Origin of the sequence: Halorubrum halodurans (genome assembly GCF_002252985.1) — an archaeon.
Taxonomy (GTDB): domain Archaea; phylum Halobacteriota; class Halobacteria; order Halobacteriales; family Haloferacaceae; genus Halorubrum; species Halorubrum halodurans.
On sequence record NZ_NHPJ01000121.1, the window covers coordinates 1 to 49,832 of the forward strand.

Annotated in this window: 40 protein-coding genes and 3 tRNA genes; 23 read left to right on the forward strand and 20 right to left on the reverse strand. The window is 68.7% G+C overall.

The window, feature by feature from the left end; translation table 11 throughout:
* Positions 1 to 252: 252 nt before the first annotated feature.
* Together DJ70_RS13825 and DJ70_RS13830 are read left to right on the forward strand one after the other, a co-directional pair.
* Entirely contained in the window at positions 253 to 1,122 is an 870-nt protein-coding gene (locus DJ70_RS13825; protein ID WP_094533967.1) for a CbiX/SirB N-terminal domain-containing protein, read from the forward strand.
* A gap of 2 nt (positions 1,123 to 1,124) precedes the next feature.
* Positions 1,125 to 2,357: a DR2241 family protein gene (locus DJ70_RS13830; protein WP_094533969.1), complete on the forward strand. Its 1,233-nt coding sequence runs from the start codon at positions 1,125 to 1,127 to the stop codon at positions 2,355 to 2,357.
* A 176-nt stretch (positions 2,358 to 2,533) separates the two neighbouring features.
* On the opposite strand, the gene DJ70_RS13835 is transcribed toward DJ70_RS13830, so the two are convergent.
* The 15 genes from DJ70_RS13835 to DJ70_RS13905 all read right to left on the reverse strand — a co-directional run bounded on the left by DJ70_RS13835 (position 2,534) and on the right by DJ70_RS13905 (position 20,211).
* Positions 2,534 to 2,905: a winged helix-turn-helix domain-containing protein gene (locus tag DJ70_RS13835; RefSeq protein WP_094533971.1), complete on the reverse strand. Its 372-nt coding sequence runs from the start codon at positions 2,903 to 2,905 to the stop codon at positions 2,534 to 2,536.
* A 653-nt stretch (positions 2,906 to 3,558) separates the two neighbouring features.
* Positions 3,559 to 7,647 (reverse strand): DNA-directed DNA polymerase II large subunit, encoded by a 4,089-nt coding sequence (locus DJ70_RS13840; protein ID WP_094533973.1) that lies wholly within the window; start codon positions 7,645 to 7,647, stop codon positions 3,559 to 3,561.
* Positions 7,648 to 7,681: 34 nt separating this feature from the next.
* A complete protein-coding gene (locus DJ70_RS13845) occupies positions 7,682 to 8,101 on the reverse strand; it encodes a PPC domain-containing DNA-binding protein (protein ID WP_094533975.1) in 420 nt (139 codons plus the stop codon).
* A gap of 160 nt (positions 8,102 to 8,261) precedes the next feature.
* On the reverse strand, positions 8,262 to 9,257 hold the full coding sequence (gene phnE / locus DJ70_RS13850; protein WP_094533977.1) for a phosphonate ABC transporter, permease protein PhnE: 996 nt from the start codon (positions 9,255 to 9,257) through the stop codon (positions 8,262 to 8,264).
* Positions 9,254 to 10,054, reverse strand: coding sequence for a phosphonate ABC transporter ATP-binding protein (phnC, locus tag DJ70_RS13855; protein ID WP_094533979.1), 801 nt, complete (start codon positions 10,052 to 10,054; stop codon positions 9,254 to 9,256). The genes phnE and phnC overlap by 4 nt, the downstream gene beginning before the upstream one ends.
* A 6-nt stretch (positions 10,055 to 10,060) precedes the next feature.
* Positions 10,061 to 11,110, reverse strand: coding sequence for a PhnD/SsuA/transferrin family substrate-binding protein (locus tag DJ70_RS13860; protein WP_094533981.1), 1,050 nt, complete (start codon positions 11,108 to 11,110; stop codon positions 10,061 to 10,063).
* 508 nt (positions 11,111 to 11,618) lie between these two features.
* A complete protein-coding gene (locus DJ70_RS13865; protein WP_094533983.1) occupies positions 11,619 to 11,993 on the reverse strand; it encodes a NifU family protein in 375 nt (124 codons plus the stop codon).
* Positions 11,994 to 12,048: 55 nt separating this feature from the next.
* The gene (locus DJ70_RS13870; protein ID WP_094533985.1) at positions 12,049 to 12,375 is read right to left on the reverse strand and encodes a DUF5783 family protein; all 327 of its coding nucleotides are present in this window, start codon (positions 12,373 to 12,375) and stop codon (positions 12,049 to 12,051) included.
* Positions 12,376 to 12,594: 219 nt separating this feature from the next.
* Complete coding sequence (gene lpdA, locus DJ70_RS13875; protein WP_094533987.1) at positions 12,595 to 14,022, reverse strand: dihydrolipoyl dehydrogenase; 1,428 nt, start codon at positions 14,020 to 14,022, stop codon at positions 12,595 to 12,597.
* A complete protein-coding gene (locus tag DJ70_RS13880; protein ID WP_094533989.1) occupies positions 14,022 to 15,752 on the reverse strand; it encodes a 2-oxo acid dehydrogenase subunit E2 in 1,731 nt (576 codons plus the stop codon). Before DJ70_RS13880 ends, lpdA begins: the two co-directional genes overlap by 1 nt.
* Complete coding sequence (locus tag DJ70_RS13885; RefSeq protein ID WP_094533991.1) at positions 15,749 to 16,741, reverse strand: alpha-ketoacid dehydrogenase subunit beta; 993 nt, start codon at positions 16,739 to 16,741, stop codon at positions 15,749 to 15,751. The genes DJ70_RS13880 and DJ70_RS13885 overlap by 4 nt, the downstream gene beginning before the upstream one ends.
* Positions 16,742 to 17,845 (reverse strand): pyruvate dehydrogenase (acetyl-transferring) E1 component subunit alpha, encoded by a 1,104-nt coding sequence (gene pdhA / locus DJ70_RS13890; RefSeq protein WP_094534039.1) that lies wholly within the window; start codon positions 17,843 to 17,845, stop codon positions 16,742 to 16,744.
* A gap of 237 nt (positions 17,846 to 18,082) precedes the next feature.
* On the reverse strand, positions 18,083 to 18,487 hold the full coding sequence (locus tag DJ70_RS13895) for a CopG family transcriptional regulator (RefSeq protein WP_066412396.1): 405 nt from the start codon (positions 18,485 to 18,487) through the stop codon (positions 18,083 to 18,085).
* 121 nt (positions 18,488 to 18,608) lie between these two features.
* Positions 18,609 to 19,283 carry an RPA family protein gene (locus DJ70_RS13900; RefSeq protein ID WP_094533993.1) on the reverse strand — a complete coding sequence of 225 codons (675 nt, stop codon included), beginning with the start codon at positions 19,281 to 19,283 and terminating at the stop codon, positions 18,609 to 18,611.
* Position 19,284: 1 nt separating this feature from the next.
* Positions 19,285 to 20,211 carry a replication factor A gene (locus tag DJ70_RS13905; protein ID WP_094533995.1) on the reverse strand — a complete coding sequence of 309 codons (927 nt, stop codon included), beginning with the start codon at positions 20,209 to 20,211 and terminating at the stop codon, positions 19,285 to 19,287.
* Between the two features lie 300 nt (positions 20,212 to 20,511).
* Between DJ70_RS13905 and DJ70_RS13910 the strand changes: the two genes are divergently transcribed.
* The 4 genes from DJ70_RS13910 to DJ70_RS13925 all read left to right on the forward strand — a co-directional run bounded on the left by DJ70_RS13910 (position 20,512) and on the right by DJ70_RS13925 (position 25,000).
* Positions 20,512 to 20,814, forward strand: a complete 303-nt coding sequence (locus tag DJ70_RS13910; RefSeq protein WP_094533997.1) for a DUF7091 family protein — start codon at positions 20,512 to 20,514, stop codon at positions 20,812 to 20,814.
* Between the two features lie 156 nt (positions 20,815 to 20,970).
* Positions 20,971 to 22,152, forward strand: coding sequence for a hypothetical protein (locus DJ70_RS13915; RefSeq protein ID WP_094533999.1), 1,182 nt, complete (start codon positions 20,971 to 20,973; stop codon positions 22,150 to 22,152).
* Positions 22,153 to 22,316: 164 nt separating this feature from the next.
* Positions 22,317 to 24,152, forward strand: coding sequence for an ABC transporter substrate-binding protein (locus DJ70_RS13920; RefSeq protein ID WP_094534001.1), 1,836 nt, complete (start codon positions 22,317 to 22,319; stop codon positions 24,150 to 24,152).
* Positions 24,149 to 25,000 (forward strand): phosphatase PAP2 family protein, encoded by an 852-nt coding sequence (locus tag DJ70_RS13925; RefSeq protein WP_094534003.1) that lies wholly within the window; start codon positions 24,149 to 24,151, stop codon positions 24,998 to 25,000. Before DJ70_RS13920 ends, DJ70_RS13925 begins: the two co-directional genes overlap by 4 nt.
* 15 nt (positions 25,001 to 25,015) lie before the next feature.
* On the opposite strand, the gene DJ70_RS13930 is transcribed toward DJ70_RS13925, so the two are convergent.
* Positions 25,016 to 25,657, reverse strand: a complete 642-nt coding sequence (locus DJ70_RS13930; protein ID WP_094534005.1) for a DsbA family oxidoreductase — start codon at positions 25,655 to 25,657, stop codon at positions 25,016 to 25,018.
* Positions 25,658 to 25,742: 85 nt separating this feature from the next.
* Between DJ70_RS13930 and thiD the strand changes: the two genes are divergently transcribed.
* From thiD to azf, 4 genes are all read left to right on the forward strand, one after another.
* Positions 25,743 to 26,573 carry a bifunctional hydroxymethylpyrimidine kinase/phosphomethylpyrimidine kinase gene (thiD, locus tag DJ70_RS13935; RefSeq protein WP_094534007.1) on the forward strand — a complete coding sequence of 277 codons (831 nt, stop codon included), beginning with the start codon at positions 25,743 to 25,745 and terminating at the stop codon, positions 26,571 to 26,573.
* A 91-nt stretch (positions 26,574 to 26,664) separates the two neighbouring features.
* On the forward strand, positions 26,665 to 29,403 hold the full coding sequence (gene mutS / locus DJ70_RS13940) for a DNA mismatch repair protein MutS (RefSeq protein ID WP_094534009.1): 2,739 nt from the start codon (positions 26,665 to 26,667) through the stop codon (positions 29,401 to 29,403).
* Positions 29,404 to 29,543: 140 nt separating this feature from the next.
* Positions 29,544 to 29,897, forward strand: a complete 354-nt coding sequence (locus DJ70_RS13945) for a cell division protein SepF (protein ID WP_094534011.1) — start codon at positions 29,544 to 29,546, stop codon at positions 29,895 to 29,897.
* Between the two features lie 76 nt (positions 29,898 to 29,973).
* Complete coding sequence (azf, locus tag DJ70_RS13950) at positions 29,974 to 30,780, forward strand: NAD-dependent glucose-6-phosphate dehydrogenase Azf (RefSeq protein WP_094534013.1); 807 nt, start codon at positions 29,974 to 29,976, stop codon at positions 30,778 to 30,780.
* A gap of 38 nt (positions 30,781 to 30,818) precedes the next feature.
* Here the strand turns inward: azf and DJ70_RS13955 are convergent, their stop codons facing one another.
* On the reverse strand, positions 30,819 to 31,613 hold the full coding sequence (locus tag DJ70_RS13955) for a hypothetical protein (RefSeq protein ID WP_245810859.1): 795 nt from the start codon (positions 31,611 to 31,613) through the stop codon (positions 30,819 to 30,821).
* Between the two features lie 109 nt (positions 31,614 to 31,722).
* Here DJ70_RS13955 and DJ70_RS13960 point away from each other — a divergent pair, with 109 nt between their 5' ends.
* Together DJ70_RS13960 and DJ70_RS13965 are read left to right on the forward strand one after the other, a co-directional pair.
* Positions 31,723 to 33,564 carry a cation:proton antiporter domain-containing protein gene (locus tag DJ70_RS13960; protein ID WP_094534041.1) on the forward strand — a complete coding sequence of 614 codons (1,842 nt, stop codon included), beginning with the start codon at positions 31,723 to 31,725 and terminating at the stop codon, positions 33,562 to 33,564.
* 301 nt (positions 33,565 to 33,865) lie between these two features.
* Positions 33,866 to 34,333, forward strand: coding sequence for a hypothetical protein (locus tag DJ70_RS13965; RefSeq protein ID WP_143421043.1), 468 nt, complete (start codon positions 33,866 to 33,868; stop codon positions 34,331 to 34,333).
* A gap of 383 nt (positions 34,334 to 34,716) precedes the next feature.
* Here DJ70_RS13965 and DJ70_RS13970 read toward each other — a convergent pair.
* A tRNA-Arg gene (locus tag DJ70_RS13970) sits at positions 34,717 to 34,789 on the reverse strand.
* Positions 34,790 to 35,041: 252 nt separating this feature from the next.
* Between DJ70_RS13970 and DJ70_RS13975 the strand changes: the two genes are divergently transcribed.
* The 3 genes from DJ70_RS13975 to DJ70_RS13985 all read left to right on the forward strand — a co-directional run bounded on the left by DJ70_RS13975 (position 35,042) and on the right by DJ70_RS13985 (position 38,082).
* Positions 35,042 to 36,493, forward strand: a complete 1,452-nt coding sequence (locus DJ70_RS13975; RefSeq protein ID WP_094534043.1) for a single-stranded DNA binding protein — start codon at positions 35,042 to 35,044, stop codon at positions 36,491 to 36,493.
* Between the two features lie 152 nt (positions 36,494 to 36,645).
* Entirely contained in the window at positions 36,646 to 37,077 is a 432-nt protein-coding gene (locus DJ70_RS13980; protein WP_094534020.1) for a histone, read from the forward strand.
* On the forward strand, positions 37,078 to 38,082 hold the full coding sequence (locus DJ70_RS13985; RefSeq protein WP_094534022.1) for a histone deacetylase family protein: 1,005 nt from the start codon (positions 37,078 to 37,080) through the stop codon (positions 38,080 to 38,082). It begins immediately after the preceding gene.
* A 131-nt stretch (positions 38,083 to 38,213) separates the two neighbouring features.
* Here the strand turns inward: DJ70_RS13985 and DJ70_RS13990 are convergent.
* Positions 38,214 to 38,286 (reverse strand) — tRNA-Asp (locus tag DJ70_RS13990).
* Positions 38,287 to 38,314: 28 nt separating this feature from the next.
* Positions 38,315 to 38,387: transfer RNA gene (locus DJ70_RS13995), tRNA-Asp, on the reverse strand.
* A gap of 230 nt (positions 38,388 to 38,617) precedes the next feature.
* On the opposite strand from DJ70_RS13995, the gene DJ70_RS14000 reads away from it, so the two are divergent.
* From DJ70_RS14000 to DJ70_RS14035, 8 genes are all read left to right on the forward strand, one after another.
* Positions 38,618 to 38,848, forward strand: coding sequence for a DNA-directed RNA polymerase subunit H (locus DJ70_RS14000; protein WP_094534024.1), 231 nt, complete (start codon positions 38,618 to 38,620; stop codon positions 38,846 to 38,848).
* Complete coding sequence (locus tag DJ70_RS14005) at positions 38,845 to 40,410, forward strand: DNA-directed RNA polymerase subunit B'' (RefSeq protein WP_094534026.1); 1,566 nt, start codon at positions 38,845 to 38,847, stop codon at positions 40,408 to 40,410. Before DJ70_RS14000 ends, DJ70_RS14005 begins: the two co-directional genes overlap by 4 nt.
* Before the next feature lies 1 nt (position 40,411).
* A complete protein-coding gene (gene rpoB / locus DJ70_RS14010; protein ID WP_094534029.1) occupies positions 40,412 to 42,241 on the forward strand; it encodes a DNA-directed RNA polymerase subunit B in 1,830 nt (609 codons plus the stop codon).
* Positions 42,242 to 42,247: 6 nt separating this feature from the next.
* The gene (locus DJ70_RS14015) at positions 42,248 to 45,175 is read left to right on the forward strand and encodes a DNA-directed RNA polymerase subunit A' (RefSeq protein WP_094534031.1); all 2,928 of its coding nucleotides are present in this window, start codon (positions 42,248 to 42,250) and stop codon (positions 45,173 to 45,175) included.
* Positions 45,176 to 45,197: 22 nt separating this feature from the next.
* Positions 45,198 to 47,852, forward strand: coding sequence for a DNA-directed RNA polymerase subunit A'' (locus tag DJ70_RS14020; protein WP_245810860.1), 2,655 nt, complete (start codon positions 45,198 to 45,200; stop codon positions 47,850 to 47,852).
* Positions 47,852 to 48,271 (forward strand): NusA-like transcription termination signal-binding factor, encoded by a 420-nt coding sequence (locus tag DJ70_RS14025; RefSeq protein WP_094534035.1) that lies wholly within the window; start codon positions 47,852 to 47,854, stop codon positions 48,269 to 48,271. The genes DJ70_RS14020 and DJ70_RS14025 overlap by 1 nt, the downstream gene beginning before the upstream one ends.
* Before the next feature lie 74 nt (positions 48,272 to 48,345).
* Complete coding sequence (locus DJ70_RS14030; RefSeq protein ID WP_094534037.1) at positions 48,346 to 49,170, forward strand: DUF7537 family lipoprotein; 825 nt, start codon at positions 48,346 to 48,348, stop codon at positions 49,168 to 49,170.
* A 181-nt stretch (positions 49,171 to 49,351) separates the two neighbouring features.
* The gene (locus DJ70_RS14035; protein ID WP_004048726.1) at positions 49,352 to 49,780 is read left to right on the forward strand and encodes a 30S ribosomal protein S12; all 429 of its coding nucleotides are present in this window, start codon (positions 49,352 to 49,354) and stop codon (positions 49,778 to 49,780) included.
* The last annotated feature ends 52 nt before the right edge of the window (positions 49,781 to 49,832 follow it).

Consider the following 49,832-nt stretch of genomic DNA (forward strand, 5'->3'; position numbering starts at 1 on the left):
CCTCACACCTCCCCAACCTCGCGGCTCGCGGTTTCACCGCTCGCCGCGTCCCTCGCGTGCTGCTCGCGCACTGTCGGGCGCTCGCAGGCGCGCCACCGCCCCGGCGATCGCTCACTCCTTCGGCTGTATTGATCACAACCGAATCAAGACTATCTCTTGTAGAGGATTTCAACAGAGCTGGTCCGATCGGGCCCGTTCCCGCGCGTCCGCGGCCTCCGAAGTCCCTAAGAGCGGCGCGCCCCCAGATCGGGTATGCAGTCGCTCGTCATCGTCGCGCACGGCTCCCACCTCAACCCGGAATCGAGCGCGCCGACGTACGACCACGCCGACACGATCCGCGCGTCCGGCGCGTTCGACGAGGTGAAGACCGGCTTCTGGAAGGAGGAACCGCACTTCCGGGAGGTGCTCCGCACCGTCGAGGGCGACGAGGTGTACGTCGTCCCGCTGTTCGTCTCCGAGGGCTACTTCACCGAACAGGTGATCCCCCGCGAGCTCCGCCTGGAGGGCTGGGACGTCTCCGAGTGGGACTCAGACGGCCTCTCCGCGGACCAGGCCACGCTCGTCGCCGAGGACGTCGGCCGCGAGGTCCACTACTGCGGCCCCGTCGGCACCCACCGCGCGATGACGGACGTGATCGAGCGCCGCGCGGAGTCGGTCACCGGCGACCCCGACGTGGGCGAGGGGTTCGGCCTGGCGGTCGTCGGGCACGGCACCGAGCGCAACGAGAACTCGGCGAAGGCGATCGAGTACCACGCCGACCGGATCGCGGAGCGCGGCCGCTTCGACGAGGTGAAGGCGCTGTACATGGACGAGGAGCCCGAGGTCGACGACCTCCCCGAGCACTTCGAGAGCGACGACGTCGTCCTCGTCCCGCTGTTCATCGCCGACGGCTACCACACCCAGGAGGACATCCCGGAGGACGTGGGACTCTGTGAGGACCACACGGAGGGGTACGACGTGCCGGAGACGGTCGGCGGCACCCGGATCTGGTACGCGGGCGCGGTGGGCACCGAACCCCTGATGGCCGACGTGATCTTGGAGCGCGCCGCCGACGCCGGCGCGGACCTCGGCGACGCGCTCGCGGCCGTGCGTGAGACCACCCGCGTCGCCGCGGGGGACTGACCGTGGCTGACCCGACCCCCGACGCCGCTCCCGCGGCCGGCGACGACGGAGCGGCGACGACCGACGACGACCTCACGGTCCCCGAGATCGACCTCCCGAGCGACGCGTTCGACGCGGTGCTCTCGGCGCTCTCCGAGATCGCGCCCGACGAGCGGCTTCGATTCGAGGGGTTCGCGGTCGGGCGGGACGCCGAGGACGAGGACGCCGGCGACGCCGGCGACGCCGCCTACGTCCTCGACCCCGCCGGCGACGACGCCCGGACGGGGCTGAGCGAGCGCGACCTCCACGCCGCGCTCGTCGACCGCGCCGCCGCCGTCACCGACTGGTACGTCTTCGAGCGCGTCGTCGGCGAGTTCGGCCCCCGGCGGGCGTTCCTGCGGTGGATCGAAGACGCCGACGGCGCGACGGTGGAGGCCCGATACGCCGCGCTCGCGGCAGGGATCGAGCGCGCGTGGGGCCAGCTCCGGATCGCGGCCACGATCACCGACCGCGGCGAGCGCCGGTACGAGGTGCGTCACGCGGCGGACGCGGGCGTCCCCCGCGAGGAGCTGACCGCCCACGACGACCCGCTCGACGCCCGCGAGATCGTGAAGCTGGACGGGACGGGACGGTACCGGCCGCTCAAGACCGCGCCCACGCTGCGGACCGGGTGGGTCTTCCCCGATCTGGGGCCGAAGGCGGTCTACGAGACGGTCGAGACGATCTATCCGGCCACGATCGCCAACTGGCACCGCGAGCGCGAGGGCGAACTCGACGTGAACCACTGGCGCGGGACGATGGAGCGGCAGTCGGGCATCTACGGCGTGGTCAAGACGTGGGACCGCGGCGAGGGCCACGAACACGTGAACTGGGTCGCCGAGGCGTGCTGTGACGACTCGCAGTGTCTGAAACGTCGGGAGTGGGAGTACGACGACGACACCGACCTCGACGTCGACGGCGGCGACGGCGTCTTCCCCTGCCGGGAGCCGTGCTCGGTCGTCGTGAGCGCCGCCCGCAAGTGGACCCGTCTGGAGAGCGAGCAGCCGCGGACCTACGAGTTCGAGCTCACCCCGAGCGAGAAGGAACAGCTCGAGGCGATCGTCGACGCGGTCGCGGACGGCCGGATCGACGAGATCCGCGAGGCCGACACGAAGGAGGGCGCGAACCGCTACCGAACGCGGTTCCTCCGCGCGAAGCTGTTCGACGAGGACGGGAACCTCGGCGGCGTGCCGACTGACCCGGACGACGCCGAGTAGGGGATTCCGGAGAGCGACGAGTGCTCTGGGATCGCAGCGGCGGCCCCACGTGAAGTCCGCGATGCCGGATCATCCGTTTCGCTTGAATTCTTTTACTATACTCATGGTTATCGCTGAGGTCGCTAGAAACGAGATCTCAAATCAAAAATATTTCCATCAAGATTCGGATCTGAATTTCACACTAAAACCATTATGAATTGAAATGCGGCATATAGCAGTGCAATCAACACAATGGCTTTGATGATCAGGCCGGGCGCATTGTTTGGTATCTCTTCCCATTGCTGAGCTAGACCGGGTTGGTCCGAAGAGCCTCCACTTACTGTATTGCCTCCAAAGATGTCTTCTCCAAACATTTGTTCCATTTCTCTATCCTGCCGATCCATCATAGCTTCAAATTCGTTGTAGTCGTCAAACCGATTTTTGACGGTACTAACGTATGAAGCACTACAATCACAAGCTTCGGCGATCTGCTTGTTTGTTGCATTCGGATTCTGGTACCACGCCAGTAGTATATCTCGTTGTAATTCTGTTTTTTGACTGCCTGACATGGTCGTGTCAACACATCCCAACATTTTAATTCTTTTTGATAGTCATGTTCTCATCAAATTCCCGAAACAGGAATTCGTATTTGTATTTAAAGTCGTAAACTTGGACACGCACATGCCGCCGGTTACTCTTGAGGAGCTTTCAATAGACCTCGATTCGTGACTCTGTTGAAATTCCATTTTTCGGACACAAACGCTTCTGAAACAGCGAATTCATGAAGAACGCCTATCGAACGGGTGCTTCGACGGAGATCGAGGTGGGCAGAACGGGATCGTTGCTGGAGCGGTGAACTCTTCCAAAGCCCCAGCCACGAGAACTCGCGCGGCTCGCTGTGCTCCTCGCTCAGTCGCTCGTTTCACTCGATCCTTCGCTGCGGTGCTTACGTCGCCGTGCTTCGTCCTCGCGGCTGCCCCTTTGAGTCCCTCCCCGCTCCGCACAGCCCCGCACCTCACGCCTCCCCAGCCTCGCCGCTCCCTCCGGTCGCGGCGTCCCTCGCGGGCTCCTCGCGCCCCTTGGGCGCTCGGAGGCGCGCCACCGCTCCGGAGATCGATCGTTGCTTAGGCTGTACAGATCGTAAGGAAAAAGAAAATATTTATCTCCCTAACAATTTCAACAGAGTTGGATTAATCTATAACCAACCAGCAATGGTGGCCGCTCACATGAAGTCCGCGATGCCCGACTGCTTGTTCGTGTCGTCCTCGAAGATCGACTCCAGGGCGTCCTCGAGCACGTACAGTCGCTGTTTGGTGTAGGGCCGGCAGTCGAACCGCTCCGCCACCTCGATGGCGGTGTCGACGTACTTGCTCACGGATCCCTCGTGGACGGTGAGGTTCACCCGGCCGCCGCACTCGCGACAGTCGCCCGAGAGGGGCATCCGCCGGTACTTCTCGCCGCAGTCGAGACACCGCGTCTCCTGGCGCGAGAAGGCCCGGAGGTTCCCGATGATGTCCGGCAGGAAGTGGTACTCGATGACCCGCTCCGCCACGTCCGTCTCGTCGACAGCGCGAAGCTTCCGGGCGAGTTCGAGCTGGGCGTTCATCTTCTCCATCATGTCGCCGAGCGTCTTGTACGCCGACAGATCCGGCCCCATCGCGATGTCCGTCGTGTCGTGGGTGTGGTCGAACCCGCGGTACTCGTCGTCGGTGCCGAGCGTGTCCTCGCCGAGCTTGATCCGGTCCTCGACCACCTCCGGATCCGCCATCTCGCGGGTCGCCTCGTAAAACTCCAGCGGGTACCGCCGCACGATATCCATGTTGTGCGCCTCGTCGTCGATCTCCGAGGGGTCGATCCGCGAGGACATCACGAGCGGCGCGTCCATCTTCCCGCCGCGCTGGTTCGGCAGAAACGTCTTCGAGAAGTTGAGAAGACCGTCCATGAGGAGCATCACGCAATCCTCGTCGCCGTCACATTGCTCTACCCACAATTCGTTTGCAGAGAGTCTGTGAGTGTCGGAAACCGTGATATTGTAGGTGTACTCGACGCCGCTCTCGACGAGTTCCGCTTCGACGATCTCGTCGACATCGACTCCTCCGTCCGCGCTGGCCGCCGAAGCGTCGGTCGACTGCTCGCGTTCCCCGGAGTGCGCTGCGGGGACGCGGTCGCCGACCGCCAGTTCACGGGCGGGCGTCCGACGGATCTCGCCGTCGGCGACTCGGAGCATGGTGTGATCCGGCGTGACGCGGATCGTCCGTCCGGAACGCGTGCGGATCCGCACGAAGTGGTCCTGACTCGGGTGCTTGGAGACGGCGGTCACCGACCTCGTCGTCCCGTTTCCGCGCTCGTCGATCGACGGGACCCGAACGTCGCCGTCGAGTTCCTGAACCAGCGTTCCGAAGTCGTCTGTCTCGGGATCACCGAGCCGCGATTCGACGAACGCCTCGATCGATATCTCTCGACGTTCACCCTCCTCTAGGTACGCGATCGTCGTCGCCGGGTGGAAGCAGTTCCGACGCTTCGCGGCATGAAAGTACGGATGAGCGTATCCGACCGCGGCCGAGGTAAAACCGATCACCCGTCCGACGGTAGCGGCGCTCGTGTGGGGAGCCATCCCGAACACGAGCTCGCCGACGAGGTCGTCGCGCTCGTTGACCTCGTAGAAGCGAGGCAGGTCGTAGAACTGCTCGAGGAGGTCGTCGACGAAGTCGGCGGTCCGCAGCATGTGTTCGGCCGCGCCGTCCGAGAGCACCACGTCCTGGACCTTGAGCTCGACGAGCTGGTCGTCGTGACGGAGCGGGTCGCCGTCGATGTCGGTCTCGTAGCCCAGCTCCCGGAAGTGGTCGGCCGTGACGTCGAGCTCCTCGGGCCGGACCGACGTGACCGGGAGGTCGGTCATGTCGTACCGGACCGTCCCGTCCTTGAACGAGGTGACGCCGTTCTTCGCGCGGAGGATCCCCTTCTCGATGGGTTCGGGCGTCTTGTTCGTCGAGGTGAGCCCCTGGACCCCCTTCAGTATCTCGAAGGCGGACTCCCGCTCACCGACGGACTCCAGCGCCGAGCGGTAGGCGTCGTTGAGGTCGACCTCCTGACGGGTCGCGGCGGTCACCTCCCACTCACAGCGCGGACACTCGACGCGGCCGGCCTCGTCGGGCTCACAGACGGTGCCGCAGTCGCCGCACTCGTAGTGGGGCTCGGTGTGGGTGCCGCAGTCGGGACACGCCGACCGGTAGGTGTGGGTGCCGCAGTCGGGACACGCCCGGTCGGCGACCTCGAGTTCCAGGTGGCCGCGTCGCCCGCGGTCGTCCATCGTCCGGGCCGCCTCCGCCACGTCGCGCTGGGGGCCGCCGGCCTCGTTGATCGGGAACAGCGTGTGGACCGCCGGGGAGAGGTCGCGGCTCTCCGACTTCTCCGGGCGGCCCATCCGGTTGCCGATCCGGACCGGCGCGCGCTCGCGGACCGCGAAGGGCGCGACCGCGTTGACCGCCTTCACCGCGTCGTCGCCGCCGTCCCACTCGCGGGCCTCCCGCGGGAGGTCCTCCGGGGTCCACTCCTTTCGCAGCCCGTCGTCGACCCCGAGCGAGCGCGCGAGCGGCCGCCACGTCGGGATCCGGAGCGCGTCGGGCGTGGCGGCGTGCTCGACGAGCAGGGTCTCGAGCGCGCGCGCGACCCGCTCTGTGTGTTCGATCGCCAGCACGCCCTCGACGACCTCGCCGCCGGCGACCGCCTCCGCGAGCGCCTCGACGTCGGCGACCGACACGTCGTGCCAGAGGTAGGTGTAGGCGGGGTGGAGCGGGCAGTCGTACGCCTCCGCCCACTCGAGCGCCGCTCCGGGCTCCGGGCGTTCGAGGTCGACGTTGGGATCGTCCGCGAGCGCCTGGACGTCCGCGCCCGCGGCCGCGAACTCCTGGACCCACCACTCGTAGACGTACGACGCGGGCGCGAGCGGGTGGTTGTTCTCGACGAACTCCCCGTAGTTGACGAGGTACTCGCCGAGATCGAGGATCTCCTCCACGCCGTTGCGGACCGCGAGCGCCTCCTCGGGGTCGTCGATCCGGCGGACCTCGCCGTTCGCGAGCTTCACCGTCGGCCCCTCGATGGAGTCGACGGGGACGACGCCCGCGGCCTTCCCCGGCCGCTCGGTCTTGATCTGCGTGCCGGTCGCGAGGAAGTCGTCCACGAGGTGCATCGTCGCCGGGTGGACGCCCGCGGTCGCGAACCCGTGGTTTCGCGCGCGGCCGTACCGGAGCCGGAAGCCCCCGGCCTCCGAGGGGTGTGTGAACACCGGTCGCCCGGCGATGAGGTCCCGCAGGAACTTCCGTGAGGGCTTCGGACGGGGCGGCCCGGCGGGGTCGGCGGCGTCGTCGCCGCTCGCTTCGTCGGCGTTGCCGTCGGTCGTTCCGTCGTCCCCGCCGTCGCCCTCCCCGGCGTCGTCCCCGCCGCCTTCCTCCTCGCCGTCGCCGCCGTCCTTCCCGATCGTCCCGTCGATGAGGTCCTGGAGCCACGGCCAGTCGACCTCTTCCAGGTCGCGGGTGTACCGCTGGATCTTCGGGGCCTTGAGCGCGATCCCCTCCGCGGCGACGAGACACATCCCGCCGCGCGCGGAGTTGGTGTCGACCCGTTCGAGGTCGCGGAAGCCGGAGACCTCCTCGTCGCCGGTGGCCTCCCCGTCGAGCATGATGGGGATGTTCTCCGCGATGAACTTCGCCTCCTCGTCCTTCGGCGTGTACTGGAGCCCGGTCTCGCGGTCGTAGAGGGCGATCTCCTCGGCGTACCGCTCGACCTCCTCGGTTCGAGCGTGGTACTCGTCGATCCCCAGAAGCGCCCGCGCGTAGTCGGCCACCAGCACCGACAGCGCCTGTGCGGTCCCGCCCGCGGAGCGGATCGGTCCCGCGTAGTAGACGTTGATGAACTCGGTGCCGTCGTCGTTCTCCAACAGCTCGACGCGGTCGATCCCCTCGATCGGCGCGGCGACCACCCCCTCGGTGAGCAGGGCGACGGCGGTCCGGACCGCCCCCTCGATCTTGCCGGCGCGGGAGTCGTAGTCGCCGACGGTGCCCTCGACGAAGTCCGTGACGAGCTCGAGGGCCGCCTCCTCGCGGGACATCTCGCCCTCCAGCTCGCGGACGCGCTCCGCGACCCCGTCGATCCCGAGGATGTTCTCGACGCGGTCGGCCATGTCGCGGGCGACCGGGATCTCGATCTCCGGCTTGGGGTCCTTCCCCTGCGCCTTCGCCGTCCCCGCCACCTCGAACGCCTCGTCGAGCCGCTCCTCGAGCCGCGCGAAGTAGCGCTCGTCGTCGGCTCTCATCGCGGCCGCCGGGGCGGAGCCACGGGTCCCGCTCTCAGAGCCATAGGTCCAGGTCGGTGACCGGATCGTGTTCGCGCTCGAGCGGCTCCGCGAACGCTCGGAGGTGGCACTCCCCCGCCCAGACGGTCGCCGAGTCGAGGTGGCCGGCGAGCGCCTGTCCGCTCGGCCGCGACAACACGGCGTGGGTGTGCGCGAACACGTCCCCCTCCAGAAGCGCGACGTTGCCGACGCAGGCGGCGACCTCGAGCGGCTCGTCGAAGGTCACCGACCGGTACTCCGTCTCCTCCTGGTCGTAGAACCAGACCTCCGCGTCCTGGACCGCGCCCAGTGCCGAGAACCACCCGGCGTCGACGTCCTCCTCGCGAGCGAGGTCCTCGATCTCCTCACGCCAGTCGGCTCCCGTCTCGAACCGCGCGACGTACTCCGCCGTCAGTTCGACTTCGCGGTACTGCATAGGAACCGGTGACGGGCCACGGGACAAAAAGGCTTCAGTCGAGCGGGGATCGGCCGCGACCGGCAGCAGTCGAGACTGGCCGTGTCAATACTTGTGTGACCGTCGAGCCGGAAACGCCGCATCACCCCGAGAGGGTCAGGAGCGGCGTGGCCTCGATCGTCTACTTGAGCAGCGAGTCTGACATCCGTTTCGGGAAGCCCACAACTAGCTGATAGAAGCTCAGCTGTTCGACGTCGTCGCTCTCACGGAGGTAGGAGCGCGTTCGCTGGCTGATCATCTCGACGGAGATGACGAGTACCACGATGAACAGGATCGTCGCCATCATGTTCGTGAAATTGAATGTTTGTTGCTCGATCGTCAGCGTCACTCCGAGGCCACCCGCTCCGATGATGCCGAGACTGACCGCGGACCGGACGTTGTTCTCCAGAACGAACATCGCCCACGCAATGAACGGGCGGACCATCTGGGGGATCATCCCGAACGTGATTATCTGTGCCTTGCCTGCGCCGGTGCTTCTGATTCCTTCGATGGGTCCGTCATCGACCTCCTCGAGTTCGTCAGTGAGCAGTCGGCCCAACTCTCCGATAGTGTCCGTACCGAGAGCGAGGGTCGCAGTTACCGGAGTGATACCGCCCAAGGGGATGTATATCAGCGCCCAGACGAGCGCCGGGATCGAGCGAATGATACTCATTACACCTCGGAAGAGGAAGTTGAGTGGGAACGGGGTGACGCGCTCGTTTCCGAGGATACCGAACAGCAGTGCCAGTGGGGCACCCATGATCGTACCCGCAAGCGCGATCGCCAGCGTGATGCCGGCCTCTCCTACCAGCCCAGCTTCGTTCATGAACCGGTAGTAGCGAGCGAGATCGACGAAGGGAATCACGCCGAAATACACCTCCGGCGGGAAATACTGCGCGAGTGCCTCGACGAACTGAGGCCAGTACTCCATCCACTCCGTCCTCCAGAACCCGGCCGCGTTCAATGAGACGTACAGCAGCACCGCGATGCCGGCCAGTAGCGCTGACTGGGACAGCCGACGTATCAGTCGGGCACGCTTCAACTCGCTGTGCCGTTGTCTGATGGCTGATTCCTCTCGAGTATCACCGACGAACCGTCGAAGCAGCCTCTCGACGAGGCGATCGCGATCAGTACTCATCGTTCAGTTCTCATCTCGGCGGCTTCGTTCTGTATCGATCCGTTCACGCCGGCAGCCTCGGTCCCTTCGCGGAGCTCTTCCGTCTGGATCTCACCGTAGATCTCCTCGAGAATCGAGGGTGTGAGTTCCGAGCGCGAGCCGACGAACATCACCTCGCCGTTCTTCATGCCGATGAACTGCTCGCCGAACTCCCTGGCGATATTGACCTGATGGAGGCTCGCCAGCGTCGTGAGGTCGCGTTTCTTTACGGTCTCACGAAAGTACGCCATTACGGTTTCGGCACTGGCAGGGTCCAGACTGGCGACGGGTTCGTCGGCGAGGAGGAGCGTGGGCCGCTGAACCAACGCGCGTGCGATCCCGACGCGTTGTTGCTGACCTCCGCTCATGTGACTGACCTTTTGATCCGCCTCGTCGAGCAACCCGACCGTGCTTAGTGCCTCTAATGCGAGTTCTCGATCCTCGGTAGGCTGTGAATTGAGCAGACTCCGAAGGAATCCGGTTCGATTGAACGTCCCGGTCAGAGCGTTGTCGTAGGCACTCAGCTCATCGACGAGGTTGTGCTGTTGAAAGACCATTCCGACGTCCGACCGCGAGTTGGTGACCTCCTGACCGTCGAGATACACGCTCCCCGAGGTGGGTTCGGTCAACCCGTTGAGGATCCGCAACAGCGTCGACTTACCAGCCCCGGACTCGCCGAGCACGACGGCAAAGCTCCCGTCGGGGACTTCGAAGGAGACGTTTGACAGGGCCGTCGTGTCCCCGTACTCTTTGGTCAAATCCTGTACGCGGAGGACCATATACTGCTATAAGTCCCCCAGATCAACGCCGAGCGTGTTGATCACGTCGAGAATGGGCTGGTAGTCCTCGTTGCTCCCCGGCGAGACCGCACTGATCGGGTTGTCTACGTCTCCGTCCGGCTCCCGTAGCGTCCCCTCGTCGATCGAGAGGATCGCCTCCTCGATGTCGGAGCGCAGCGGGTGTTCCCAGCTGCTTCGCGCGATGATCGGTGAGAGGGGGAGCGACTGCGACGCCTGGACCAGTTCCAGCTCCGTCGAACTCGACCCGACGTCGTCGTCCCACCGCCCGGACCGTTCGCGCACCCGGTCCGGCCACTGGTCTTCCGAGATGTACTCCAACAGAACGGCGATGTCACAGCCGACAGCGGCGAACTCGTCCCTGTTAAGGAAGTTCTCTATCGCGCCGGCCTGGCCGCTCGTCCACGTCCCGTCGTAGTCCACCGGGTCGCCATATGGGGCCTCCCCGGTGTCGAGTCCGGCTTGGTCGAGCATGTAATTGGGATACAGCGACCCGCTCGTCGAGAGACGGTCAGCGAACACGATGCTCTCCCCCTCGAGATCTGAAAGCTCCTCGATATCGGAGTCCGGACGCGTCGCGATTCCGGAGAAGTACACCGACGCACCGCCCTCGTTGACGATGCCGACGACGTCGATCTCCTCGGGGTTCGCGAGCAACACGATGTCGCTGCGCGTCATCTCGGCTTGGTCGTTGATGAGCGACTGGCCGATCCCCGAGGTGCTATCGGCGAACTCGACGTTCAAGTCCAGCTCGTCAACCTGCGAATCGACGTACTCCGAGAACGGCTCCCACATCTCTTCAGTGTCACCCGGAGTCTCACCGGGTGTCTCCAGGAACGTGACCGGTTCATAGTCGTCCGACGACCCGTCGGTTGAGCCGGACTGACCACCGGAGCCGTCATCAGAACCACCGTCGGAACCGTCATCAGAACCGCCGTTGGAACCGTCACCAGCATCGCCCGAGCTACAGCCCGCAAGACCCGCGGTCAGTGCTGCCCCAGTACTCTGTAGTACGCGACGGCGTGCCTTATCTGGCATCACATGCCGCTCGGGAGGATTCCCGAAAAAGAGCTTATAATTGGTATAATTAGGGCTACGTGCCGTTTCGTCGCAGATTACAGTAAAATACTGATATATAGTAGATCTCCATCTACGTACTCCCTGGTCGAACGCGTTCTCGGACGAATCCTGCTCGGCGTCTCATGACGTCTCAGACGCCCGATTCTCGGCGAACGGTCTCTCGACGCATCGCGATCACCGACACGCTGCTCGGCCGACATGCGATTCGACACCCCGTACGAAACTCGCGTGACGGGCTGAAGTCCGATATCCCGACGGTCCCGCGGACCCGACTCGGACGCGACCTCCCCGAGTCGCTCCCGCCATTCGGCCGCTCGCTTCATCGGCGCATCTCAACTTCAAGACTACACTTTGATATCGCGATATACGATTTATCAGCTCGCGCGGACGGCTCGGCGTCGAGCGAGCGATCAGGCGAGAGCTGCCGCTGATCGGCTTCGCCGCGGGAAGTAGAGAGAAGAACCGGTCAGAACGGGGCCTGCGGCCCTTCGTCGTCGTCGCCGTCGGTCGTCTCGCCGGGGAACGACGGGGACATGCCGCCGCCGCCCGTACCGCCGAGGTCGCCGTCGGCGCCCGCGCTCATGCCCGTGTCGGCGTGAACGGTCTCGATCTCGGGGATCTCCTTCACCATGCGGGACTTGATCGCCTGGATCGTCATCGGCGAGATGCCACAGCCCGAACACGCCCCGCCGAGCTGGATCTGGACCTCGCCGCTCTCGCGGTCGAGGTGGCTGATCGCGGCGCTCCCGCCGTGCATCTGGATCTGTGGGAAGTTCCGCCGCAGGAAGTTCGTGATCCGCTCGCGGAGGTCGTTGTCCGCGTCGCTCGTATCCGTGCTCATGTCCACGAGTTGGCGGTCGGCCGGCTTATGCCTTTGGTTCGGGGGGATCTCCCGGCTATTCGGGGGGATCGACGCCGAGCGTGCGGTACAGCTCCGCCTCGATCCGGTCGACGTACTCCTCGAGCGTCGCCTCGAACTTCTCGTCGTCGACGAGTACGCCCTGGAGCCGGTCGCGGGGGTTCTCGGGGAGTTCCACGCGGAACTCGCCGTCCTCGTACGCCGGCTCGGACTCGTTGAGCACCATCTGGTCGATCCCGTGGATCAGCTCCGAGTCGTAGCGCTCGTTCATCTGGTTGAACGCGTTCTTGTACGCCCGCTGGAGCTCGGGGAAGTAGTGGACGTACTTCTCCTCGAACTTCTCGGGGTCGAACTCGTCGGCCATGGCGGGAGCGAGGGGCTGCCGGGGAAAAAGCCGGTCGATCCGCCGGAACCGGCGACGCGATCGACCGACCCGCCGGCGTACGCCGATCCGGGAGGTTCCGGATCCTGTCCGTTCGTATATCGTATATCGCGATATGAAAAGAGAAATGAGCCGTGTGAGGCTACGCTCGCGACGCTCGCGGCGTCGGGTGGAAACGGAGGATCCGAGTGAAAACGCGGTCTACCGATTCAGCGTGTGGATCGCCTGGCCCTGCGCGTTCTCGGCGGCCTCCATCACGGCCTCCGAGAGCGTCGGGTGGGTGTGGACCGTCGCGGCGACGTCCTCCAGGGTCGCGCCGAGCTCGATCGCGAGCCCGACCTCCGCGATCAGCTCCGAGGCCTCCGGACCGACGATCTGCGCGCCGAGGACGAACCCCTCGTCCGCGTCGGCGACGATCCGGACGAAGCCGTCGGAGTGCCCGGTCGTCAGCGCGCGCCCGGAGGCGCGGAAGGGCATCTCGCCGACCGCGACGTCGAAGCCGGCATCCTCGGCGTCGGCCTCGGTCATCCCGACCGTTCCGATCTCGGGGTCGGTGAAGACGGCGGCGGGGATCGCCCGCTGGTCGAGCGCGGCCGGCTCGCCGGCGATCGTCTCGGCGGCGACGATCCCCTCCGTGGAGGCGACGTGTGCGAGCATCGGCTCGCCCGCGACGTCGCCGACGGCGTGGACGTGTTCGACCGCGCTCCGGGTCCGGTCGTCCGTCTCGATGAACCCGCGATCGTCGGTCTCGACGCCCGCGTTCTCGAGGTCGAGCCCGCCAGTGACGGGCTCGCGGCCGACCGCGACGAGCACTCTGTCGGCGGGGTACGTCGACTCCTCGCCGGCCTCGGTCTCCGTGTGGACGAGATAGCCGCCGTCGCCGCCCTCCGACCAGCCGGTCGCGCCCTCGCCGAAGCTGAACGCGATCCCGAGCTCCTCGGCACGCTTTCGAACGACGCGTTTCACGTCGTCCTCGTAGGGGTCGAGGACGTCCTCGAGCATCTCGACGACCGTGACCTCGGCACCGAGCTTCGCGTAGACGGTCGCGAGCTCCATCCCGATGTAGCCCCCGCCGACGACGACGAGACGGTCGGGGACGGCGTCGGCGTCGAGCGCGTCAGCGGCGTTCCAGACGTGTTCGTCGGCGAACGAGAAGCCGGGGATCTCGACCGGCCGGGAGCCGGTGGCGACGATCGCGTGCTCGAACTCGATCGACTCGGAGCCCTGCCCGTCGCCGCCGTGGGCGACGCGGACCGTGTGGTCGTCGGCGAACCGCGCGGTCCCCTCGACCAGGTTCACGCCGTTGGCCTTACACAGCTTCTCGACGCCGCCCGTGAGCCGGTCGACGACCTCCTCCTTCCACTCGATCATGCGTGCGAGGTCGACGGCCGGGTCGGCGTGGATCCCCATCTCCTCGGCGGTGCCAGCCTCGTGGGCGAGCCCGCTCGCCGTGATGAGCGCCTTCGAGGGGATACAGCCCCGGTTGAGACACGCCCCGCCGTAGGCGTCCTTCTCGACCAGCGTCGTGTCGAGCCCCCGCTGTGCGGCGCGGATGGCGGCGACGTAGCCGCCGGGTCCCGCGCCGATGACAAGTACCTCCGTTCCCGTCGAGATGTCTCCGACCACCATCACTCGTTCAACAGCAGCAGCGGCTCTTCAAGGTGGTCCATCACGACGTTCGCGAACTCGGCGGCGACCGCGCCGTCGACGACTCGGTGGTCGATCGACAGCGACAGCGGCAGCGTCGAGGCCGGAACGACCTCCGCTCCGTCCTCGGACTCCCGCACGACGGGCCGTTTCTCGATCGCGCCGAGCCCCAGGACGGCGGTCTCCGGATAGTTGATGATCGGCGTCGCGTACTCGCCGCCGACCGCGCCGAAGTTGGTGAGCGTGAACGTGCTGCCGCGGAGCTCTGCCGGCGCGAGCGACCGGTCGCGCGCACGCGACGCGAGGTCGCTCACCTCGGCGGCCAGCTCGAAGAGCCCCTTCTCGTCGACGTCCTCGACCACCGGGACCATCAGCCCCGAGTCGGTCGCCACCGCGACGCCGAAGTGGTACTCTCCTTTCAGGAGGATCTCCTCGGCCTCCTCGCGGAGCTCGCTGTTGAGGATCGGGTACTCCCGCAACCCGGCGAGGACCGCCTTCATCACGAACGGCAGGTAGGTGAGTTTCGTTTCCTCCTCGGCCGCCCGCGGTTTCAACCGCTCGCGGGCCGACACGAGCGCGTCGACCTCGGCGGTGTCGTGGTGCGTGACGTGCGGGGCCGTGAACTTCGACTGCGCCATGCGCTTCCCGATCGTCCGCCGGACGCCCCGGTACGGGATCGTCGCTCCCGATCCGTCGGCCGTCCCGTCGTCGGCGTCGGCGTCGATCGATGCCGTGGTCGCGGTCGACGTCGGCGCGTCGGTCGCCGGGTCGGCCGGCGTCGGCTCCGTTTCCACGCCCGGTTCGGCCTCGCCGGCGGGCGGCGCGGCCTCGGCGTCCGGCCGCGCGCTCGCCTCGGCGTACGCCTGGACGTGCTCCGCCGCGACGAACGCCTCGCCCTCGCGCGTCTCGTCGGTGGGCACGTCGTCGAGGTCGACGCCCAGGTCGCTCGCCAGCTTCCGGGTCGCCGGCGTCGCGAGCGTCCGATCGCGGCCGGCGCGCTCGGGACTCGCACCCGATCCCGACGCGGTCGTCGCGTCCGTCCCCGCCGCGGAGTCGCGCCTGCTCACCGCCGACGTCCGGTCGCCGGACCCGATGTCGACCGGCTTCGGGCCGATCGCGGCGTCCTCGCCGTCTCCGTCGTCCGCGGGACTGCCGGAGTCGGCATGCTCGCGGACGTCGCGCTCGGCGATCCGCCCGCCGGGGCCGCTCCCGTCGACGGCCGCGAGGTCGACGCCCAGTTCGCGCGCCAGCCGACGGACCGACGGCGGGGCGAACGTGCGACCCGACGGGGAACCCGGTTCGTCGCTCCCGTCGGCGGCCGGCGCCGAGTCGGTGGGATCCGCGTCGTCGGCCCCCGCGTCGGTCGGCTCCGCGCCGTCGGCTCCCGCGTCGGTCGGCTCCGCGTCGTCGGCCCCCGCGTCGGTCGGCTCCGCGCCGTCGGCTCCCGCGTCCGCCGGGGTTCCGTCCTCCTCGCCGACGCGGAACGAGATGATGACGTCGCCGACGGGGACGATATCGCCCTCCTCGACGAACAGCTCCTCGACGACGCCGTCGTAGCTGGAGGGCACCTCGACGAGCGCCTTGTCTGTCTCGACCTCGGCGACGGGTTGGTCCTCCTCGACGCGGTCGCCCGGCGCGACCAGCCACGAGACCAGCTCGCCCTCGGCGACCCCTTCACCGACGTCCGGCAGCCTGAACTCCTCGATCGTCATGGCTCGAACTCCGCGGCCTCCTTGATACCCTCCTCGATACGCGTCGCGCTCGGGAGGTAGTAGTCCTCGAGCGCGTACAGCGGGTACGGCACGTCGAACCCGGTGATCCGCTCGATCGGGGCCTCCTGGTACAGCAGCGCCTCCTCCTGGAGGATCGCGGCGATCTCGGCGGCGAGCCCGGCCGTCCTCGGGGCCTCGTGGACGATCGCCGCGCGGCCGGTCCGCTCGAAGGCGTCGACGATCGCCTCCCGGTCGAGCGGCGAGACGGTCCGGAGGTCGAGCACCTCACAGTCGATCCCCTCCTCGGCGAGCGTCTCGGCCGCCTCGAGGGTGGGTCGGGTCATCGCGCCGTAGGTGAAGACGGCGACGTCGTCGCCCTCGCGTCTGGTCGCCGCCTCGCCGATCGGGACGGTGTACGGCTCCGCGGGGACCTCCTCGCGGAACGCCCGGTAGATCAGCTTCGGCTCGAGGAAGATCACGGGGTCCGGGTCGCGGATCGACGCCGCGAGCAGCCCCTTCGTGTCGTACGGGGTGGAGGGGATCACGACCTTCAACCCCGCCTCGTGGGCGTAGAAGGCCTCCTTCGACTCCGAGTGGTGTTCGGGCGCGCGGATCCCGCCGCCGTAGGGGGCCCGGAGGGTCATCGGCAGCGTGAACCGTCCCCGCGAGCGGGCCCGGAACCGGGCCATGTGCGAGACGATCTGGTCGTAGCCGGGATACATGAACCCCGAGAACTGGATCTCGGGGACCGGCCGCATCCCCATGGCGGCCATCCCGACCGCGCAGCCGACGATGGCGGACTCCGCCAGCGGCGTGTCGACGACGCGGTCGCCGCCGAACTCGTCGTACAGTCCCTCGGTCGCGCGGAAGACGCCGCCGTTCTTCCCGACGTCCTGGCCCATCACGACCACGTCGTCGTCCGCGCGGAGCTCGCCGTGGAGCCCGTCCCGGACCGCCTGTACCAGCGTGAGGTTCTGCGTGTCGCTCATTTATTCACCCAGGAAGGCCGCGTCGCCGCGCTCCTCGCGGAGCGCCGTGAGCTCCGCGTACTGTGCCTCCAGTTCGGGCGGGAGTTCGGCGTAGGCGTGCTCGAACAGCGCCCGCGGCTCCGGCCGAGAGGCCGACTCCGCCGCCTCGATGGCGTCGGCGACGCGCTCCTCGACCTCGGCGTCGATCGCGTCGACCCGGTCGTCGTCGAGGACCCCCTCGTCGCGGAGGTACCGCTCCAGCCGCGGGATCGGGTCCTTGCGCCGCCACCGCTCGACCTCGTCGTCGTCGCGGTAGACGGTGGGGTCGTCGGCGGTGGTGTGCGCGCCGAAGCGGTACTGGACCGCCTCGACCAGCGTCGGGCGGAGCCGATCCTCCGGCGGGTCGCGCGCCTTCTCGACGGCCGCCTCCGTGACCGCGTACACCGCGAGCGGGTCCATCCCGTCGACCTGAACGCCGTCGAAGCCGTACGCCTCCGCCTTCCCCGCCAGCGTCGCGCTCCGCGTCTGCCGCTCTCGCGGGACGGAGATCGCCCACTGGTTGTTGTTACAGAAGAGGACGGTCGGGGTGTCGAAGACGCCCGCGACGTTACAGGCCTCGTGGAAGTCCCCCTCGCTCGTCGCCCCGTCGCCGAAGTAACAGACGACGACGTCGTCCTCGCCGCGGAGCTTCGACGCCCACGCGGCCCCCACCGCGTGCGGCACCTGCGAGGCGATCGGCACCGCGATCGGGAAGACGTTGACGTCGTCCGGCGGGCGGGCACCGTCGCCGTGGCCCATCCAGTAGAGCAGCGTCCGCTCCGGCGGAAGCCCGTGGACGAACGCCGCGCCGTGCTCGCGGTAGGAGGGGACGATCCAGTCGGTCTCGGCGAGCGCGGTCGCCGATCCGACCTGCGCGCCCTCCTGGCCCGACAGCGGCGGGTACGTCCCCATTCGCCCCTGGCGTTGGAGGCTCACCGCCCGGCCGTCGAAGTGTCTGGCCAGCCGCATGTCACGATAGATCCCGACGAGTTCGGCCTCGTCGAGGTCGGGCACGTCGCCGACGACCGTGCCGTCCTCGTCGAGGACGCGAACCGGGTCGTCGTACGCCCTGTCGAACACGTTCACGGTCGGAGCCACCTCGTCATGCGAGTACAGTCCGAGCCCCGAGTAATATCCTTTTCGTCGATCGTTACAGATCGGCAGAAATCGTCGGGGACGACGCGAGTTCGTCAACGGAACGGCCGCGGGAACGATCGTTCCCCCATCGCCGGACCGCGCGTCGGTCGTCGCGGTCGGGTCATCCCAGGGGGAGCGTCGGCTGGTCGGGGCGGGTCGCGGGAGGTCGGCCGGAGGCGGTCCGGTCTATCCGAGCCGGAAGGAGGGCTCGTCGGGCTCGCCGTCGAGGTCCTCGAGTTGGATCACGTCCTCGTCCTCGTCCTCGAGCTGCTCGCGGAGGTAGTTGACGTAGCGTTTGTGCTCCTCGAGCTGCTCGCGGAGGTGGTCGGCCTCGAGCTCCAGGCGTTCGTGTTCCCGGACGAAGCTCTTCGGAACCTCGATCTTCGGGGGGAACGACTCGCCGCTGTCGCCCATGCTCTCGAGCTCCGCCTCGGGGATGACGCGGACCTGTCCGTCGTGGGCAACGAGCGTATCCACGTAGTCCCGGAAGACGGCCGAAAGCGAGATGTCCCGCTCCTCGGCGATGTCGCGGAGGGTCTCGAATGCGTCCTCGTTGACGCGGAACGAGATCGTCTTGTTCTTGTTGCCCATCACCAGCCGATCGTCGCGCGGACCACTTAAGCGTTTGTCAGACGGTCTCAGGCGTCCGTTCGCGTCGTCTCCGGAACACGAAACGTCGAGGAGGGCGTCGGATCCCGGTCGCGTCGACCCGTCAGATCCCGGTCGGGTCGGGCGCTTCCGTTTCCTCGGCCGCGTCGGTCGTCTCCCGCACGTCTTCCGCATCGTCCGCCTCGCCCGCGTCGTCCGCGAGCTCGTCGGTGTCGTCGAGGTCCTCGAGCGCCGACAGCGCCGCGGCCTTGTACGTCTCGGGGTCGAGGTCGTACTCGTCGCGGGCCATCCGCGCGTACTCGTTGCCCTCGTGGTCGAAGGCGGCCACGCGCTCGATCGTCCGCTCGGCCGTCTCGGCGACCCAGCGGTCGCGGACGGTCGCGTCGACCTCCGTGATCGACTCGGGGCGGACCGAGACGCGGACCGTCCCGTCGTCGGTCTCGTACGTCCGCGGCTTGCCGACGACCGCGACGTACGCGGGCGGCTCCAGGTCCCGGAGCTTCGAGGCGGCCTCGGGCTGGTACTGGCCGGCGTAGACGAAGAACGTCCCCGTCGGGTCGACGACCCGGCCCCGCCAGTACTCCGAGTCCTCGCCGACGTCCTCCTTCTCGGTGAGGGTGCCGACGAAGAAGACGCGGTTCGCGGACTCGCCCGTCGGCAACAGCAGGTAGACGGGGGCGCGCTCGTCGTCGGACTCCTTGAACGTGTAGCCGGCGTCGTTGAACTCGCTCGCGAACACGCGCCGGGCGACCTCTCGGGTGGGGGTTGACTGGCTCATTTCAGATCGACCTCGCTTCGATCAGCGCGCTCTCGACGTCGACCGCGCCGGGCTCCTCCATCTCGTCGACCAGGACGTACCGCCCGAACGTCGGTCCGGTCACGCGGTAGTAGCGCCCGAGCACGTCCTCGGCCATCTCCTCGGCGACGACGGTCGTGTCGAGCGCGTCCATCGCCATGTCCTTGGCCGCCTCGAGGCCCATCCCGGTGAGCTCCTCCGTGGCCTCCCGGTCGAAGATGACCTCGGTGACGGTCTCGCCGTCGTCGAGGACGCCCTTGATGCGGAGGTCGAACTCGCCGTCGACCTGGCCGTGTTCGGAGCACCGGCCGTTCTGGAGGACGCGGGTACAGTCCTCCTCGGGACAGCGCTTTATCAGCCCGGATCCGGACTGGATGTCGACGAGGGCGCCCTCGACGGTCTCGGCGTTGTCGCCGACCTCGATCTCCTCGTCGATCTCCGTGATCCCCGTCGTGCGGTTGAGCTTCACCGAGTAGCTCCCCTCGTACTCGTCGGTGACGACGTTCGAGAGCTCGTAGGAGGTCCCTTCCTCCAACTCGGGGAGGTCGGAGGTCTCGAAGGCCACGAACTTGATCGTGCCCGACTCGTCGCCGACGAGCCCGACCTGCGAGATGGAGTCGCTTCTGGGCTCCCACAGGTCGACGAGCTTCACCCGCAGGTCGACCCACTGCTCGTCCTCGTCGATGTCGTTCACCCGGACCCGCTCGGTGCCACCCCGGCCGAGCTCGTCCCGCTCCATCCCGGCGTCGTCGAGGTAGCTGTTGGTGACGCTCCGGCGCGCCTCGTCGAGCGGCACGCGGTACTCGTTGACGAGGTTCTCCAGCCGCTCTTCGACCTCGTCGGGGCCCACATCGAGGTGGTCCGAGAACTGTTCCGCTATCGCTTCCGCTTCCTGTCGCAGTTCGCTCATGGGTATCTCGCCTCCGGTCGTGTTTCAATGGGAGGCGTACGACGGTTGGGTCCTCATGGTATTAAAGCACGTGTGACCGGAGCGAAAGTGGTCGGGCGAGCGACGCCGACCGTCCGCGATCGGGGCACGGGCGGCCGGCCTCGCCCGATCGTCTGACTAGCGTCTGACGTGCGTCAGCCACGCGCGGGCTCCGTTTCGAGTGGAACGCTCACACGGATCGCGCTCGTGGACGCGCGGGTCGGCGCCACGCCGAGGCCCGTCGGCAACGGACCTATACTTCGGGCGGTCGAAACCGGCGGCATGGACGACCGGCTCGAACGGGTGATCCGCCAGCAGCTCCGGAAGGCCGGGCGGCAGTTCGAGGAAGCCAAGCGGGCGTACGCGGAGGGCAGATCGGATCCCGACGGCGGGAACGCCGGCACGGAGCGGTACGACCTGCCAACCGACGCCGACGATCGCGCGCGGATCGTTTGTCGACGGTACGCCGAACGACGGACCACCGCCGTCGACGCCGAGGGGAGACCGGCGTGTTTCGAGTCCGGACACGCCGACTGCGAGGGGTGTGCCGAGGACGTGCGGGACGGCTACGTCGAGACGTGGTGAGAGCGCGCCGGGACGTGGCGACGGCGAGGCGGCGGGGTGACGGCCAGTTCGGCGACGGCGAGGCGGCGGGGTGACGTCGGGACGTGCGGGTCGAGTCGGCGCCGCGGCAGCCGGCGGCCGGAAAGGGTATGAGGACGCCGCGCGACACCCGCGTCCATGCAGCGGAAGCCGGCGGCCGTCGTGCTGCTCCTCGTCGTCGGGGGGCTCGTCCTCTCGGGAGCGCTCGGCGGGACCGCGGACGACCCGGCGGCCGAGGGGGTCTCCGCCGAGTCGCTGATCGCGGTCGAGGGCGAGCACGACCTGTGGCCGTACACGAGTCGGCGCCGATCGGTGAGCGGGCGCACGCTCGCGATGAACGTCGTGTTCCGGGACGACGCCGGAACGGTCCGGGCGGCGCTCACCGGCGACGGAGGGTCGGCGTGGGAGGTGACCGACGACGCCGAACGCGAGGCGGACGGGGACCTCGTCGCCGACGCCGTCGGTCGGGAGTGGCGGGACGCGGACGGCTCCACGCGGTACTCCTACTTCGAGGGCGCGGACGGCGGGGAGTGGACGACCGTCGCCTTCGAGGTCCACGACGGCGCGTATCTCGGCTCGCGCGACCACGTCCGCGCCTACGAGTCGCCGGACGCCGCGTACACGGCGGTACAAGTCCACGAGGAGTACTACGACTGGTTCCGCCTCCGTCACACCGTCTCGAGCATCGACGACCCGGCCGTCCGGCTCGAGGACGACTTCATCGACGCGCCGGTCAGCGCGGAGGTGCGCCGGGAGTACCGGGGGATCGACGGCGGGCGGAGCGACGGCTGGCTCTCCGTGATCGAGATCGCGGTCCTGCTCCCGCTCGCCGGGACGCTCGTCCGGCGGCGGACGCGCGAGGCGCTCGCGGAGGCGGCGAGACGGCTACGCCGGGAGGCGGGCCGACACGCGCGGGTGGCGGTCCTCGGGGGCGTGCTCGCGGGGGCGTTCCTCGCGGTGCGGACGACCGGGGTGGCGATCGAACTCGCGTATCCGGGCGTCCCGCCGAAGGCGATCGCCGCGCCGCTGTACCTCGTCATCGCCGCCGGGCTTCCGGCGCTCGTCGCCCTCGGGGCGAGACGTTCCGACCCGGCCGCCGCCTTCCTCGGCGTCACGGCGGGGCTCGGCGCCGGGTTCGTCCTCGACTTCGCCGCGCTCGGCGTGGCCGTCCCCCCCGGACTGATCGTCCACCGCGCCGCGGTCCTCGTCGCGCTCGGACTGCTGGCGGCGGGGCGCGCGGCCGGGGACCGGCCGGTCCTCGTCTCCGGCGTGGTCGCGTGGCTCGTCGCGTTGTTCCTCCCGCTCGCGGACGTGATCTGAACTCGCGGTGACGGGGGCGCGCCCCCGGCGGCGAGGCGGGAGCCCGTGACGATCGGGCGTGATTCCGGACGGCGAAGGGACCCGCCGCCGTCGACCGATACGCGGGGCCGAGGCCGGACACACCACAGAACTGATATAGTTTCGGGGATGACTCCGGCTGGAGAATGGCCCCGCGGATCAGTCGACGCGACGCGCTCGCCGGCATCGGCCTCGCGGTCGGGAGCGCTGGCTGTGCCGGGCGGGCGCGGAACCTCGCCGGACGGGACGGCTCCTCACAGCTCGTCCTGGAGATCCGGACGACGCCCGCCGACGAGGACCCGCACGGGATCCGGATCGCACGGGCGCTCGCGGAGAACCTGACGGCCGTCGGCGTCGACGCACGGGTCGAGACGATGAACGTGGCCGACCTCCATCGGACGGTGCTCCTCAACCACGACTTCGACGTCTACGTCGGCCAGTACACGGAGGTGCTCCCGTTCGACCCGGACGAGCTCTACGGCCTCATCCACTCGCGGTTCGCCGCCGAGCCGGGCTGGCAGAACCCGTTCGGGTTCACCGACCTCGAGACCGACGAGCACCTGGAGGCACAACGGGCGAGCGGGAGGGCGGACCGGCGTGCCGTCGTCGCGGACCTCCTCACCGACGTCTGCGAGAAACAGCCGTTCACGGTCGTCGCGTTCCCCGACGCGCTCGCGGCGGCGCGGACGGACCGGTTCGTCGGCTGGGAGCGGGGACCGCCAGTCTCCGCGACCGGACTGCTCGGCATGGAGCACGTCGACGGGGGACGCGCGGACGGGGAGCCGGTCGCCCTGCGTCTCGTGACGACGGACGGCCGCATCTCCGAGAACTGGAACCCGATCGCGGCGGAGTACCGGCGATACGGGACGTTCATGTCGATCCTGTACGACCGGCTCGCGGTCGTCGACGACGGGACCGCGATCCCGTGGCTCGCCCGCGGCTGGGAGTGGCACGACCCGGAGACGCTCGCGGTCGAGTTGCGGTCGTCGACGTGGCACGACGGCGAGCCGGTGACCGCGTCGGACGTGGCGTTCACGTACGCGTTCCTCCGCGACACCTCGATGGGGAACGCCGAGACGCCGGTGCCCGCCCCGCAGTTCCGCGGACGGGGCTCGATCGTGGAGTCGGCCACCGCCGTCGACGACTCGACCGTCAGGCTGCGGATCGGGGACGTCGGCGCCGACGTGGCAACGCGGGCCTTGCGGGTCCCGGTGCTTCCGGAACACGTCTGGAGCGACCGCGCCGAGATGGCGACCGTCGGGGGGTTCGAGTTCGACGTCGAGACCACGGAGGCGCTCGTCACCCCCAACGAGGAGCCCGTCGGAAGCGGCCCCGTGCGCTTCGTCGAGGCGACGCCCGGCGAGCGGGTCGTCTTCGAGCGGACCCCCGGCCACTTCCTCGCTCGCGCCGGGTCGCCCGCGGCGGACGACGGGTCGAACGGATCGCCGGCCGGGGACGACGGCCGGGAGGGGATCCCGGACGCGTACTTGGGAACGCCGTCGTTCGACCGGCTCGAGGTGTCGGTCGTCGGCTCCGACGTGGAGGCGGTCCAGTGGGTCGCCGACGGCCACGCGGACGGGACGGTCTCGAACCTCGGTCCGGATTCCGTTCCGCGTATCGGTCGGGAGGAGGACGTCCGCCTCGTGAGCACGCGCTCGGCCGCGTTCTACTACGTCGGCTACAACGCGCGACGTGCGCCGCTCTCGAACCCGCGGTTCCGGGGGATCGTCGCCTCGCTCGTGGACAAGGCGGCGGTCGTCGACGACGCCTTCGCCGGCCACGCCCGGCCGGCGAGCACGCCCCTCTCCACGTCGCCGGAGTGGGTTCCGGAGGCGCTCCGGTGGGACGCCGACGACGGGGATCCGATACACCCGTTCCGCGGGGAGGACGGAACGCTCGACGTGGCGGCGACGCGCGACGCGCTCCGGGAGATCGGCTATCGGTTCGACGAGTCCGACAGGCTGCTCGCGCGGGATCAATGAGCCCGCTCCTCTCGATCGTCACGAGCGTTCTGCTCTGGGTGGCCGCGATGTGTCTCGTCGCGGGCGTGGCGATCGTGGGGCCGCGGGGGCTCTACGGTGTCGGCGAGCACCTCGGTCCGTACCTCCGCGAGTCGCGTCGGGAGGTCGCCGCCCTGTTCGCCGTGCTCCTCGTGAGCGGGATCGGTCGGCCCGCGCTCCAGTCGGTCTCGGAGGTGTTCGGCCTGCGGCTGACCGGCGCCATCCTCGCGCTCGAGGGCGGGTTCGTCGCGTGGCTCCAGGGGACCTTCCACAGCCCGGAGCTGACGCTGTACTTCTCGTCCGTCTACGTGTACGGGTACGCCTTCCTGCTCGTGTTCCCGTTCATCGCGTACGCGGCCCTCCCGGAGTCGACGACGCTGAAGCGGCTGATCGTGGCGTACACGCTCAACTACGCGCTCGGCCTCGTGCTCTACACCGTCGTGTTGGCGTACGGCCCGCGAAACGTGATGCCCGACGCCGTCACCTCGCTTCTGTACACGTTCAACCCGAACTTCCAGACGCTCACCGGGGAGGTGAACGTCGAGACGAACGTGTTCCCCTCGCTTCACACCTCCCTGTCGGTGACGGTCGCGGCGTTCGCCGCGCTCACCCGCGGGGAGTACCCCGCGTGGACGGCGCTCGCCTGGTGGATCGCCGGCTCCGTGGTCGTCTCGACGATGTACCTCGGGATCCACTGGCTCACGGACGTGGTCTTCGGGACCGCGCTCGCGCTCGGCTGCGTGTACGCCGCCTGCCGGTACGTGGATCCGGACGGAAGGGGATCGGAGGCGACGGGGGGAGACCCCGACGACGCGAAGGCTCGGGGTTGACGCGCCCGGACGGCGCTACGCGCCCTCGACGAGCCGTCGGAGGTGCTCGGGCGGCACCGCGCCGCGGGCGGCGTGGCCGTCGTACGCGAACGTCGGGACGCCGGTGACGCCGCGCCGCTTCGCCGCCTCGAACAGCTCCGTGACCTCCCCGCGAAGCGTGTCGTCCGCGAGGGCGGAGCGAGCCTCGTCGGGGTCCACGCCGGCCGTCTCGGCGAGCGAGACGAGGCGGTCGCGGTCGCCGATGTCCTCGCCGTCCCTCCAGAGCGCGGCGAAGACGCCCTCGTCGAACGCGAGCCACGTCTCGTAGGGGTGGTGTCGTTTCAGGTGGTAGGAGACGACCTGCGCGTCGAGCGAGTCCACGTCGGTCGCGATCTCGAGGTCCATCTCGACGTCGTACTCCGCCTGGAGCCGGCGGACGTTCTCTTTCGCCTGTTCGTAGTAGTCCTCGTCCTTCCCGTCGTCGGCGTCCGTGTCGATGCTCCCGTCGGGTCGACGCTTCCCGCTGCGGAGGTCGAAGGGGTGCCAGTCGATCCGCAGCGGCGGGGCGTCCCCGTCCCGCGTCTCGCGGTACCGCTCGAGTGACTGGCGGCCCAGGTAGCAGAACGGGCAGACGTAGTCGGAGAAGACCGTGACGGCGACTGGGTCGGTGTCGGTCATGTCCGCCGTCCGGCCTCGACGCGGAAAGCCCGTTCGGCGGCGGCGATCGCCAGCCACTAGTACAACCAATGAATACCACCGGAGTATGAGCCGGTCCTACGATCCGGTCTCGCCGCCCGTCGCGGCGACGATCGCCGGCAGCGACAGCGGCGGCGGAGCGGGGATACAGGCGGATCTGAAGACGATGACGACCCACGGCGTCTTCGGCACGTCGGTCGTGACGGCGACGACCGCCCAGAACACCCGCGGAGTCCACGACGTGGTCCCGCTGTCGGCCGAGCACGTGACCGCCCAGTACGACGCGGTCGTCGACGATCTCGCCCCCGCCGCGGTCAAGACCGGGATGTTGGCGACGCGGGAGATCGTCGAGGCGGTGACGCGGAAGGTACGGACGTTCGACGGCCCCGTGGTCGTCGACCCCGTCATGGTGGCCGCGACCGGCGACCGGCTGCTGTCGGCGGGGGCCGAGGCGGCTTACGACGAGCTGATCGCGGCCGCGACGCTCGTCACGCCGAACGCCGACGAGGCGGCGATCCTCGTCGACGGTCCGGTCGAGACGCCCGTCGACGCCGAGCGTGCGGGTCGAGAACTCGTCGAGCGCGGCGCCGACGCGGCGCTCGTGAAGGGCGGCCACCTCGACGCCGACGCGGGGACGGTGACCGACACGCTCGTGATGGCGGGCGAGGGCGACGACCCGCGCGTGCGCCGGATCGAGAACTCGCGGATCGACGCCGACGCGACCCACGGCTCCGGCTGTACCCTCTCGAGCGCGATCGCCGCGCGGCTGGCCCGCGGCGAGTCGCTCGAGGGGGCCGCCGTCGCCGCGGTCGACGACATGGGCGAGGCGATCCGTCGCGGCTACGACGTGGGCGGCGGGCCGGGCGCGGTGAACCCGACCGCGACGGACGCGCGGTGAATGGCTCCGCCCGCGATCGACGCGGGTTGATCGCCCGACCGGGTCGCGAGCGACCCGCAGGGTTTTAGCCGCCGACGGCGGGAGTACGGGTATGCCAACGGGGATCGTCGGGGAGTTCCTCGAGCTCAAGGAGTCGACGGACGCGGACGTCCTCGCGATGCAGTGTGGCGACTTCTACGAGTTCTTCGCCGACGACGCCGAGCTGGTCGCCGACGAGCTCGACTTGACGGTCTCACAGAAGTCCTCGCACGGGTCGTCGTACCCGATGGCGGGCGTCCCGCTCTCGGAACTGACGCCGTACCTGAAGGCGCTCGTCGAGCGCGGCTACCGGGTCGCGGTCGCGGACCAGTACGAGACGGAGGACGGCCACGCGCGGGAGATCACCCGAGTGGTCACGCCGGGGACCCTCCTCGAGACGAGCGACGACGACGCGCGGTACCTGGCGACCGTGGTGCGCGGCGACGACGATGGCCCCTACGGCGTCGCGTTCGCGGACGTCACCACCGGCCGGTTCCTCGCGGCCGAGCTCGCCGATCGGGGAGACCTGCGCGCCGAGCTGTACCGCTTCGACCCGGCGGAGGTGCTGCCCGGTCCCGACCTCCGGAACGACGACGCCTTCCTCGGCGCGGTCCGCGAGGACCTGGCCGGCTCCGTCTCCGTCTTCGACGCGGAGGCGTTCGCGCCGGGGCGGGCGGCCCACGCGGTCCGCGAACAGTTCGGCGCGGAGACCGCCGACAGCGTCGGGCTGGACTCCGACCCGGCGACGCGGGCGGCCGGCGCGGCGCTGGCGTACGTGGCCGAGACGGGCGCGGGCGTGCTCGCGTCGATGACCCGGCTGACGACGTACGCCGCGAGCGACCACGTCGAGCTCGACGCGACGACCCAGCGCAACCTGGAGATCACGGAGACGATGCGCGGCGACGCCGACGGGACGCTGTTCGACGCCGTCGACCACACGGTCACCGCCGCGGGCGGGCGGCTGCTCCGCGAGTGGCTCACGCGGCCGAAACGCGACCGCGACGAGCTCGACCGGCGGCTCGATTCGGTGGCGTCGCTCGCGTCCGCGGCGCTCGCGCGCGACCGGCTCCGCGAGACGCTCGGCGACGCCGCCGACCTCGAGCGGCTGGCCGCTCGAACGACGAGCGGGAGCGCGGGTGCGCGGGAGCTCTCGTCGGTCCGGGACACCCTCGCGCTGCTGCCCGCGCTCGCGGAGGCGATCGAGGGGACGCCGCTGGCCGAGTCGCCGGTCGCCGAGGTCCTCCGCCGGCCGGACCGCGACCGCGCCCGCGACCTCCACGACGAGCTGGCGGCCGCGCTCGCCGAGGACCCGCCGAAGACGAAGACGGAGGGCGGGCTGTTCCGGACGGGGTACGACGACGAGCTCGACGAGCTCATCGAGCGCCACGAGGCGGCCCTCGAGTGGCTCGACACGCTCGCCGAGCGCGAGAAGCGCGACCACGGGCTCTCACACGTCACCGTCGACCGCAACAAGACGGACGGCTACTACATCCAGGTCGGCAAGTCGGTGGCGGACGAGGTGCCGGAACGCTACCGGGAGATCAAGACGCTGAAGAACTCGAAGCGGTTCGTCACCGACGAGCTGGAGGAGCGCGAGCGGGAGGTGCTCCGGCTGGAGGCGGCGCGCGGCGAGCTGGAGTACGAGCTGTTCGAGGAGCTTCGCGAGCGGGTCGCCGAGGCGGCGACGCTGCTCCAGAACGTCGGCCGGGCGATCGCCGAGGTGGACGCGCTCGCGTCGCTCGCGACGCACGCCGCCGGGAACGACTGGACGCGGCCGACGCTGACCGAGTCGCGGACCCTCTCGATCGAGGCGGGCCGGCACCCGGTCGTCGAGCGGACGACGGACTTCGTTCCGAACGACCTCGAGCTCGACGCCGAGCGCGGCTTCCTGATCGTCACGGGGCCGAACATGAGCGGGAAGTCGACGTATATGCGGCAGGCGGCGCTGATCCAGCTGCTCGCGCAGGCGGGGTCGTTCGTCCCGGCGCGGTCGGCCGAGGTCGGGCTCGTCGACGGGATCTACACCCGCGTGGGCGCGCTCGACGAGCTGGCCCAGGGGCGGTCGACGTTCATGGTGGAGATGCAGGAGCTGTCGAACATCCTCCACTCGGCGACCGCGGACTCGTTGGTGATCCTCGACGAGGTGGGTCGGGGAACCGCCACCTACGACGGCATCTCCATCGCGTGGGCGGCCACGGAGTACCTCCACAACGAGGTGCGCGCCCGCACCCTCTTTGCCACCCACTACCACGAGTTGACGACGCTCGCGGACCACCTCCCGCGCGTCGCGAACGTCCACGTCGCCGTCGACGAGCGCGACGGTGACGTGACGTTCCTCCGGACGGTGCGCGACGGCCCGACGAACCGGTCGTACGGCGTCCACGTCGCCGACCTCGCGGGCGTTCCCGAGCCGGTCGTCGACCGCGCCGACCGGGTGCTCGACCGGCTGCGCGAGGAGAAGGCGATCGAGGCGAAGGGCGGATCGAACGGGGGAGACGGCGGATCGCCCACGACACAGGCCGTCTTCGACCTCTCGACCGGGTCGTTCGCCGGGAACGATCGCGGGGAGGAGGCCTCGCGAAACGGCGGCGGGGCCGCCCGCGGCGACGGACCGGCCGGCGCGACGGCCGCGACCGCCGAGGACGCCGGACCGGGAGCCGAGAATGCCGGGACGGACGCCGGAACGGAACTCGATCCGGAGGCGCGCGCGGTGATCGAGGAGCTGGCCGACGTCGACGTCGCCGCGACCGCGCCGGTGGAGCTGCTCTCGCGGGTCCAGGAGTGGCAGGAGCGACTCGACGGGAACGACTGACGCGCCCGGCCTCCCGCTCGACGAGGGCGACTGTCGCCCCGAGCTCCCGCCTACCGGGCGGACTCGATGGCCATCGACGGGCGGATCCGGCGACCGCGTCTGACGTAAGAACTAATGTGCGACCTCGTCGTAACACGGGTATGGGTATTATGAGCAAGATCCTCGGCGGGGGCGGGCAGCGCTCCGTCGACGACTACGTCGAACTCGACATAGACGACTTCGCCGAGGCGAGCGCGGAGGCGGGAATGCGGGTACACATCGCCGAGATCGGCGACCAGAGCGACGTCATCCCGATCAAGGACGCGGTGTACGACGGCGACTTCGTCATCGCCGACATCACCCGCCACTCCACGTCGGATCGGACGGTAGAACACATCATCGACGAGCTCCGCCAGGTGGCGGAGGAGGTCGACGGCGACATCGTCCAGAAGGGCGACGACCAGCTCGTGATCGCGCCGACCGGCGTCACCGTCTCCCGGCAGAAGCTCTCTTGAGGTCGCGAACCCGGCGTCGGCGTCTCGGCGGCCGAACCGTGTCATATATGCCGTCCTCGCGTCCATAGTAGGCTGAATGGACGATCCGGTCCTACTCACTGGCGCGGGCGGGCGGGTCGGCCAGGCCATCCTCGATGGCATCGGCGAGGAGTACGACTGGCGGCTCCTCGACCGCGAGCCGATCTCGGCCGCGAAGGTTCCCGATCGGGTGACCGACGCGGACCAGTACGTCGCGGACATCACCGACGAGCGCGCCGTCCGCGAGGCCGTGACCGGCGTGAACGCGGTCGTCCACCTCGCCGGCGACCCGCGGAAGACCGCGCCGTGGGACTCCGTCCTCCGGAACAACATCGACGGGACGCAGGTCGTGATGCGTGCCGCCGCCGAGGCGGGCGTCGAGAAGTTCGCGTTCGCCTCCTCGAACCACGCCGTCGGCGGCTACGAGACCGACGACCGGACGCCCGATCTGTACCGACCCGACGACGACTACCGGCTCGACGGCGAGGAGCTTCCGCGGCCGGGCAACCTCTACGGCGTCTCGAAGGCGACCGGCGAGTTCCTGGGTCGGTACTACCACGACGAGACCGGGATGTCCGTCGTCTGCGTCCGCATCGGCAACCTCACCAAGGACCACCCGCCGCGCGAGTACGAGCGCGGCCAGGCGATGTGGCTCTCACACGGCGACTGCGCGCACCTCTTCGACCGCTGTCTGCTGGCGGAGTACGGTTTCGAGATCGTCTACGGCATCTCCGACAACGACCGGAAGTACTACTCGATCGACCGCGCCCGCGAGGTCCTCGGGTACGACCCGCAGGACAACTCCGCGAACTACACCTTCGAGGGCGACCCCATCGCCGAGGGCCCGCCGACCGACGAGCCCTGAGTCCGTCCGGCGACGCTCCCGTCCCCCGACGACGCGGCTCACTCGAAGAGTCCCGACACGTCCCGGCGCTCGCGCCGGTCCCGGTCGACGTGGTCGGCGATCCGCGCCGCGATCTGCGGACGCGCCTCGGGTCGTCGGAGGTACGCGAACACGAGCTCCGTGACCTGCGTCCGGCCCGTCCCGCGCTCCTCCCGCGCGAGCCGCGCCGCCGCCGCCAGCGTCGGCTCCTCCCCGGCGTCGACCGCGGCCGCCAGCGCCGGCGCGGCGGCGAGCGTCGCCGCGAGACCCAGCTCCTCGAACCCCACGGCGACGCCGTCGATCCGGAGCGTCGGCGGGTCGGCGTCGGACGGGGCGAACGGGTCGGGGGTGGCGTCGACCGGGCCGGGATCGGATCCGGCCGTGTCGCCGGCGGCGGCGAGCCGCCGACACCACTCGCGAACCGGCTCGAGCGCGAGGCCGCGGTACGCCTCGCCGGTCCCCTCGAGGAGGGTCAGCGCGCGCGCTCCCTGCTCCGCGGCGTCGGACCGCTCCGCGTCCCGCATGTGGGCCGATCGATCCCCGTCGCCCGCGCGATCGGCCGCGGTCGCGGCCGCGGCCAATCCCCGAAGAACCCGCACCTCTCCGGCGTCGGACCCGTCGACGGCACCGCCGACGTCGTCGACCTCCCCGGCGTCGGACCCGTCGGCGGCCGGACCGTCGGCGACCGCGCTCCGCGCCGCCTCCCATCGATCGCGTGCCGCGAGGACGTGTCCGGCGTTGAACAGGGCCACTCCCGCCTCGAAGGCGGCGTCGACGGTCTCGCCGCCGGCGTCGTCGCGGGCGTCCCGTGTCACGCGGCCGTCTCCGTCGGGAACGGACATAAATCCCGAGTTCGACGGGCGTCGAACCAACACAGTAATGTAAACAGACTACAATAGTCGGGTAGACGTGTCAAGTAGCCTCCTGCCGGTCGTCGCGGTCGTCCTCGTTTCGGGGCTCGGCGTACAGCTCCTCGCACACCGGCTGAAGGTTCCGAGCGTCATCTTCTATCTCGCGATCGGGGTCCTCCTCGGTCCCGAGGTGCTCGGGCTCGTGACGCTGGACACGTTCGGAGACGGCCTCGAGATCATCGTCGGTCTCAGCGTCGCGATCATCGTCTTCGAGGGGGCGTTCGCGCTGCGCATCGAGCGGATCCGTCGCGCGTCGACGGTCTCGCTCCGGCTGGTCACGGTCAGCGCGGTCGTGATGTTCCTCGGGACCGCGGTCGCGGTCCGCGTCCTCGAGGGGGCCAGCTGGGAGATCGCGCTGCTCATCGGGGCGCTGCTCGTCGCGACCGGCCCCACGGTGATCACGCCGATCCTCGACGTCGTCCGGGTCAGGGACCACGTCGCGACCGCGCTGGAGACGGAGGGGATCGTCAACGACGTGACCGCGGCGATCGTCGCCGTGGTCGTCTTCGAGACGCTGTTGCTCGACGACCTCGGCGTGCCCGCGACGTTCGTGTCGTTCCTCCAGCGGTTCGGCACCGGCGTCGCCGCGGGGGTGCTCGCGACGGTCGTCATCTACCTCCTCCTGGAGAGCGAGTTCGTCCCCGAGCGCGACGTCCAGGCGTCGCAGTTCCTCGTGTTGGCCGCGGCGGTCGGGTCGTTCGCGGCCGCGGAGGCCGTCGCGGCCGAGGCGGGGATCGCCGCGGCGGCGACGAGCGGGATGCTGCTCGGGAACGCCGACATCGACAACCGCGAGGAGATCGAGCGGTTCGCACAGAACACGACGCTCGTCGTGCTCTCGTTCGTGTTCATCTCGCTGGCCGCGCTGATCGACGTCGAGGCGATACTCGCGCTCGGCGTCGGCGCGATCGGGCTCGTTCTCGTGGTCATGCTCGTGTTGCGCCCGCTGGGGGCGTTCCTCGCCACCCTCGGCGTCGAGCGGTTCACGCGGGCCGAGCGGCTGTTCATCGCGGCCGTCGGACCGCGCGGGATCATCCCGGCGAGCGTGGCGACGCTCTTCGCGATCGAGCTGGAGCTGGCGGGGAACGTCGCGGCCGGCGAACTGCTCGTCGGGACGGTGTTCGCCGTCATCTTCGCGACGGTCGCGGTCGAGGCGGGGCTGGCGCGACAGATCGGCGAGTACCTCGGAGTGTCACCAATGCGCACGATAATCATCGGCGGGGGTCGGATCGGCCGGGCGCTCGCCACACGACTGGAGAACAGGGGCGAGTTCGTCGTCATCGTCGACGCCGACGCGGACGCCGTCGAGAGCGCTCGCGCGGAGGGGTACACCGTCCACGAGGGCGACGGAAACGAGACCGAGACGTTGCGCAAGGCCGGGATCGAGGACGCAAAGCGGATCATCACCACGACCGGCGACGACGACGTCAACCTCCTCGCGTGCCAGCTCGCCATCACCAAGTTCGACGTCGCGTCGGCCTACTCGCGGGTGACCGACCCCGACAACGTCGACGCGTTCGAGAGCATCGGCGTCACCGCCATCGACGCGTCGACGGCGACGGCGGTGGCCATCGACGACGAGATCGAGCGCCCGGCGCTCACCCACTGGATGAGCGAACTCGGGGACAGCCACGACGTCCAGGAGGTCGAGGTGACCTCCGCGAAACTCGCCGGCAAGAGCATTCGCGATCTCAACTCCGACATCCCGGACGGCGTGTTCGTCGCCGTCGTCAGCCGCGACGGCGAGAACTACGTCCCCTCGGCCGACCGCGTGCTCGAGTCCGGCGACCACGTCACGTTCATCGGCGACGCCCAGGGCGTCAAGCGCGCGATGAACCGGTTCCACCCGCACGACTAGGGCGTCGAGGACCGACGTTCTCGATCGCGACCCGTTCGGTTCTCGGACTGTCCAAAGAGATCCGTCCGAACCGGTCGCGCGCGTCTTCGTGCGCACCAGGCGAGAGGCTCCGTGTGCGAATGTGCTGCTGATATTTCTGCCAAATTGCGTTGACGTTCATAGCGACGTGATGAATACAACGCGCCTATCCCGTACTCACGTGGAGCTGGATTCGGCTCACCCTCTTTCTCCCTGGATAGCTCTGTTCGGTTAGGTTTGCCCTGACCCAGCATTCATATCGAATCGAGATGAGCACATAACCGTGCCCTCCACTCAGTCACGCCGAATGCTACTGCTGTCGGCCGGAACCGTGCTCTCGATCCCGCTTTCTGGGTGTTCGTCTGTCTCGGAGTTCACCCAGGAATCGGGGTCTGTCTCAATTGCGGAGGTGTGGGTTAAGAACCTCGGCGATAGCCCCGTTGTATTCGATGTCGTTATCGAAGATGTAACCGATAACGAGGTCGTGTTCTGGGAAACACATCCAACGCGACCAATGGCCGACCGAGACGATGACAGGAACGAGGAAATCGATACGTACTCTTGGAAAAATCCCGTTCAGTCACCTGGGAAATATGCGCTCCACGCTCGCGCTGAGGCGGATGACCCAGCTGGTGGGACGCAGATGACATCCACTCAGTTGCGGACCGACGTGGACTGTCTGAGTATTCTGGTCGAAATCGGTATTATGGGCGAACTCTCGATCGACGTGGATACAGAAGACGCTTGCTGACAGAAGCAGGGATCGACTCCCGAATCGCTATTGCTCTCATATATCAGTCTCCTGTATGTGTGTTCGAATAGAGAGTTCTCCGAGGGATTATCGGATCGCTCCGCTGAACTCACCCCCTATATTCAGCAGTCCCTTCCTGACAGGATATGGGTAGTTACGGAGTGGACGTGATATGGCGTTCGTCTGGACTGACCGATCTGGTCCCGTGGAGAACGTACGCGAGTCGTTCCATGGCGTCCTGACGGAGTCCTGCGCGAGCGGTGCGAGGGCGACCGAAGGGAGCCCTCGAAAGTGAGCGGCGAAGCCGCGAACGAGCGAGCGCAGGGCACGTCAGGACGCGAACGCAGTGGCTGTCGAACGAAGTGAGACGGCCGCAAAGTGAGCGTCCTGACGGAGATTTGAACTCCGGTCCCTGGCTCCGCAAGCCAAGAGGATAGTCCACTACCCTACCAGGACTCGATTACACGTATCGCCGAGATACTTAAGACGGTTACGGTCCGCCCGCTCCGTGCCCGGCGGTCGCACGGACCGCCGACGGCCGGCCCCGGCTCGGGGACTGAACGCTTTTGTACCGAACCGGGACGAGTGCGGGGTATGCCGAGCGAGAACGCGGCACGAAAGCGGACGGAGAACGCGGCCGACGAGGGCGCGGAAACGGCGCAAGGACAACGCTTATCCGCGGAGTCGACGACCCTACGAGGTACGCGTATGGGAGCCATAGAGGACGTCTACGAGGACCTCGAGACCGACGTCGAGTTCGAGGAGTTCGCGGCCGCCGTCGAGGACAAAGTCGAGCAGATGGGGGGGCTGGCGGACGAGGAGACCGCCGCGATGCTCATCGCCCACGAGCTCCGCGACGAGGAGGCCGACACCATCGCCGACATCGAGCCCGGCATGAACGACGTGAAGTTCCTCGGGAAGGTGACGTCCATCGGCGACGTCCGCACGTTCGAGCGCGACGGCGAGGACGCCGAGGGGCGCGTCTGTAACGTCGACGTCGCGGACGCCTCCGGCTCCGTCCGGGTCGCCCTCTGGGACGAGATGGCGACCGCGGCCGAGGAGGAACTGGAGGTCGGCCAGGTGTTGCGAGTCATGGGCCGACCGAAGGAGGGGTACAGCGGCCTCGAGGTGAGCGCCGACAAGGTCGAACCCGACGAGGACGCCGAGGTCGACGTTCAGGTGCTCGACACCTACCGCGTCGAGGACCTCACGCTCGGCGCGTCCGACGTCGACCTCGTCGGGAAGGTCCTCGACACGGACACGGTCCGGACGTTCGACCGCGACGACGGGAGCGAGGGGCGGGTGGCGAACCTCACCGTCGGCGACGAGACCGGCCGGGTCCGAGTCACGCTGTGGGACGACAAGGCCGACCTCGTCGAGGAGTTCGAATCGGGCGAGGTCGTCGAGGTCGGCGACGGCTACGTCCGCGAGCGGGACGGCGACCTCGAGCTACACGTCGGCGACCGGGGCACCGTCGACCGCGTCGACGAGGACGTCGAGTACGTGCCGGAGACGACGGACATCGCCGAACTGGAGATCGGCGAGACCGTCGACATCGCCGGCGGCGTCATCGAGACGGACCCGAAACGGACGTTCGACCGCGACGACGGGAGCGAGGGACAGGTCCGCAACGTCCGGATCAAAGACGGGACGGGCGAGATCCGCGTCGCGCTGTGGGGCGAGAAGGCCGACCGCGAGATCGAGCTGGCGGACCGGGTCGTCTTCACCGACGTGGAGATCCAGGACGGCTGGCAGGACGACCTCGAGGCGTCCGCGAACTGGCGATCGACCGTCTCCGTGCTCGACGCCGACGGCGCGGACGCGGGGGCCGGCCGGACGACCGACGGCGCGGACGCGGGGACGACGGACGCGGCGGCGGCCGACACGGGGCTCGACGCCTTCGGCGGCTCGGGAGGGGCGGACGGCGAGGCCGAGGCGGTGGCGGACGGCGACGGTACCGCGACGGCGGCCGCCGATCCCGGCTCCGCCGCCGACGTGGAGTTCACGGGAACGGTCGTCCAGACCGGGAGCCCGATCGTGTTGGACGACGGGGAGCGGACGAAAAGCGTCGAGACGGACGCGAGCCTGCGGCTCGGCGAGGAGATAACGGTTCGCGGCCCGGAGCGCGACGGGACGATCCACGCCGAGGACGTGTTCTGACACGCGGTCGCCGGGCGTCCTCGCGTCGCGGGGACGACGACCCGCCCGGCGACGGGACGGAACGACCCGCTGAGTGCCCCCGAGGCCGTCGTTCGGGCGCGTAGACGCCGGTAACGGAAAGCGTTATACGGTGGACGAACCCGACTGTGTGTATGAGTGTCGAGTTGCCGTTCGCGCCGGTGGACACGATCATCCGGCGGAACGCCGGCGAGCTCCGGGTCAGCGCCGACGCCGCGGAGGAGCTGGCCCGGCGGATCCAGTCGCACGGCGCGGAACTGGCGATCGACGCGGCCGACCGGGCGACCGAGGACGGGCGGAAGACGCTGATGGCGTCGGACTTCGGCGTCGAACAGGTCATCCCCCGCGAGGAGCTCTCCCTCCCCGTCGCGCCCATCGACCGGATCGCGCGGCTTCGCATCGACGACCGGTATCGGGTCGGCGTTGACGCCCGGATCGCGCTGGCCGACATCCTCGAGGACTACGCCGACAACGTGGCGAGCGCGGCCGCGACGCTGGCTCGCCACGCGGACCGCCGGACCGTACAGGCCGAGGACATCGAGACGTACTTCGCGTTGTTCGAATAGATGCGCTTCGGCTACAGCGAGCGGTGTCTCGACCATGACACGGGCGACCGACACCCCGAGAACCCGGACCGGTTGCGCGCGATCCGGCGGGGACTCGCGAAGCGACACGGCGTCGAGTACGTCGAGGCGGAGCCGGCGGACCGCGGGGCCGTGGCCGCCGTCCACGACGACGACTACGTCGACGAACTCGAGGCGTTCTGTGCTGACGGCGGCGGCAACTGGGATCCGGACACGGTCGCGGGCGAGGGAACCTGGGAGGCCGCGCTCTCGGCGGCCGGACTGGCCCGGTGGGCGGCGGAGGCGGCGCTGGACGGCGAGAACGGCCGGAACACCCCGTTCGCGATCGGCCGGCCGCCGGGCCACCACGCGGTCACCGACGACGCGATGGGGTTCTGTTTCTTCAACAACGCCGCGGTCGCGGCCCAGCGCGTCGTCGACGCCGGCCGCGCCGACAGGGTCGCGATCCTCGACTGGGACGTCCATCACGGCAACGGCACCCAGGACATCTTCTACGACCGGGGCGACGTGCTGTACGCGTCGATCCACGAGGACGGGCTCTACCCGGCGACGGGCGAACTGGCCGAGACCGGCGAGGGCGACGGCACGCGTGCGACGGTGAACCTCCCGCTCGCGGCCGGCGCGGGCGACGCCGACTACCTCTACGCGGTCGACGAGGCGATCGAGCCGGCGTTCGACCGCTTCGATCCCGATCTGCTCGTCGTCTCCGCGGGGTTCGACGCGCACCGTCACGACCCCATCTCGCGGATGCGGGTCTCCTCGGAGGGGTACGCGCTGTTGACCGACCGGATCCGGTCGGTCGCGGAGGGGATCGACGCCGCCGTGGCGTACGTCCTGGAGGGCGGCTACGGCCTCGACACGCTCGCGGAGGGGGTGTCGATGGTCCACGAGACGTACGACGGCCGAACCCCGGTCGAGCCGGACGGCGAGCCGGACGAGAAGACCGAGGACCGGGTCGCCGACCTCCGGTCGGCGTTGGAGTTATAGCCGGAACCGATCCCCCGAGGTCGGGGAGACGTGAGGTGCGGACGGTTGCGGTCGGTGGGACACGACGGGCGGTCGGCGGCGGAGCCGCCGGTGCCGACCCGCCTCGCTCGTCGACTGGCGGCGACGGAAGACGCCCGGAGCGGGATTTGAACCCGCGTCACGACCGTGACAGGGTCGTATGATGGGCCACTACACCATCCGGGCAGACAGCGACGAAGCCCCGAAAGGGGGACGCCCGGAGCGGGATTTGAACCCGCGTCACGACCGTGACAGGGTCGTATGATGGGCCACTACACCATCCGGGCGCGTCGCAACCTGTCGTACCCGTGTCTGGCAAATAAGGCTTGTCATCGGCGGCGGCGGTGGTGACCGGTCACAGGGAGGGCGGTACGTTTTTGTGTGTCACTCCCGAGCGTGAGGACGTGGAACGCCCCGCGCGGAGAGCCGTGCGCGGCGGAGTTGGCAAACCTTATCCGGCTGGAGTCGGTAACACGCTGTAGTATCTCGTGATAGCTTTTCCCCACCACCACCACCCATGGTAGACGTAAGCCAACACGAACTCGTCCCGGACCACGTCCTGATCGACGATCCCGAGGAGATCGAGGCGGTCCTGTCCGAGTACGACGTACAGAAGACGAACCTACCGAAGATCAAACGTACCGACCCCGCGACCCCGGACGACGCCGAAGTCGGGGACGTGGTGAAGATCGTCCGAGACTCACGCACGACGGATCAAGCGGTCGTGTTCCGACTGGTCGTCTCATGAACAGGCAAGACCGACGCGTGGTGTCACGCGAGTACTTCTCCGACGAACGACTCGCCGAACACCACTTCCGATCCTTCAACAACTTCCTGGGCCGCGGGATGCAGGAAGTGGTCGACGAAAAGGAAACGATCGAGACCGACATCGGCGACAAGGAGGGACAGGAACCCGTCTACGTCGAACTCGGGGACGTGCGGATGGTCACGCCTCGAGTCCGCGAGGCGGACGGCTCCGAGGAGCTTCTCTACCCCCAGGAGGCCCGCCTGCGGAACATCACCTACTCCGCGCCGGTGTTCATGGAGATGTCCATCGTGCGCGGCGGCGAGGAGGAACCCGAGACCGTCGTCGACAGCACGGAGACGAAGGTCGGCCGGATGCCGATCATGGTCGGCTCCGACAAGTGTAACATGGCCGACTTCACCGACGAGGAGCTGATCGACATCGGCGAGGACCCAGTCGATCCCGGCGGCTACTTCATCGTCAACGGCTCCGAGCGCGTCCTGATGACCTCGGAGGACCTCGCGCCGAACAAGATCCTCGCGGAGTACGACTCGAAGTACGGCGACGAGATCCAGGTCGCGAAGACGTTCTCCCAACGGCGCGGCTACCGCGCCCTCGTGCTCTGTGAGCGCAACCGCGAGGGGCTCCTCGAGGTGTCGTTCCCCTCGGTGTCCGGCTCGATCGACTTCGTCACGCTCGTCCGCGCGCTCGGGCTCGAGTCCGACGAGGAGATCGTCCACCGCGTGAGCGACGACCCCGAGATCGTGAAGTTCATGCTGGAGAACTTGGAGGAGGCCTCGGTTCAGACCACCGAGGGGGCCATCGAGACGCTCGGCGAGCGCGTCGCGAGCGGCCAGGGGAAGAACTACCAGCTCAAGCGGGCGAACTACGTCATCGACCGCTACCTCCTGCCGCACCTCCACGAGGAGGGCGTCGACGAGGAGGACGTCCGGATCAACAAGGCGTACTACCTCTGCCGGATGGCCGAGGCGTGTTTCGAGCTCGCCCTGGACCGCCGGGAGGCCGACGACAAGGACCACTACGCGAACAAGCGGCTGAAGGTCTCCGGCGACCTGATGCGGGACCTGTTCCGGACCGCGCTCAACAAGCTGGCGCGCGACGTGAAGTACCAGCTCGAGCGGGCGAACATGCGGAACCGACAGCTCACCGTGAACACGGTGGTTCGCTCGGACGTGTTGACGGAGCGGCTGGAACACCCGATCGCGACGGGCAACTGGGTGGGTGGCCGCTCCGGCGTCTCCCAGCTCGTCGACCGGACCGACTACATGGGCGTTCTCTCTCACCTGCGCCGCCTCCGGTCGCCGCTGTCACGCTCGCAGCCGCACTTCGAGGCGCGGGACCTCCACGCGACCCAGTGGGGTCGCATCTGTCCCTCCGAGACCCCGGAGGGGCCGAACTGCGGGCTCGTGAAGAACTTCGCGCAGGCGATGGAGCTGTCACAGACCGTCGAGGACGAACAGGGGCTGAAACGAGAACTGGCGTCGATGGGTGTCGAGGGGATCCCCGGCATCGAGGGCGTCGAACGACAGACGGCGGACGACTAACATGGCACAAGCAGAACGCGAAGCGAAGGTGTACGTCAACGGGAGCCTCGTCGGGACCCATCCGGACCCGCACGAGCTCGCCGACCAGATCCGCGAAGCGCGCCGACGCGGCGACGTGAGCGAGATGGTGAACGTCTCGGTGAAGGAACGAACCCGCGAGGTGATCGTCAACGCGGACGCGGGCCGGGCCCGCCGACCGCTGATCGTCGTCGAGAACGGCGAGCCGCTCCTCGGCGACGAGGAGATCGCCGCCCTCGAGCGCGGCGACGTCGACTTCGAGGACCTCGTCGACCGCGGCTACATCGAGTTCATCGACGCGGAGGAGGAGGAGGACATCCTCGTCGCGGTCGACGAGGAGGACGTGACCGACAAGCACACGCACCTCGAGATCGACCCGCAGCTCGTCTTCGGCATCGGCGCGGGGATGATCCCGTACCCCGAACACAACGCCTCTCCGCGCATCACGATGGGCGCGGGGATGATGAAACAGTCGCTCGGGCTTCCCTCCGCCAACTACCGGATCCGGCCGGACACCCGCCAACACCTGCTGCACTACCCGCAGCTGGCGATGGTGAAGACGCAGACGTCCGACCAGATCAGCTTCGACGAGCGGCCGGCCGCCCAGAACTTCGTCGTCGCCGTGATGAGCTACGAGGGGTTCAACATCGAGGACGCGCTGGTGATGAACCAGGGCTCCGTCGACCGCGCGCTCACGCGCTCGCACTTCTTCCGGACCTACGAGGGCGAGGAGCGCCGGTACCCCGGCGGCCAGGAGGACCGCTTCGAGATCCCGGACCAGGACGTCCGCGGCGCACGCGGCGAGGACGCGTACACCCATCTCGACGAGGACGGCCTCGTCAATCCCGAGACGCGGGTCGACGAGTCCTCGGTGCTGCTCGGCAAGACCAGCCCGCCGCGCTTCCTCGAGGAGCCGGACGACATGGGCGGGCTCTCCCCGCAGAAGCGCCGCGAGACGTCGGTGACGATGCGCTCCGGCGAGTCCGGCGTCGTCGACACCGTCACGCTGATGGAGGGCGAGGACGGCTCGAAGCTCTCGAAGGTGAAGGTGCGCGACCAGCGGGTGCCCGAGCTCGGCGACAAGTTCGCGTCCCGACACGGCCAGAAGGGCGTCGTGGGCCACCTCGCCCCGCAGGAGGACATGCCCTTCACCGAGGAGGGGGTCGTCCCCGACCTCGTGATGAACCCGCACGCGCTGCCGTCGCGGATGACGGTCGGCCACGTGCTGGAGATGCTCGGCGGCAAGGTCGGCTCGCTGCGCGGATCGCGCGTCGACGGCACCCCGTTCCAGGGCGAGGACGAGGAGGAGCTCCGGGACGGGCTGGAGGAGCACGGGTTCAAGTCCTCCGGCAAGGAGGTCATGTACTCCGGCGTCACCGGCGAGAAGATCGACGCGGAGATCTTCGTCGGGACGATCTTCTACCACAAGCTGTACCACATGGTGTCGAACAAGCTCCACGCCCGCTCGCGCGGGCCGGTCCAGGTGCTCACGCGCCAGCCGACCGAGGGACGCGCCCGCGAGGGCGGCCTCCGCGTCGGGGAGATGGAGCGCGACACGATCATCGGCCACGGCGCGTCAATGGTGCTCAACGAGCGGCTCCTCGAGTCCTCGGACGCGGAACAGGTGTACGTCTCCGCGGAGACGGGCCTCGTCGCCGTCGAGGACAGGGAACAGCGCCGCGTGTACGACCCGGTCACGGGCGACGAGGACGACATCCACGAGCTGGAGGTCAGCTACGCGTTCAAGCTGCTGCTCGACGAGATGATCGCCCTCGGCATCCGACCGAAACTCGAACTGGAGGACGCGATTTAAATGTCAATGCAAACACCGAAGGTGCTCGGCGGGATCGACTTCGGCCTCATGGACCCGGAGACGTACCGGGACATGTCGGCCACGAAGGTGATCACCGCGGACACGTACGACGACGACGGCTACCCGATCGACATGGGGCTGATGGACCCGCGGCTCGGCGTCATCGACCCCGGACTGGAGTGTCGGACCTGCGGCTCCCACTCCGGGTCGTGTAACGGCCACTTCGGCCACATCGAGCTGGCCGCCCCCGTCATCCACGTCGGCTTCACGAAGCTCATCCGTCGGCTGCTGCGGTCGACGTGCCGCGAGTGCGGGAAGCTGGCGCTCACGGAGGCGGAACGCGAGGAGTTCGGTGACCGGCTGGAGCGCGCCGAGGAGCTCGGCGAGGACCCCCACGACGTGTTGAAGGCGGCCGTCCGGCAGGCCCGGAAGGCGTCGACGTGTCCCTACTGCGGCGAGCCGCAGGCGGACATCAAACACGAGAAGCCGACGACCTACTACGAGGTCCAGGACGTGCTCTCGGGCGACTACTCCGAGCACATCGCGGCCGCGATGCAGCCCGACGAGGAGGCGGACGACCCCGGCACCTCCCCGCAGGAGCTGGCCGAGCAGACGGACATCTCCCTCGAGCGGATAAACGAGATCATGGCGGGCGAGTTCCGTCCGCGCAAGGAGGACCGCCGCGCCATCGAGAAGGCGCTCGACGTCGACCTCACCGAGGAGGACATGAACAAGCTCATGCCCTCCGACGTCCGCGACTGGTTCGAGGACATCCCGGACGAGGACCTGGAGGTGCTCGGCATCGACGCCGAACACTCCCGACCGGAGTGGATGATCCTAACGGTGCTGCCGGTGCCGCCGGTCACCACCCGCCCCTCCATCACGCTGGACAACGGCCAGCGCTCCGAGGACGACCTCACCCACAAGCTCGTCGACATCATCCGCATCAACCAGCGGTTCATGGAGAACCGCGAGGCGGGCGCCCCCCAGCTCATCATCGAGGACCTCTGGGAGCTGTTACAGTACCACGTCACCACCTTCGTCGACAACGAGATCAGCGGGACGCCGCCGGCGCGCCACCGCTCCGGTCGCCCCCTCAAGACCCTCTCACAGCGGCTGAAGGGGAAGGAGGGACGATTCCGCGGGTCGCTCTCCGGCAAGCGCGTCAACTTCTCGGCGCGGACCGTCATCTCGCCGGACCCCACGCTCTCGTTGAACGAGGTCGGCGTCCCCGACCGCGTGGCCAAGGAGATGACCCAGACGCTCAACGTCACCGAGCGCAACGTCGACGACGCGCGCCAGTACGTCCGGAACGGCCCCGAGGCGCATCCGGGCGCGAACTACGTGCGTCGGCCCGACGGCCGCCGGCTGAAGGTGACCGAGAAGAACTGCGAGGAGCTGGCGGAGAAGGTCGAGGCCGGCTGGGAGGTGAACCGCCACCTCGTCGACGGGGACATCGTGATCTTCAACCGGCAGCCGTCGCTGCACCGGATGTCGATCATGGCCCACGAGGTGGTCGTGATGCCGTACAAGACGTTCCGGCTCAACACCGTCGTCTGTCCGCCCTACAACGCCGACTTCGACGGCGACGAGATGAACATGCACGCGCTCCAGAACGAGGAGGCACGCGCCGAGGCGCGGGTGCTCATGCGCGTCCAAGAGCAGATCCTCTCGCCGCGGTTCGGCGGGAACATCATCGGCGCGATCCAGGACCACATCTCCGGGACGTACCTGCTCACCCACGCCAACCCCGAGTTCACTGAGACGCAGGCGCTCGACCTGCTCCGGGCGACGCGGGTGGACGAGCTGCCCGAGGCCGACGGGGTCGACGACGACGGCCGGGAGTTCTGGACCGGCCGGACGCTCTTCTCGGAGCTGCTTCCCGACGACCTCTCCCTCGAGTTCACCTCCTCGACCGGCGACGCCGTCGTCATCGAGGGCGGCCAGCTCGTCGAGGGAACGATCGACGAGGACGCCGTCGGGGCGTTCGGCGGCGAGGTCGTCGACACCCTCACGAAGCAGTACGGCGAGACGCGGGCCCGCGTCTTCATCAACGAGATCGCCTCGCTCGCGATGCGCGCGATCATGCACTTCGGCTTCTCGATCGGGATCGACGACGAGTCGATCCCGCCGGAGGCGGAAGAGCAGGTCGACGAGGCGATCGGCAGCGCGTACGACCGCGTCAACGAGCTGATCGAGACGTACCGCGCGGGCGAACTGGAGTCGCTGCCCGGCCGCAGCGTCGACGAGACGCTGGAGATGAAGATCATGCAGACGCTCGGGAAGGCCCGCGACTCCGCCGGCGAGATCGCCGACCAACACTTCGGCGACGACAACCCGGCGGTCGTGATGGCCCGCTCCGGCGCGCGTGGCTCGATGCTCAACCTCACGCAGATGGCCGGCTCGGTCGGCCAGCAGGCGGTTCGCGGCGAGCGGATCAACCGCGGCTACGAGGACCGCACGCTCGCGCACTACGAGGCGGACGACCTCTCCGCGGAGGCGCACGGCTTCGTGGAGAACTCCTACCGCGGCGGGCTCACGCCCGAGGAGTTCTTCTTCCACGCGATGGGCGGCCGCGAGGGGCTCGTCGACACGGCGGTCCGGACCTCCAAGTCCGGCTACCTCCAGCGGCGGCTCATCAACGCGCTCTCCGAGCTGGAGGCGCAGTACGACGGCACCGTCCGGGACACCTCCGGGCGGATCGTCCAGTTCGAGTTCGGCGAGGACGGCACCTCGCCGATCAAGGTCTCCTCCGGCGAGGGCGACGGCATCGACGTCGACGGCATCGCCGACCGCGTCCTCGAGTCGGAGTTCGACTCCGACGACGAGAAGGAGCGGTTCCTCGGCGAGCGCGCGCCGCCGACGAACCTCTCGGAGCACGCCGGTCCGGGCCTGAACAAGGCGGACGAGCTGGGGGTGGAGTCGGATGACTGAGTACGAGCACGTCACCGACGACATGGAGGCCGTCGTGGAGGCGACGGAGCTCCCGAAGCGGCTGAAGACGAAGGTGTACGAGACGCTCGAGGCGAAGGCCGACGAGCACGGCGAGATCACTATCGAGCAGGCGACGGACATCGTCACCGGCGTCGAGAACCGCTACATGGAGACCCGCGTGGATCCCCTCGAGCCCGTGGGAACCGTCTCCGCGCAGTCGATCGGCGAACCCGGCACGCAGATGAGCGTCCCGTACGACGAACGAGTGATCGTCCGCCGCGACGGCGAGACGGAGATCGTCGAGATCGGCTCGCTCGTCGACGACGTCATCGACTCTCGCGAATCACGGGAGTTCGACGACCACGAGGTCACGATGGCCCCGAACGGGCTCGAAACCCTGAGTCTCGACGAAGACGAGCGGGTTCGATGGAAGCCGGTCGAGGAGGTCAGTCGCCACGAGACGCCAGAGGAACTGCTCCGATTCGACCTCGAGTCGGGACGAACCATCCGAGCGACGAAGGCGCACTCGTTCGTCACGCGACGCGACAACGAGATCACCCCCGTCGCGGGTGACGACCTCGCCGAAGGCGATTGGCTTCCGGTCGTCGGACGATTCGAGGTCGAGGGGACGAACACGGTCGATCTCCGAGAGTATCTCCCGTCTACCGACTACTGGTACACGTCGACGCTGACGGACGGCGGAGTCGACGCCGTACCCGCCGGTGAGGCGCAGCTTCGGAACAGGCGGAACGCCCTTGCCACCGGCGAGATAGACGAGGAGACCGTGTATCCCGTCGGCGGGACGGTCGGACTTCCGGAACGGTTCCCGCTGGACTCGGAGACCGGCTTCTTCGTCGGTGCGTGGCTCGCGGAGGGGTCGGCGACGGACCATTACGTCTCAGTCTCGAACGTCGACGAGACGTTCCAATCCGCGATCCGAGCGTTCGCCGAGCGGTTCGATCTCTCGGTGAACGAGTACGAGAACGACAGCGGCTTCGCCCGTGGATACGACGTTCGTCTGAACGGAACGGTTCTCGCCGACTTCGTTCGCGCCGCGTGTACCGAGGACGGGGACAAGGTCGTCCCCGAATTCGCGTTCGGCGCGAGCGACGAGTTCGTTCGTGGACTCCTCCGTGGATACTTCAGCGGAGACGGGAACGTCGGACGGAACGCCGTCAGATCCAGCTCCACGAGCGATCGACTCACGGCCGGGATCTCGTTGTTGCTCGCGCGGGTCGGCGTGTATTCGACCCTCGCGGAGCAGGACGGGTCCCGAACGCTACGCGTTCCGAAGAAACACGTTCGCCGGTTCGCGAACGAGGTCGGCATGGTCGGCGAACGGGGCGAAGCGCTCGAGGAGCTCGCCGAAGACCTCGACGTGGACGGTCCGGACTCCACCGATCAGATCCCGAACTTCGGCGACTCGCTCCGTGAGATCGCCTCCGACGCGGGGATACCGAGCAGACAGGTGAACGCCGCGTCGAAGCGACAGCGCATCGGTCGGACGCGGCTTCGGAGGATGGTCTCGAAGGCCGACGACGCCGGCGTCGACTCCGACTCGCTCGACGAGCTCCGCCGGGCAGTCGAGGGCGACGTCGTGTGGGACCGGATCGAGTCGATCGAGGCGGTCACCGACGACCACGAGCACGTGTACGACTTCTCCGTCGAGGGGTTGGAGACGTTCACGACCGCTGAAGGCGTCGTGACGCACAACACGATGAACACCTTCCACTACGCCGGCGTCGCGGAGATCGACGTCACGCAGGGGCTTCCCCGGCTCATCGAGCTGGTCGACGCCCGGAAGACGCCGGACACGCCGATGATGACGGTCCACCTCGAGGGCGAGTACGCGACCGACCGCGAGCGCGCCCACGAGGTCGTCTGGTCCATCGAGTCGACGCGGATCCTAGCGCTCGGGGACGTCTCCACGAACGTCGCCGACATGCTGGTCCGGATCGACCTCAACGACGACACCCTCCTGGAGCGGTGGCCGACCCACTCGGACCCGACGGCGGTCGCCGAGATCATCACGGAGACGATCGAGGACTCGCTCGGCGTCGACGCCCGGCAGGCGGGCACCGTGATCGAGTTCGGCCCCAACGAGCCGAGCTACCGCGAGCTGCTCCAGCTCGTCGAGCGGCTCCGCGACATCGTCTTCAAGGGGATCGAGGAGGTCGAGCGCGTCGTCATCCGCAAAGAGCAGCTGGAGGACGGCGAGGAGTTCGTCCTCTACACCGAGGGATCCGCCTTCGGCGACGTCCTCGAGATCGAGGGCGTCGACGCCTCGCGGACGACGTGTAACAACATCCACGAGATCTACCGGAACCTCGGGGTCGAGGCGGCCCGCGAGACGATCATCGACGAGACGAAGAACACGCTCGAAGAGCAGGGGCTCGACGACGTGAACGTCCGGCACCTCATGCTCGTCGCGGACATCATGACGAACAACGGCGAGATCGAGTCGATCGGCCGCCACGGGATCTCGGGCTCGAAGGACTCCGTGCTCGCGCGCGCGGCGTTCGAGGTGACGGTCAACCACCTGCTCGACGCGGCGGTCCACGGCGAGTACGACGAGCTCGACGGCGTCATCGAGAACGTCATCGCGGGCAAGCCGATCTCGATCGGCACCGGCGACGTCGACCTCCGGATGGGATCGCGCGTCGTGGGCGACGACTGATGCGCGTCGAGCTCTCCGACGAGGCGCGGCGGTACATCGGCCGGTTCGACGAGCTGACCGGCGTGGCGCCGAAGGACTGCCTCGTGGAGGGCGACCGGCTCGTCTTTCTCCTCCCGGCCGGCGAGATGGCCGCGGCGATCGGCCAGGCCGGCGAGACCGTCGAGGCGGCCGAACGGGACCTCGGCAAGTCGATCGACCTCGTCGAGGACGCGGACACGCCGGAGGCGTTCGTCGCGAGCGCGCTCGCGCCGGCGGCGGTCAACGCGGTGACCGTCTCGGAGCAGAACGACCGGGTCGCGTACGTGGAGGTCGCCGAGCCGGACCGCGGCGTCGCGATCGGCGCGGACGGCCGGAACATCGAGACCGCGCGGACGCTGGCGAAGCGCCACCACGACATCGACGACGTCCAGCTGACCTGAGCGTCCCGACTCCGTTCCCGCCCGCGGGCGTCGCATTCGGCGGGCTTTTTCTCTCGGGCCGTCACGGGGCCGACATGGACGCATCGAGAACGAACAGACGACGGCTTCTCGCGGCGCTCGCCACGGCCGCCGGCGTCGGCCTCGCAGGGTGTTCCGGCGGGGGCGCCGCCGGCCCCTTCCCGGACGCCGACTGGCGCGAGGGCGATGGGCTCGACGTCGCGACGCTGGCCGAGAGCCACGTCGAGTCCGTCGTCGAGACGGGCGGAGTGACCCTCCTCTCGACGGCGGAGACGTCCTACGACGGCGAGGGGGAGCCGAGTCCGTGGCTCCCCTCCCAGGAGTACGAGTCGAGCTACGACCTCGAGAACGGCCGGTGGTACTTCAGACAGTCGCTGACCGGCGGCGAGGAGCCCGAGGTGCTCGAACGCTACGTCGCCGACGGGGAGGCCTTGGTCCGTGAACGGACCGGCGAGAACGTACGCTACGGCCGGCAGGCGGTCGAGCGGTCGCCGGACGACTTCGAGGCGGCGCTTCGGTCGGAGGCGCGCGTGGGGATCCGGGTACCGCAGAGCGACGACTCGGGGGAGACGACGTACGCGGGACTCGGGAACTGGGATCCGAGGGCGGACGGCGAAGGCGAGGTGGACGGGCGACCGACCGCCCGGTTCGTCTCCGAGTCGTTCGACGGCGACCGGAGCGTTCCGGCGACCGTCGAGACGGCGTCGGCGACCGCCCACGTGTTCGAGCCGGGGTTCGTCCCGCGCATCGAACAGTCGTGGGAGGGCCCACACGACGACGGGACCGCCACGGTCGAGGTCGACGTCGCGTACCGCGACCGCGGCGCGACGGTCGCGGTTCCGGACTGGGTCGAGACGGCACGCGAGGAGACGGCGGAGTGAGCCGGGGTCGACGGGACGGCGCTCTCCGGCCAACGACGGCCTCTCCGGGTGGCTTATCGGTTCAGCGGTCGCGAGCGCCCGTCGTTCTCGAGCGACGAAACGCGCGCAGATCNNGATCTGCGCGCGTTTCTCCGGGCGGAAAGACGACGCTTAAGTAGCTCCGTCGGGAAGACGGCGTACGATGGCGAACGGCAAATATGCCGCCCGTAAGCTCAAACAGGACCGGCAGAAGCGCCGCTGGTCCGACTCCGAGTACGCTCGGCGAGAGCGCGGGCTCAAGAAGAAGTCCGACCCCCTCGAGGGCGCCCCGCAGGCCCGCGGGATCGTCTTAGAGAAGGTCGGGATCGAGGCGAAGCAACCGAACTCGGCGATCCGGAAGTGCGTCCGGGTTCAGCTCATCAAGAACGGGAAGCAGGTCACGGCCTTCTGTCCCGGCGACGGCGCGATCTCCTTCATCGACGAGCACGACGAGGTCACGATCGCGGGGATCGGCGGCGCGAAGGGTCGCGCGATGGGCGACCTCTCCGGCGTCAACTACAAGGTCGAGAAGGTCAACGGCGTGTCGATGATCGAACTGGTTCGCGGCAACGCGGAGAAACCCGTCCGATGAGCGGGGAGGAAGTCGAGGCGGACGACGGGGACGTCGCCGCCGACGAGCCCGA

Bases quoted from the DNA above. Each gene is read 5' to 3' on its own strand.
- DJ70_RS13825 (WP_094533967.1), top strand. From the start codon at position 253: ATGCAGTCGCTCGTCATCGTCGCGCACGGCTCCCACCTCAACCCGGAA.
- DJ70_RS13835 (WP_094533971.1), bottom strand. From the start codon at position 2,905: ATGTCAGGCAGTCAAAAAACAGAATTACAACGAGATATACTACTGGCG.
- DJ70_RS13840 (WP_094533973.1), bottom strand. From the start codon at position 7,647: ATGAGAGCCGACGACGAGCGCTACTTCGCGCGGCTCGAGGAGCGGCTC.
- DJ70_RS13845 (WP_094533975.1), bottom strand. From the start codon at position 8,101: ATGCAGTACCGCGAAGTCGAACTGACGGCGGAGTACGTCGCGCGGTTC.
- phnE (WP_094533977.1), bottom strand. From the start codon at position 9,257: ATGAGTACTGATCGCGATCGCCTCGTCGAGAGGCTGCTTCGACGGTTC.
- phnC (WP_094533979.1), bottom strand. From the start codon at position 10,054: ATGGTCCTCCGCGTACAGGATTTGACCAAAGAGTACGGGGACACGACG.
- DJ70_RS13860 (WP_094533981.1), bottom strand. From the start codon at position 11,110: ATGCCAGATAAGGCACGCCGTCGCGTACTACAGAGTACTGGGGCAGCA.
- DJ70_RS13865 (WP_094533983.1), bottom strand. From the start codon at position 11,993: ATGAGCACGGATACGAGCGACGCGGACAACGACCTCCGCGAGCGGATC.
- DJ70_RS13870 (WP_094533985.1), bottom strand. From the start codon at position 12,375: ATGGCCGACGAGTTCGACCCCGAGAAGTTCGAGGAGAAGTACGTCCAC.
- lpdA (WP_094533987.1), bottom strand. From the start codon at position 14,022: ATGGTGGTCGGAGACATCTCGACGGGAACGGAGGTACTTGTCATCGGC.
- DJ70_RS13880 (WP_094533989.1), bottom strand. From the start codon at position 15,752: ATGACGATCGAGGAGTTCAGGCTGCCGGACGTCGGTGAAGGGGTCGCC.
- DJ70_RS13885 (WP_094533991.1), bottom strand. From the start codon at position 16,741: ATGAGCGACACGCAGAACCTCACGCTGGTACAGGCGGTCCGGGACGGG.
- DJ70_RS13895 (WP_066412396.1), bottom strand. From the start codon at position 18,487: ATGGGCAACAAGAACAAGACGATCTCGTTCCGCGTCAACGAGGACGCA.
- DJ70_RS13900 (WP_094533993.1), bottom strand. From the start codon at position 19,283: ATGAGCCAGTCAACCCCCACCCGAGAGGTCGCCCGGCGCGTGTTCGCG.
- DJ70_RS13905 (WP_094533995.1), bottom strand. From the start codon at position 20,211: ATGAGCGAACTGCGACAGGAAGCGGAAGCGATAGCGGAACAGTTCTCG.
- DJ70_RS13910 (WP_094533997.1), top strand. From the start codon at position 20,512: ATGGACGACCGGCTCGAACGGGTGATCCGCCAGCAGCTCCGGAAGGCC.
- DJ70_RS13915 (WP_094533999.1), top strand. From the start codon at position 20,971: ATGCAGCGGAAGCCGGCGGCCGTCGTGCTGCTCCTCGTCGTCGGGGGG.
- DJ70_RS13920 (WP_094534001.1), top strand. From the start codon at position 22,317: ATGGCCCCGCGGATCAGTCGACGCGACGCGCTCGCCGGCATCGGCCTC.
- DJ70_RS13925 (WP_094534003.1), top strand. From the start codon at position 24,149: ATGAGCCCGCTCCTCTCGATCGTCACGAGCGTTCTGCTCTGGGTGGCC.
- DJ70_RS13930 (WP_094534005.1), bottom strand. From the start codon at position 25,657: ATGACCGACACCGACCCAGTCGCCGTCACGGTCTTCTCCGACTACGTC.
- thiD (WP_094534007.1), top strand. From the start codon at position 25,743: ATGAGCCGGTCCTACGATCCGGTCTCGCCGCCCGTCGCGGCGACGATC.
- mutS (WP_094534009.1), top strand. From the start codon at position 26,665: ATGCCAACGGGGATCGTCGGGGAGTTCCTCGAGCTCAAGGAGTCGACG.
- DJ70_RS13945 (WP_094534011.1), top strand. From the start codon at position 29,544: ATGGGTATTATGAGCAAGATCCTCGGCGGGGGCGGGCAGCGCTCCGTC.
- azf (WP_094534013.1), top strand. From the start codon at position 29,974: ATGGACGATCCGGTCCTACTCACTGGCGCGGGCGGGCGGGTCGGCCAG.
- DJ70_RS13975 (WP_094534043.1), top strand. From the start codon at position 35,042: ATGGGAGCCATAGAGGACGTCTACGAGGACCTCGAGACCGACGTCGAG.
- DJ70_RS13980 (WP_094534020.1), top strand. From the start codon at position 36,646: ATGAGTGTCGAGTTGCCGTTCGCGCCGGTGGACACGATCATCCGGCGG.
- DJ70_RS13985 (WP_094534022.1), top strand. From the start codon at position 37,078: ATGCGCTTCGGCTACAGCGAGCGGTGTCTCGACCATGACACGGGCGAC.
- DJ70_RS14000 (WP_094534024.1), top strand. From the start codon at position 38,618: ATGGTAGACGTAAGCCAACACGAACTCGTCCCGGACCACGTCCTGATC.
- DJ70_RS14005 (WP_094534026.1), top strand. From the start codon at position 38,845: ATGAACAGGCAAGACCGACGCGTGGTGTCACGCGAGTACTTCTCCGAC.
- rpoB (WP_094534029.1), top strand. From the start codon at position 40,412: ATGGCACAAGCAGAACGCGAAGCGAAGGTGTACGTCAACGGGAGCCTC.
- DJ70_RS14015 (WP_094534031.1), top strand. From the start codon at position 42,248: ATGCAAACACCGAAGGTGCTCGGCGGGATCGACTTCGGCCTCATGGAC.
- DJ70_RS14020 (WP_245810860.1), top strand. From the start codon at position 45,198: ATGGAGGCCGTCGTGGAGGCGACGGAGCTCCCGAAGCGGCTGAAGACG.
- DJ70_RS14025 (WP_094534035.1), top strand. From the start codon at position 47,852: ATGCGCGTCGAGCTCTCCGACGAGGCGCGGCGGTACATCGGCCGGTTC.
- DJ70_RS14030 (WP_094534037.1), top strand. From the start codon at position 48,346: ATGGACGCATCGAGAACGAACAGACGACGGCTTCTCGCGGCGCTCGCC.
- DJ70_RS14035 (WP_004048726.1), top strand. From the start codon at position 49,352: ATGGCGAACGGCAAATATGCCGCCCGTAAGCTCAAACAGGACCGGCAG.